The organism is Caulobacter sp. CCG-8 (assembly GCF_037402475.1).
In the GTDB taxonomy this organism is placed as follows: Bacteria; Pseudomonadota; Alphaproteobacteria; order Caulobacterales; family Caulobacteraceae; genus Caulobacter.
On sequence record NZ_JBBEUD010000006.1, the window covers coordinates 1 to 55,925 of the forward strand.

General features: G+C 69.9%; 53 protein-coding genes (1 of these 53 running past the window's edge). 15 read left to right on the plus strand and 38 right to left on the minus strand.

Annotation, left to right across the window (positions count from 1 at the left end):
• The 5 genes from WAE60_RS06960 to WAE60_RS06980 form a co-directional block, all read right to left on the minus strand.
• Positions 1-322, minus strand: a 322-nt coding sequence (locus tag WAE60_RS06960) for a translation initiation factor IF-2 associated domain-containing protein (RefSeq protein ID WP_337685540.1), incomplete at its 3' end; no start/stop codon positions are given.
• A gap of 188 nt (positions 323-510) precedes the next feature.
• Positions 511-1,161: an RNA-binding protein gene (locus WAE60_RS06965; protein ID WP_337685541.1), complete on the minus strand. Its 651-nt coding sequence runs from the start codon at positions 1,159-1,161 to the stop codon at positions 511-513.
• 67 nt (positions 1,162-1,228) lie between these two features.
• Positions 1,229-2,911 (minus strand): transcription termination factor NusA, encoded by a 1,683-nt coding sequence (gene nusA, locus WAE60_RS06970; protein WP_029910293.1) that lies wholly within the window; start codon positions 2,909-2,911, stop codon positions 1,229-1,231.
• Positions 2,912-2,913: 2 nt separating this feature from the next.
• Entirely contained in the window at positions 2,914-3,537 is a 624-nt protein-coding gene (gene rimP, locus WAE60_RS06975) for a ribosome maturation factor RimP (RefSeq protein ID WP_029910290.1), read from the minus strand.
• 152 nt (positions 3,538-3,689) lie between these two features.
• Positions 3,690-4,199 carry a hypothetical protein gene (locus WAE60_RS06980; protein WP_337685542.1) on the minus strand — a complete coding sequence of 170 codons (510 nt, stop codon included), beginning with the start codon at positions 4,197-4,199 and terminating at the stop codon, positions 3,690-3,692.
• A 148-nt stretch (positions 4,200-4,347) separates the two neighbouring features.
• Here WAE60_RS06980 and ppa point away from each other — a divergent pair, with 148 nt between their 5' ends.
• A complete protein-coding gene (gene ppa / locus WAE60_RS06985; protein WP_029910284.1) occupies positions 4,348-4,881 on the plus strand; it encodes an inorganic diphosphatase in 534 nt (177 codons plus the stop codon).
• A 48-nt stretch (positions 4,882-4,929) separates the two neighbouring features.
• Here the strand turns inward: ppa and WAE60_RS06990 are convergent, their stop codons facing one another.
• Positions 4,930-5,631 carry a hypothetical protein gene (locus WAE60_RS06990; RefSeq protein WP_337685543.1) on the minus strand — a complete coding sequence of 234 codons (702 nt, stop codon included), beginning with the start codon at positions 5,629-5,631 and terminating at the stop codon, positions 4,930-4,932.
• A 126-nt stretch (positions 5,632-5,757) separates the two neighbouring features.
• Here WAE60_RS06990 and WAE60_RS06995 point away from each other — a divergent pair, with 126 nt between their 5' ends.
• Entirely contained in the window at positions 5,758-6,669 is a 912-nt protein-coding gene (locus WAE60_RS06995; RefSeq protein ID WP_029910278.1) for a LysR family transcriptional regulator, read from the plus strand.
• 1 nt (position 6,670) lies between these two features.
• Here WAE60_RS06995 and trmB read toward each other — a convergent pair whose 3' ends face one another.
• The 16 genes from trmB to WAE60_RS07075 form a co-directional block, all read right to left on the minus strand.
• Entirely contained in the window at positions 6,671-7,351 is a 681-nt protein-coding gene (gene trmB, locus WAE60_RS07000) for a tRNA (guanosine(46)-N7)-methyltransferase TrmB (RefSeq protein ID WP_337685544.1), read from the minus strand.
• A gap of 34 nt (positions 7,352-7,385) precedes the next feature.
• Positions 7,386-7,922 (minus strand): SMI1/KNR4 family protein, encoded by a 537-nt coding sequence (locus tag WAE60_RS07005; RefSeq protein WP_029910273.1) that lies wholly within the window; start codon positions 7,920-7,922, stop codon positions 7,386-7,388.
• Positions 7,923-7,925: 3 nt separating this feature from the next.
• Positions 7,926-9,149 carry a methionine adenosyltransferase gene (metK, locus tag WAE60_RS07010; RefSeq protein ID WP_337685545.1) on the minus strand — a complete coding sequence of 408 codons (1,224 nt, stop codon included), beginning with the start codon at positions 9,147-9,149 and terminating at the stop codon, positions 7,926-7,928.
• Positions 9,150-9,394: 245 nt separating this feature from the next.
• A complete protein-coding gene (locus tag WAE60_RS07015; protein ID WP_029910267.1) occupies positions 9,395-9,826 on the minus strand; it encodes a helix-turn-helix transcriptional regulator in 432 nt (143 codons plus the stop codon).
• Between the two features lie 51 nt (positions 9,827-9,877).
• On the minus strand, positions 9,878-11,458 hold the full coding sequence (gene lnt, locus WAE60_RS07020) for an apolipoprotein N-acyltransferase (RefSeq protein ID WP_337685546.1): 1,581 nt from the start codon (positions 11,456-11,458) through the stop codon (positions 9,878-9,880).
• Positions 11,455-12,387, minus strand: a complete 933-nt coding sequence (locus WAE60_RS07025) for a hemolysin family protein (protein ID WP_029910263.1) — start codon at positions 12,385-12,387, stop codon at positions 11,455-11,457. The genes lnt and WAE60_RS07025 overlap by 4 nt, the downstream gene beginning before the upstream one ends.
• 11 nt (positions 12,388-12,398) lie before the next feature.
• Complete coding sequence (ybeY, locus tag WAE60_RS07030; RefSeq protein ID WP_337685709.1) at positions 12,399-12,857, minus strand: rRNA maturation RNase YbeY; 459 nt, start codon at positions 12,855-12,857, stop codon at positions 12,399-12,401.
• A gap of 19 nt (positions 12,858-12,876) precedes the next feature.
• Positions 12,877-13,821 carry a PhoH family protein gene (locus WAE60_RS07035; protein ID WP_029910259.1) on the minus strand — a complete coding sequence of 315 codons (945 nt, stop codon included), beginning with the start codon at positions 13,819-13,821 and terminating at the stop codon, positions 12,877-12,879.
• Positions 13,818-15,170: a tRNA (N6-isopentenyl adenosine(37)-C2)-methylthiotransferase MiaB gene (gene miaB, locus WAE60_RS07040; protein ID WP_337685548.1), complete on the minus strand. Its 1,353-nt coding sequence runs from the start codon at positions 15,168-15,170 to the stop codon at positions 13,818-13,820. The genes WAE60_RS07035 and miaB overlap by 4 nt, the downstream gene beginning before the upstream one ends.
• Before the next feature lie 177 nt (positions 15,171-15,347).
• A complete protein-coding gene (locus WAE60_RS07045; protein WP_029910257.1) occupies positions 15,348-15,755 on the minus strand; it encodes a Fur family transcriptional regulator in 408 nt (135 codons plus the stop codon).
• A 46-nt stretch (positions 15,756-15,801) separates the two neighbouring features.
• Complete coding sequence (gene rimI, locus WAE60_RS07050) at positions 15,802-16,254, minus strand: ribosomal protein S18-alanine N-acetyltransferase (RefSeq protein WP_337685549.1); 453 nt, start codon at positions 16,252-16,254, stop codon at positions 15,802-15,804.
• Positions 16,251-16,904, minus strand: a complete 654-nt coding sequence (gene tsaB / locus WAE60_RS07055) for a tRNA (adenosine(37)-N6)-threonylcarbamoyltransferase complex dimerization subunit type 1 TsaB (protein ID WP_337685550.1) — start codon at positions 16,902-16,904, stop codon at positions 16,251-16,253. The genes rimI and tsaB overlap by 4 nt, the downstream gene beginning before the upstream one ends.
• On the minus strand, positions 16,901-17,572 hold the full coding sequence (locus tag WAE60_RS07060; RefSeq protein ID WP_337685551.1) for a DUF1131 domain-containing protein: 672 nt from the start codon (positions 17,570-17,572) through the stop codon (positions 16,901-16,903). The genes tsaB and WAE60_RS07060 overlap by 4 nt, the downstream gene beginning before the upstream one ends.
• Positions 17,573-17,576: 4 nt before the next feature.
• The gene (locus WAE60_RS07065; protein ID WP_337685552.1) at positions 17,577-18,224 is read right to left on the minus strand and encodes a DUF1131 family protein; all 648 of its coding nucleotides are present in this window, start codon (positions 18,222-18,224) and stop codon (positions 17,577-17,579) included.
• A gap of 182 nt (positions 18,225-18,406) precedes the next feature.
• Positions 18,407-18,994, minus strand: coding sequence for a malonic semialdehyde reductase (locus WAE60_RS07070; protein ID WP_337685553.1), 588 nt, complete (start codon positions 18,992-18,994; stop codon positions 18,407-18,409).
• Between the two features lie 132 nt (positions 18,995-19,126).
• A complete protein-coding gene (locus WAE60_RS07075; RefSeq protein WP_337685554.1) occupies positions 19,127-19,696 on the minus strand; it encodes a NifU family protein in 570 nt (189 codons plus the stop codon).
• 133 nt (positions 19,697-19,829) lie between these two features.
• Between WAE60_RS07075 and WAE60_RS07080 the strand changes: the two genes are divergently transcribed.
• Positions 19,830-21,110: a cytochrome P450 gene (locus tag WAE60_RS07080; protein WP_337685555.1), complete on the plus strand. Its 1,281-nt coding sequence runs from the start codon at positions 19,830-19,832 to the stop codon at positions 21,108-21,110.
• Here the strand turns inward: WAE60_RS07080 and WAE60_RS07085 are convergent.
• The 4 genes from WAE60_RS07085 to WAE60_RS07100 all read right to left on the minus strand — a co-directional run bounded on the left by WAE60_RS07085 (position 21,107) and on the right by WAE60_RS07100 (position 27,143).
• Positions 21,107-22,957, minus strand: coding sequence for an acyltransferase family protein (locus WAE60_RS07085; RefSeq protein WP_337685556.1), 1,851 nt, complete (start codon positions 22,955-22,957; stop codon positions 21,107-21,109). The two genes, WAE60_RS07080 and WAE60_RS07085, sit on opposite strands and share 4 nt — an antisense overlap.
• Before the next feature lie 160 nt (positions 22,958-23,117).
• Complete coding sequence (gene trpS, locus WAE60_RS07090; RefSeq protein ID WP_029910235.1) at positions 23,118-24,152, minus strand: tryptophan--tRNA ligase; 1,035 nt, start codon at positions 24,150-24,152, stop codon at positions 23,118-23,120.
• Between the two features lie 253 nt (positions 24,153-24,405).
• Positions 24,406-26,043, minus strand: coding sequence for a murein biosynthesis integral membrane protein MurJ (murJ, locus tag WAE60_RS07095; RefSeq protein WP_337685557.1), 1,638 nt, complete (start codon positions 26,041-26,043; stop codon positions 24,406-24,408).
• Positions 26,044-26,249: 206 nt separating this feature from the next.
• Entirely contained in the window at positions 26,250-27,143 is an 894-nt protein-coding gene (locus WAE60_RS07100) for an alpha/beta hydrolase (protein WP_337685558.1), read from the minus strand.
• A gap of 270 nt (positions 27,144-27,413) precedes the next feature.
• Between WAE60_RS07100 and WAE60_RS07105 the strand changes: the two genes are divergently transcribed.
• The gene (locus WAE60_RS07105) at positions 27,414-27,692 is read left to right on the plus strand and encodes a hypothetical protein (protein WP_029910226.1); all 279 of its coding nucleotides are present in this window, start codon (positions 27,414-27,416) and stop codon (positions 27,690-27,692) included.
• Positions 27,693-27,698: 6 nt separating this feature from the next.
• Here WAE60_RS07105 and WAE60_RS07110 read toward each other — a convergent pair whose 3' ends face one another.
• The 6 genes from WAE60_RS07110 to WAE60_RS07135 form a co-directional block, all read right to left on the minus strand.
• A complete protein-coding gene (locus WAE60_RS07110) occupies positions 27,699-30,524 on the minus strand; it encodes a [protein-PII] uridylyltransferase (protein ID WP_029910224.1) in 2,826 nt (941 codons plus the stop codon).
• Positions 30,525-30,607: 83 nt separating this feature from the next.
• Positions 30,608-33,307 (minus strand): DNA mismatch repair protein MutS, encoded by a 2,700-nt coding sequence (gene mutS, locus WAE60_RS07115; protein WP_029910221.1) that lies wholly within the window; start codon positions 33,305-33,307, stop codon positions 30,608-30,610.
• Positions 33,308-33,476: 169 nt separating this feature from the next.
• A complete protein-coding gene (locus tag WAE60_RS07120) occupies positions 33,477-33,749 on the minus strand; it encodes a hypothetical protein (protein ID WP_029910219.1) in 273 nt (90 codons plus the stop codon).
• A gap of 130 nt (positions 33,750-33,879) precedes the next feature.
• Positions 33,880-35,031, minus strand: a complete 1,152-nt coding sequence (dnaJ, locus tag WAE60_RS07125; protein ID WP_029910217.1) for a molecular chaperone DnaJ — start codon at positions 35,029-35,031, stop codon at positions 33,880-33,882.
• A 139-nt stretch (positions 35,032-35,170) separates the two neighbouring features.
• Entirely contained in the window at positions 35,171-37,069 is a 1,899-nt protein-coding gene (gene dnaK, locus WAE60_RS07130; RefSeq protein WP_029910214.1) for a molecular chaperone DnaK, read from the minus strand.
• 408 nt (positions 37,070-37,477) lie between these two features.
• Positions 37,478-40,099, minus strand: coding sequence for a M1 family metallopeptidase (locus WAE60_RS07135; RefSeq protein WP_337685560.1), 2,622 nt, complete (start codon positions 40,097-40,099; stop codon positions 37,478-37,480).
• A 125-nt stretch (positions 40,100-40,224) separates the two neighbouring features.
• Between WAE60_RS07135 and WAE60_RS07140 the strand changes: the two genes are divergently transcribed.
• Positions 40,225-40,845 (plus strand): alpha-ketoglutarate-dependent dioxygenase AlkB, encoded by a 621-nt coding sequence (locus WAE60_RS07140; protein WP_337685561.1) that lies wholly within the window; start codon positions 40,225-40,227, stop codon positions 40,843-40,845.
• A 178-nt stretch (positions 40,846-41,023) separates the two neighbouring features.
• On the opposite strand, the gene dnaA is transcribed toward WAE60_RS07140, so the two are convergent.
• The 4 genes from dnaA to mutM form a co-directional block, all read right to left on the minus strand.
• Complete coding sequence (dnaA, locus tag WAE60_RS07145) at positions 41,024-42,502, minus strand: chromosomal replication initiator protein DnaA (protein ID WP_337685562.1); 1,479 nt, start codon at positions 42,500-42,502, stop codon at positions 41,024-41,026.
• Positions 42,503-42,918: 416 nt separating this feature from the next.
• Entirely contained in the window at positions 42,919-43,194 is a 276-nt protein-coding gene (gene rpsT / locus WAE60_RS07150; RefSeq protein WP_029910201.1) for a 30S ribosomal protein S20, read from the minus strand.
• A gap of 138 nt (positions 43,195-43,332) precedes the next feature.
• The gene (locus WAE60_RS07155) at positions 43,333-44,121 is read right to left on the minus strand and encodes an enoyl-CoA hydratase (RefSeq protein WP_337685563.1); all 789 of its coding nucleotides are present in this window, start codon (positions 44,119-44,121) and stop codon (positions 43,333-43,335) included.
• Positions 44,122-44,802: 681 nt separating this feature from the next.
• Positions 44,803-45,666, minus strand: coding sequence for a bifunctional DNA-formamidopyrimidine glycosylase/DNA-(apurinic or apyrimidinic site) lyase (mutM, locus tag WAE60_RS07160; RefSeq protein WP_029910195.1), 864 nt, complete (start codon positions 45,664-45,666; stop codon positions 44,803-44,805).
• Between the two features lie 160 nt (positions 45,667-45,826).
• Here mutM and WAE60_RS07165 point away from each other — a divergent pair, with 160 nt between their 5' ends.
• From WAE60_RS07165 to ubiB, 5 genes are all read left to right on the plus strand, one after another.
• Positions 45,827-46,585, plus strand: a complete 759-nt coding sequence (locus WAE60_RS07165; RefSeq protein WP_337685564.1) for a class I SAM-dependent methyltransferase — start codon at positions 45,827-45,829, stop codon at positions 46,583-46,585.
• Between the two features lie 23 nt (positions 46,586-46,608).
• Positions 46,609-47,061 carry a ribose 5-phosphate isomerase B gene (gene rpiB / locus WAE60_RS07170; RefSeq protein WP_337685565.1) on the plus strand — a complete coding sequence of 151 codons (453 nt, stop codon included), beginning with the start codon at positions 46,609-46,611 and terminating at the stop codon, positions 47,059-47,061.
• A 62-nt stretch (positions 47,062-47,123) separates the two neighbouring features.
• A complete protein-coding gene (locus WAE60_RS07175) occupies positions 47,124-47,468 on the plus strand; it encodes a YciI family protein (protein ID WP_337685567.1) in 345 nt (114 codons plus the stop codon).
• 51 nt (positions 47,469-47,519) lie between these two features.
• Positions 47,520-48,011 (plus strand): hypothetical protein, encoded by a 492-nt coding sequence (locus WAE60_RS07180; RefSeq protein ID WP_337685568.1) that lies wholly within the window; start codon positions 47,520-47,522, stop codon positions 48,009-48,011.
• Positions 48,012-48,098: 87 nt separating this feature from the next.
• A complete protein-coding gene (gene ubiB, locus WAE60_RS07185) occupies positions 48,099-49,604 on the plus strand; it encodes a 2-polyprenylphenol 6-hydroxylase (protein WP_337685569.1) in 1,506 nt (501 codons plus the stop codon).
• A gap of 256 nt (positions 49,605-49,860) precedes the next feature.
• On the opposite strand, the gene WAE60_RS07190 is transcribed toward ubiB, so the two are convergent.
• On the minus strand, positions 49,861-50,445 hold the full coding sequence (locus tag WAE60_RS07190) for a hypothetical protein (RefSeq protein ID WP_337685570.1): 585 nt from the start codon (positions 50,443-50,445) through the stop codon (positions 49,861-49,863).
• Positions 50,446-50,597: 152 nt separating this feature from the next.
• On the opposite strand from WAE60_RS07190, the gene coaBC reads away from it, so the two are divergent.
• The 3 genes from coaBC to WAE60_RS07205 are packed head-to-tail and all read left to right on the plus strand — an operon-like array spanning position 50,598 to position 52,744.
• A complete protein-coding gene (coaBC, locus tag WAE60_RS07195) occupies positions 50,598-51,791 on the plus strand; it encodes a bifunctional phosphopantothenoylcysteine decarboxylase/phosphopantothenate--cysteine ligase CoaBC (RefSeq protein ID WP_337685571.1) in 1,194 nt (397 codons plus the stop codon).
• Between the two features lie 13 nt (positions 51,792-51,804).
• Complete coding sequence (dut, locus tag WAE60_RS07200; RefSeq protein WP_337685573.1) at positions 51,805-52,263, plus strand: dUTP diphosphatase; 459 nt, start codon at positions 51,805-51,807, stop codon at positions 52,261-52,263.
• A gap of 28 nt (positions 52,264-52,291) precedes the next feature.
• Positions 52,292-52,744 (plus strand): VOC family protein, encoded by a 453-nt coding sequence (locus tag WAE60_RS07205; RefSeq protein WP_337685574.1) that lies wholly within the window; start codon positions 52,292-52,294, stop codon positions 52,742-52,744.
• Between the two features lie 19 nt (positions 52,745-52,763).
• On the opposite strand, the gene WAE60_RS07210 is transcribed toward WAE60_RS07205, so the two are convergent.
• Positions 52,764-52,892 carry a hypothetical protein gene (locus WAE60_RS07210; protein ID WP_231499424.1) on the minus strand — a complete coding sequence of 43 codons (129 nt, stop codon included), beginning with the start codon at positions 52,890-52,892 and terminating at the stop codon, positions 52,764-52,766.
• 302 nt (positions 52,893-53,194) lie between these two features.
• On the opposite strand from WAE60_RS07210, the gene WAE60_RS07215 reads away from it, so the two are divergent.
• The gene (locus WAE60_RS07215) at positions 53,195-54,313 is read left to right on the plus strand and encodes an HlyD family secretion protein (protein ID WP_029910170.1); all 1,119 of its coding nucleotides are present in this window, start codon (positions 53,195-53,197) and stop codon (positions 54,311-54,313) included.
• Positions 54,314-54,349: 36 nt separating this feature from the next.
• Positions 54,350-55,925, plus strand: the 5' portion of a protein-coding gene (locus WAE60_RS07220) for a DHA2 family efflux MFS transporter permease subunit (protein WP_029910168.1). Its footprint extends 29 nt past the window's final position; the window shows 1,576 of its 1,605 coding nt (coding positions 1-1,576); it begins with the start codon at positions 54,350-54,352; its stop codon lies off the right edge, out of view.

Consider the following 55,925-nt stretch of genomic DNA (forward strand, 5'->3'; position numbering starts at 1 on the left):
GGGCGGCCTCGATGGCGCGCTGGCGGGCCACCATCTCGCTTTGCGAGAGGCCGCCGGCCGAACCGCCGCCTTGCGACGACGACGGCTGACGCGGGGCGTCGCCTTGACGGCGTTCGGCCGAGGACGGCGCGGCCAGGTTGCCGGTCGGCGGCGCGTGCGGGCGCACGCGCTTGGTTTCAACCACCACCGTCTTGGTGCGGCCGTGGCTGAAGCTCTGCTTCACGACGCCGGCGCTGACAGAACCCTGACGGGGCTTCAGCGTGATGGGCGCTCGCCCGCCGGGGTTGGAACCAGGCCGACCGTTATCGTTCTCGTCGCTCATGCGCTCGCTTGTACTTCCGCCGGGGGGCCGGCCAAAAAACGTTCGATCCATACGAGAAAGGGGCCTGGACGTACTTTCCGAAGAAAGCGCGTTTCCCGACCCTTCGCTCAGGAGCGGATCACGCTCCTCATTTCAAGTTCCAGACCTCTGTCGACGACGAATGAAAGCCATTCGTCGAGGCCAGGGGCCTAGGGCTCCTCGCGCCAACTCGCCGACCAACTCGAGGGAAGGAGTGGGCGGAAGCCTGATAACCGCTCGACGTCCAAAGTCCAGCGATCAGTGCCGCGCCCGGCAAGGAGCGCCGTGTGTATCACATTCTCCCCACCCAAGGCCAAACCCAATTCGTCGGACGTGAACATCCCGCAGATTTTGGGGCTGTTCGGGGCCTTGTGGACCGCGGTGAGAATCTTCCGGCGACCGTCAGCGGCGCCGTCGGACGCCTCGATCAGCCAGGCGGTCTGTCCCGAGGCCAGGGCCGAGGAGACCTTTTCGAAGCCTGAGATAATCGTTCCGCCGCGCCGTGCAAGTCCCAGCCCGTCCAGAACCCGCCGGACCAGCAGCCGTTCCACCTGGTCGGCCAGGTCGGCCGGCGCGGTGAGCTTGGCCTTGGCCGAGCGCGAGAACAGGCCCTTCTTGGCGGCGGTCGTCACCGCCTCGCGGGTGGCGTCCACCCACATGCCGCGGCCGGGCAGCTTGCGCGCCACGTCCGGGACCACCGTCCCGTCGGGGCCCGCCACGAACCGCACCAGGCGCGCCTCGTCGGTCGCCTCGCCCAGGACGATGTCCTTGCGCTGGCGGCTGGCCTCGGCGTGGGTCTTGGGGGCGGTCGCGTCGGTCATCAGGGTTTGGTTGGGGGTCTCTAAAGGCGCCGGGCCTCCGACTTGCGTCGGAGGCCCGGGATCCAGATCAGTCTTCCTTGGCTTCGTCTTCGGCTTCGGGGGCTTCTTCCTCCGAGGCCTCGGCCGGCTCGTCGCCCGCCTCTTCCTCGAACTCGCCTTCCTCTTCCTCGACGTATTCCGGTTCCGGCGGGGCCTCGACCCAGCCCATGACGATGCGGGCGCGCATGATCAGGGCCTCGGCGTCTTCCGGCGACAGGTTGAAGCTGTCCAGGATGCCGGCTTCACGCACGCGCTCGCCGTCCTTGGTCTCGAACCAGCCGCGCAGGTCGTCCGGGATCAGGCCGGCCAGGTCCTCGATCGACTTCACGTCGCCTTCGCCCAGGGCCACGGCCACCGGCAGGGTCACGCCCTCGATGGTCAGCAGCTCGTCCTGGACGCCCAGCTCCAGACGCTTGGCGTCCAGGGCGGCGGCTTCCTTTTCCAGGAATTCGCGGGCGCGGGTCTGCAGTTCCTCGGCGGTCTCGTCGTCGAAGCCCTCGATGGCCGCGATCTCGTGCGGCTCGACATAGGCCACGTCCTCGACGGCCGCGAAGCCTTCGGTGACCAGCAGCTGAGCGATGACTTCGTCGACGTCCAGGGCTTCCTGGAACAGGGCCGTGCGCTCGGAGAACTCGCGCTGGCGGCGCTCGCTTTCCTGGCTCTCGGTCATGATGTCGATCTGCCAGCCGGTCAGCTGCGAGGCCAGGCGGACGTTCTGGCCGCGACGGCCGATGGCCAGCGACAGCTGCTCGTCCGGCACCACCACTTCGACGCGCTCGTCTTCCTCGTCCATGACGACCTTGGAGACTTCGGCGGGGGCCAGGCCGTTGACGATGAAGGTCGCCTCGTCCTCGGACCACTGGATGATGTCGATCTTCTCGCCCTGCAGCTCGGCCACCACGGCCTGGACGCGCGAGCCGCGCATGCCGACGCAGGCGCCGACCGGGTCGATGCTGGAGTCGTTGGAGATCACGGCCATCTTGGCGCGCGAGCCCGGGTCGCGGGCCACGGCGCGGATCTCGATGACGCCGTCGTAGACTTCCGGCACTTCCTGCGCGAACAGCTTGGCCATGAAGCCGCCGTGGGCGCGCGACAGCATGATCTGCGGGCCCTTGGTCTCGCGACGGACGTCGTAGATGTAGGCGCGGATGCGGTCGCCGACGTTGAAGTTCTCGCGCGGGATCGACTGGTCGCGGCGCATGATGCCTTCGCCGCGGCCCAGGTCGACGATGACGTTGCCGTATTCGACGCGCTTGACGCTGCCATTGACGATCTCGCCGGCGCGGTCCTTGTACTCGTCGTACTGGCGCTCGCGCTCGGCTTCGCGGACCTTATGCATGACGACCTGGCGGGCCATCTGGGTCTGGACGCGGCCGATCTCGAACGGCGGCAGGGCCTCTTCGTAGATCTTGCCCACCTCGGCGTCGCGCCAGGTGCGCTTGGCCGACGACAGCTGGACCTTGCCGATCTCGCCTTCCAGCTCGAAGTCGTCCGGCACGACCTCGATCACCCGCTTCTGGGTGGTCTCGCCGGTGCGCGGGTCGATCTTGACGCGGATATCGTGCTCGGCGCCGTAGCGGGCCCGGGCGGCCTTCTGCAGGGCGTCCTCGATCGCCTCGATGACGACTTCCTTCTCGATGCCCTTTTCGCGCGCGACGGCGTCGGCGATCTGCAGCAGTTCGAGGCGGTTGGCGGAAATGCCGATGGCCATGGTCAGTCCTCTTCACTTTCGGACAGGTCAATATCGCTGTCGTCGCCCTCGGCTCCGACATCATCTTGGTCGGCGTCATCGCCTTCGGCGCTGACGCGGGCGGCGCGCTGTTCGGCGCCCCGCTTCATCAGTTGATCGGTGAGCACCAGCTTGGCCTCGACGATCCAGTCGAACGGGAAATAGACGGTGGTGTCGTCCTCGCCCTCGATGTTCAGGCCCACCTGGCCGTCCTCGACGCCGGCCAGCTCGCCCTTGAAGCGCTTGCGGCCCTCGGCGACGCGGTCCAGCTCGATACGGATCTCGAGGCCCGCATAGGTGTCGAAATCCTTCAGCCGGGTCAGCGGGCGGTCGACGCCCGGGCTGGAGACTTCCAGGGTGTATTCGCCGGCGATCGGGTCGGCGGCGTCCATCACCTCGGAGATGGCGCGCGACAGCTTGGCGCAATCCTCGACGTTCATGTCGCCGCCCGTCCCATCCTCAAGGAGGGGGCGTTCGGCCATGATCTGCAGGCGACGCTGCTCGGCGCCGCCCATCAGGCGAAGGCGCACGATCTCGTAGCCGACGCTGTCGGCGACAGGATCGAGCAGCTCGATCAGGTCCAGGTCTTCCCGCGTCTTGCCGCGCACGTTTGTCTCAACTCACTGGGGCCGACACGCTCAAGCTGGCGAGCGGCCAAAGAAAAAGCGGCAGCCTTTCGGGCCGCCGCTCGAAAGCGCCAATCAGCGCTAACGGACGATGTAGGGCTTATATAGCGCGATGTTCTGGCGGTTGGAAGCCCCTAGTCCGGCATGCCAGATTCCAGAAGATTCTGGATACGGGCGACCGCGCCCCAGGTCCCGCAGTCCTGCTGGATGACTTCCGTTCGTCCCTTCCAGCTCACCTCCATGCGGGTGAAGGGCGGGTCCAGGCAGCTGGCGAACTCGGCGGGGGCAGGTTGAGGCGCGAAGGCGCCCGGATCGTCCAGCACCTTTTCCAGGGCGGCCGCTGTCGTGCGCCCCAAGGTCCAGGACTGGGTCGGATCGCCGGGCCTCTGGATGACAAACGACACCGTCCAACGTCCCGACCGTCCGCGACGCGCGACGAGGCTGCTCGCGCCACCGCCGGCGAGATAGGCCTCGTTGAGAATGCGGATATCGCCGACCGCACTTGCGACGGGCAAGCCCGCCTGTGTTCTCAGTCTGACGTGGGGATCGGTCCGAACATAGTCCGACGCCTGACTAAACGCAGGATCCGACAAAAGGACGACGCCGATCGCCGAGGCAAAGCCCATACATCTCCGCAGCATCATCCACAGCGCCTCCTCCTCCGGAAGGCTTCGGACGCATCCGGCCTCGCGTCAAGTTCGTCGCCTCTTCCGCACCGCAGCACTTGTGGCCTATAAGCGCCCCCGCGCAGGCCCGCCTCCCCGCGGGACCTTTCCCAAACGAAGAGTCACAATGGACCTCTCCAAGATCGCCGTCGGCGTGAACCCGCCGTACGACCTGAACGCCGTCATCGAGATCCCGCAAGGCGGCGAGCCGGTGAAGTACGAGATCGACAAGGCCAGCGGCGCGCTGATGGTCGACCGCTTCCTGCACACGGCGATGTTCTATCCGGCCAACTACGGCTTCATCCCGCACACCCTGGCCGACGACGGCGACCCGGCCGACATCATGGTCGTGGGCCCGACCCCGGTGGTGCCCGGCGCGATCATCCGCTGCCGCCCGATCGGCGCCCTGATGATGGTCGACGAGGCCGGGTCGGACGAGAAGATCCTGGCCGTGCCGGTCGACAAGCTGCACCCGTTCTACACGGGCGTGACCAGCTGGCGCGACCTGCCGGTGATCCTGACCGAGCAGATCGCCCACTTCTTCCAGCACTACAAGGACCTGGAAAAGGGCAAGTCGACCAAGATCACCGGCTGGGCCGATCCGGAAGAGACCGCCGAGATCATCCGCGCCGCGATCAAGCGCCACGACGAGAGCTACTGAGACACCAAAGGCCGGTCCCCAGGGACCGGCCTTTTTCGTTCGCGCGCCTCAGGCCGCGAGACCCGCTTCCAGCACCGCCCAGTCGGCGGGGGCCAGGGCGGGCCGCACGCCCAGGGCCAGCAGCGCGGCGAAGCCCTCCGGCGGGTCGGCCCGGCGCACCATGTCCGCGCGCACCGCCCGCAGCAGGGCCAGGCGCTCGTCCGGCCGCGCGGCCGGCGCCATGATCCGCGCCAGGTCGATCAGGTCCTCGTCGCCCAGGGCGCCGCGCATGCGCGCTTCCATGGCGACCAGCTCGGCGTCGGCGAACAGGGCCTGCAGCACCGGCGAGAACTCTTCCTCCTCCTCGGCCATCTGGACGAGGTCCTCGGCCACGAACCGCGAGAAGGCCAGGTAGAGGCCGTGCAGGGCGGCGTCGCGCCGGCGGGGCCGGGCCAGCTCGACCTCGGCGGCCAGCGTCTCCAGGATCGGCAGGTGCGCCAGGCGGCGGGCGTGCCCCTCGGCCAGCTCGGTGACCGCGCCCGGCGCGCGGGTCTCCAGGGGAACCAGGATCTCGCGCCGCTCGAAGTCGATCTGGCAGGCGCGGGCGCCCAGATGGGCCCGCAGGTCGGCCAGGAGCTCGGCCACGGCCGCCCCGTCGTCCGGCGCGACGGCGCCCAGGCGGGTCAGCAGGCGAGCCTGGGCGTAGCGCAGGCCCTTGTGGATCGCGCCGTAGAGGTCGTGGGCGGCGGCGTGGGCCGGAAGATAGGACATCGGAGCTCCTGCGGCCCGGGGCGGGCGGCCTTGCATGGGAAACGAGGGCGTCCCACTAGCGGCGCGCGCGACATTCGGCGATCAGTGTTCTTGCAAACCGGCTCTGCGATTTCGCAGAATGGCCGGATGTTCGACTGGAACGATCTTCGCCACTTCCTGGCCGTGGCCCGGGCCGGCAGCACCCTGGGGGCCGCCAAGCGCCTGGGCGTCAACCAGACCACCGTCGCGCGGCGGCTGGACGCCCTGGAGGCCGCCGGCGGGGTCAAGCTGTTCGAGCGCGACCGGGCCGGGGCCAACCTGACCGAGGCGGGCGCCGACCTGCTGGCCCACGCCGAGGCGGTGGAGAAGGCCGCCCTCGCCGTCGAGCATCGCCTGGCCGCCCGGCGCCGGGAGATGGCCGGCGTGGTGCGCCTGACCACCAGCGAGGCCCTGGCCACCATCGGCGTGGTGCCGGCCCTGGGCGAGTTCCGCCGCCTCTATCCCGACATCCAGATCGACCTGGTCCTGACCGACGCCTTCCTGGACATCGAGAAGGGCGAGGCCGACATCGCCCTGCGCGCCAGCTACGGCCTGGAATCCTCGAGCCTGGTGGCCCGAAAGGTCGCCGACGACTACTGGGGCGTGTTCTGCAGCCGGGCCTACGCCGACGCGCACGGCGCGCCGACCACCCGCGAGGCCCTGGCCGGCCACGCGGTGGTCGATGGCGAGGGCGCCCTGAAGGACCTGCCGCCCCTCACCTGGCTGCGCGAGGCCGCGGGCGGCGCCGGGCCCCTGCGCTGCAGCACCATGAACAACATCGTCAACGCCGTGGCGGCGGGGCTGGGCCTGGCCGCCCTGCCCTCGGGCCTGGGCGACCGCCATCCCGACCTGGTCTGGTGCCAGCCGGTCACCATCCCGGGCCAGGCCTCATTCTGGGTGCTGACCCGTCAGGACCTGCGGCAGGTCCCGCGCATCCGGGCCTTCATCGACTTCATCGTGCCGCACCTGACCGCCAGCATGCGCGAGACGCCGGACCGCTCGGGCCTGGACCGCTGGTGAGCTAGGCCCTGACGAAGGCCAGGAACACCGGCGCGCAGTCGCCCAGCTTCTTTTCCTCGTAGCGGGTGGTGACGTGGTCGGCCGGGGCAGCGTTGCGGTCGGCGTCCGCGTCGGCGAAGCGGAAGGCCGGGTCGGCCAGCACCCGCTCGACCGTCCACTCGGCGTAGTCGGCCCAGTCGGTGGCGAAGCGGAAGGCCGCGCCCGGCTTCAGCACCCGCGCCAGTTCGGCCACGAAGGCCGGCTGGATCAGGCGGCGCTTGTTGTGGCGGGCCTTGTGCCAGGGATCGGGGAACATGATGAAGAGCCGGTCCACCGAGGCGTCGGGCAGCCAGCCCACCACGTCGCGGGCGTCGCCCTCGTGGATGCGGACGTTCTTCAGCCCCTGCTCCTCGACGTGGCGCACGGCGCTGGCCACGCCGTTGACGAAGGGCTCGGCGCCGATCACCAGCACGTCGGGGCGCTTGCCCGCCTGGGCGGCCATGTGCTCGCCGCCGCCGAAGCCGATCTCCAGCCAGACTTCCGTGGCCTCCGGCATCAGGTCGCGCGGCTGGAACGGGGCCTGGGGCACGGCGATGGTAGGCAGCAGGCTGTCGAGCAGGGCCTGCTGGCGCGGCTTCACCGGCCGCGACTTCAGGCGGCCGAACGAGCGCAGCGGCCCGTGGGGTTGCTGGGGGTTGGTCATGGGGCGGGGTCTTAGCGCCTGACCGGCCCGGGAGCTAGGGCGCCGTCGAATATCCCCGGCGGACCATCTCCGACCAGAACGGGATCGTCCTGCCCTCGTCCTCCAGATTGAAATCCAGAGGGTCGGTCAGGAACTCGTGGTCGATATAGGTGTCCAGGTCCCGGCCATAGACGACGATGTCGGCCTGATAGACCGAGAAGACCGGGTTGCCCGCCTCGCGCGGCGTCTCGGGCATGTAGCGATGGCCGTAGACGGGGATCAGCCTGGGCGCGGCGTCCACGACCCGGCGCAGCACGGCCGCCCGCTCGGCGGGATCAGCGGGACGCGGGCCCCATTCGGGCCACCAGAGGTCGCTTTCCTCCACGTCGAACAGCAGGCCCTCGTAGGGCCAGGCGAAGCTCTCGGCGAGCTTCTCGTGATCGCGGGTCCAGTCCAGGGCGCCGGCGATCCGGTGCTTCAGCAGCAGCGCCCGCAGGTCGGGCGGAAAGAAAAAGCCGAACCGCGCCTGGGCGGCGTCGAGTTCGGCTTCGGTATAGGACGGCCCCCAGATTTCTCTCCGGGGGCCGCTCATGGCTTAAGCCAGGCCCTTCAGCTCCGACACCAGGTCGGTCTTCTCCCACGAGAAGCCGCCTTGATTGTCCGGCGTACGGCCGAAGTGGCCGTAGGCGGCGGTGCGGGCGTAGATCGGCTTGTTCAGCTGCAGGTGCTCGCGGATGGCGCGCGGGGTGGCGCCGCCGATCAGCTGCGGCAGCAGCTTCTCCAGCTGGGCCGGATCGACCTTGCCGGTGCCGTGCAGGTCGACGTGGAACGAGACCGGCTGGGCCACGCCGATGGCGTAGGCGATCTGGATGGTGCAGCGCTCGGCGAGACCCGCGGCCACGACGTTCTTGGCCAGGTAGCGGCAGGCGTAGGCGGCCGAACGGTCGACCTTGGTCGGATCCTTGCCCGAGAACGCGCCGCCGCCGTGCGGGGCCGCGCCGCCGTAGGTGTCGACGATGATCTTGCGGCCGGTGACGCCGGCGTCGCCGTCCGGGCCGCCGATCTCGAAGCGGCCGGTCGGGTTGACCAGCCACTGGGTCTTCTTGGTGATCAGACCTTCCGGGAAGATCGGCAGGATGTGCGGCTTGATCAGGTCCAGCACGCGCTTGGAGGTCGCGGACTTGCCGTCGATCTTCTTCTTGTGCTGGTGCGACACGACGATCGAGACGACGCGGACCGGCTTGCCGTTGGCGTCGTATTCCAGGGTCACCTGGCTCTTGGCGTCGGGCTCCAGCTCATGCAACTCGCCGCTGTGACGCAGCTGGGCCAGGCGGCTGAGGATGTTGTGGCTGTACTGCAGGGTGGCCGGCATCAGCTCCGGGGTCTCGGTGCTGGCGTAGCCGAACATGATGCCCTGGTCGCCGGCGCCTTCGTCCTTCTTGTCCGAAGCGTCCACGCCCTGGGCGATGTGGGCCGACTGGCCGTGCAGGTAGCAGGCGTACTTAGCCTTCTCCCAGTGGAAGCCCTTCTGCTCGTAGCCGATGTCCTTGATCGCGGCCCGGACCTTGGGCTCCAGCGACTTGATGATGTCCTTGGTCAGCTGCTTGTTGGCGGCCTTGTCGCCGCCCGGCTTGCCGGCGCGCACTTCGCCCGCCAGGACGATGCGGTTGGTGGTGACCAGGGTCTCGCAGGCGACACGCGCTTCGGGGTCGGCGGACAGGAAGGCGTCGACGACGGTGTCGCTGATCCGATCGGCGACCTTGTCCGGATGGCCTTCGGAAACGCTTTCACTGGTGAAGATGTAGGAAGAACGGCTCAAGGGTCAGCTCCGGACATGACGTCGCCCACGCGGACGGTCTGCCCGAGGGACTAGGCGGAACATATAAAGATAAGTTTATGTCCGCAAGACGCCCCGGAGCCTTTTAGCCTCACATGGAACTCCGTGAGGCGTCCAAAAAGGCCCTGAATCAAGCCTTTAGGGCGTGGCGGACGCCGAAACCGACAGGCGCTTCCGGCGACCACGCCCTGGCGGCCTGCGCCGCCCAGGTCCAGATCGGCCTGAAATCAGGCCTCGGCGTCTTCGTCGATCATGTCCTCGGCCATCGAGCGGACGAGGTCGAGGATGCGGCGACGGACGCGGGACTTGCCGATGCGCGGGAACAGCGCGGCCAGTTCCAGACCTTCCGGGGTCATCAGGAAGTCGTGCACGAACTGCTCCGAGCCGTTTTCCTCGAAGCCCTCGAGGTCGGTCGGATCGGCCAGGCCCTCGAAGAAGTAGGACACCGACGACTGCAGGCTCTTGGCGATCTCGTACAGCTTGGAGGCGCTGACGCGATTGGCCCCCCGCTCGTACTTCTGCACCTGCTGGAAGGTCAGGCCCAGGTCGTCCGCCAGACGCTCCTGGCTGACGCCGAGAATCTTGCGGCGCATGCGAATCCGGGCGCCGACGTGCAGATCGACCGGATTGGGGGAACGTTCTTCAGGAATCGTGTTCATGCCGTTTCAATCACTGGGAGGAAGCCACGGGTATCTGAAAGCTTGTCTGTTTCAGTTTAGACCTTTTTCCAAGCCTCGACCTCCTGGAACGCGAATCGCGGCGAGGAATGAAACCAAAAGCAGCAGTCCGAACGGCCAGTGCCCAAGCTTGGAGAACAGGGTCGGCGAACCGACTTCGCTAACCTTACCGTCGATCACCCCTGATTCGCCAAGTTTCAAGCGGGCGCCGGGCAAAATTCTTCCCCGCGCGTCGATCAGGGCGGAGACGCCCGTGGGCGTGGCGCGGATCAGCGGCAGGCCGGTCTCGATCGCGCGATAGCTGGCCAGGTTCAGGTGCTGCAGCGGCCCGGAGGTGACTCCGAACCAGGCGTCGTTCGAGACGTTGACGATCGCCCGCACCCCGGGAACCGGCTTGGCCAGGCGCGGGAACAGGCTTTCGTAGCAGATCAGCGGCTGCACCAGCAGGTCCGGCGCCACCCGCAGCGGCGCGGGCTTGGGCCCGGTGGCGAAGCCGTCGCCCAGGTGGGCCATGCTCTTGAAGCCGATCCTGGTCATCAGGGCGTCGGCGGGCAGATATTCCCCGAACGGCACCAGCCGGTGCTTGTCGTAGATCCCGACCACGACGACGTCGTCGGCCGTCCGGCGCAGGGCGACCAGGCTGTTGTAGTAGACCGGCTTGTCGGGCGGCCCCTCGTAGCGGTAGCCGCCCAGCAGCATCAGCTGGCCGGGCCGGAGGGCGGCGACGATGTCCTGCCGCACCCAGCTGCCGGGGACCATGTAGTCGTTGATGGCCAGCGGCAGGGCGCCCTCGGGCCAGACGACGATGTCGGCGGGCTTGCCGGCGTAGGGCTTGGCGGTCAGCGAGACATAGGCCTGGACGATCTGGGCGAAGCGCTGGGCGTCCCATTTCGACTCCTGGGGGATGTCGGCCTGGACGACGCGGACGGTCAGGGCCGGCCCCGGCGCGGACGGCGGCCGGGACAGGGCCAGCGCCCCGCCGACGAACAGCCCGACCAGGGCGACGGCGGCCGCGCCGACCGCGATCCGGCCGCGCCTGCCGTCGCGCCACACCGCCGGGACGGCGGCGATGGCCAGGGTGATCCAGGTCAGGCCGTAGGCGCCGACCACGCCGGCGAACTGCGACACGGCCGAGCCGGCCCGCCAGGTCTCGCCCGGCAGGTTCCAGGGAAAGCCGGTCAGGATGTGGCCGCGGGTCCATTCCAGCAGGGCGAAGGCGCCGGCGAACACCAGCACCCGCCGCACGCCCGCGGGACGGATCAGGCGGTAGAGCACCGCTCCCAACCCCCAGAACAGCGCCATGCCGGCGGCCATGGCGGCCACGGCGAACGGGGCCATCCAGCCCTGGTTGGCGGCGTCGACCATGAAGGCCTCGGCGATCCACCAGGTGGAGAGGGCGAAATAGCTCAGCCCCATCAGCCAGCCGCGCAGGAAGGCCGAGCGCAGCGGCCGGGGGCCGTCGATCGTGTCGAGCAGCCACAGCAGGACCGCGTAGCCCAGCAGGCCCGGCAGGATCCCGAACGGCGGATGGGCCAGGGCGGCGGCCAGGCCCGCCAGCAGCGCCAGGCCGCGCACCCGCCACGGCGTCGACTTCGGCAGGGCCGGCAGGTTCACGAAGCGGCCACGCGGCCGGGCGGCTCGGCCGCTTCCACGCCAGACTCGAGGGCCACGGCCGGACGCACCCGCACCCGGCGCACGCGGCGCGGGTCGGCCTCGACCACTTCCAGGTCGAAGCCCGCCGGGTGGGCGATCACCTCGCCCCTTTGCGGCACGCGGCCGGCCAGGGCCACGACCAGGCCGGCGACGGTGTCGATGTCCTCTTCCATGTCCGGCGGGGCCAGATCGGTGTCGAGGGCGGCCTCCAGGTCCTCCAGGGGCGCGCGGGCGTCGACCTCGAACAGGCCGCCCGGACGGGCGACGATGTTGGAGACCTGGGCGTCGTCGTGCTCGTCGTCGATCTCGCCGACCACCGCCTCGATCAGGTCCTCCATGGTCACCAAGCCGTCGGTGCCGCCGAACTCGTCGATGACCAGGGCCATGTGGATGCGGCTGGTGCGCATGCGCAGCAGCAGGTCGGCGGCCCGCATCGAGGCCGGCACGTACAGCGCCTCGCGCCGCAGCCGCTGGAGGATCTGGTCCGACGGACCCGGCCGCCTGTCGTCGGCGGCCAGCAGGCGGAACACGTCCTTGACGTGGATCACGCCGACCGGGTCGTCGAGGGTCTCGCGGTAGATCGGCATCCGTGAGTGCTCGGCCTCGGTGAACTGGGCCACCAGGGCCTCGAACGGCGTGCTCACCTCGACGGCGACGATGTCGGCGCGCGGCGTCATCACGTCGGCCACCCGCAGGCTCTGGAAGGCCTCGGCCTGATCGACCAGATCGACCTCGTGGGCCAGGGCGGGATCGGCCGGACGCGTCGCCTCGGCCAAGCCCGGAACCCGCCGGCCGGCAAGGTCCTTGCGCATCTTACGGAAGAACGCCCGCACGCCCCGACTCAAGCGAGTCGAACCGGCGGGCGGGGAACTCTGGTCGTCGCTGGGCATGCCCTGCTTGGTTATCCCTCGGTCGACGCGGGTTCGGCATAGGGGTCGGGAATGTCCAAGCCCGCGAGGATCTCGCGCTCGAACGCTTCCATGGCCTCGGCCTCGCCGTCGTCCTGATGGTCGTATCCTAAGAGATGAAGCACCCCATGCGCCACCAGATGTTGCAAATGGTGCGCAAGAGGCTTGCCCTGCTCGGCCGCCTCGCGGGCGCAGACCCCGAACGCCAGGGCGATGTCGCCGATCTGGCCTTCCGGATTGGGCGGCGAAGGGAAGGACAGGACGTTGGTCGCGTAGTCCTTCTGGCGGAAGTCGCGGTTCAGCGCCTGGACGCTGTCGTCGTCGGCCAGCAGGATGACGATCCCCTGCCCTTCGATGTCCTCGTGGGCGTCCAGCACGGCCTGGGCGGCGCGCCAGACCTGGGCCTCGACCTCCGGCTCGGCCTGGGTCCAGGCCTCGTCCTCGATCTCGATGTCGACGGTGATGGTCATTCTAGCGGGTCGTCGTCTGCAGGGCGTCGGCGTCGTAGGCCTTGACGATGCGTTCGACCAGCGGGTGGCGCACCACGTCGGCCGAGGTGAAGCGCGACACCGCCACGCCCTCGACCCCTTCCAGGATCGACACCGCGTGGGCCAGGCCGGAGTCGCGGGGGTTCAGCAGGTCGACCTGGGTCGGGTCGCCCGTCACCACCATCCGCGCGCCCTCGCCCAGGCGGGTCAGGACCATCTTCATCTGCAGGCGCGAGCAGTTCTGCGCCTCGTCGACGATGACGAAGGCGTGGCTCAGGGTGCGGCCGCGCATGAAGGCGATCGGGGCGACCTCGATCTCCAGCTTCTCGCGGCGGCGGCGCAGCTGGTCGGCGCCCATGATGTCGGTCAGGGCCTCCCAGACGGGGGCCATGTAGGGGTCGACCTTCTCGTTCAGGTCGCCCGGCAGGAAGCCCAGCTTCTCGCCGGCCTCGACGGCGGGGCGGGTGACGATCAGGCGGTCGACCTCGCCGCGCAGCAGCATGCCCGCCCCTTGGGCCACGGCCAGGAAGGTCTTGCCGGTGCCGGCGGGACCCAGGCCGAAGCACAGCGGATGGCTGGCCATGGCCTCCATGTAGCGGGCCTGGCCCTTGGTCTTGGGCGAGACGCTGCCCTTGCGCACGGCGCGGGGCGAGGCCTGGCCGGACGCGCTGTGGGCCTCGCCGACGGCCACGCGGACGTCGGCCTCGACCACCTCGTCGTCGGCGTCGGCCCGATGGGCCAGGGCCTGGATCGCCCGCTTCGCGCCGGCCCGCGCCTTGACGTCGCCGGTGATCGTCACCCCGCCGCCCGGGGTCTCGATCAACACCTTGAAGGCGTCCTCGATCAGGGCGGCGTGACGGCCGTTCGGGCCGGAAACGGCGCGGACGGCGGTGTCGGACAGGGGCAGGAACTCAGGCGTGCGGCTCAAGCGGACTCCAGCTGGGATTGGCTCTCGAGCACGCCGCCAAGGCTCATCTTGGCCGACGACTCGATGCGGACGGGAACGATCTTGCCGATCAGGTCATCGGACCCGACGGCGTGGACCGCTTGCAGATAGGGACTGCGACCGACGATTTGACCGGGGTTGCGGCCTTTTTTCTCGAACAGCACCGGCAGGACCTTGCCGACCTGGGCGGCGTTGAAGGTCTTCTGCTGCGCGTCGAGCAGGGCGTTCAGCCGATCCAGGCGCTCGGCCTTGACCGCCTCGTCCACCTGGCCGGGCATGGCCGAGGCCGGGGTGCCGGGGCGGCGCGAATACTTGAACGAGAACGCCGAAGCGAAGCCGACCTCGCGGACCAGCTCGAGCGTCTTGTCGAAATCGCCGTCGCGCTCGCCGGGGAAACCGACGATGAAGTCGCCGCTCATGGCGATGTCGGGCCGCGCGGCGCGGATCTTCTCGATCAGCCGCACATAGCTCTCGGCCGTGTGGTCGCGATTCATGGCCTTGAGGATCTTGTCGCTGCCCGCCTGCACCGGCAGGTGCAGATAGGGCATCAGCTGCGGCAGCTCGCCGTGGGCCTCGATCAGGTCCTCGCCCATGTCGCGCGGGTGGCTGGTGGTGTAGCGGATGCGGTCCAGCCCCTCGATCTTCGCCAGGCGGCGCACCAGCTTGGCCAGGGTCTCGCCGCCGCCGTCATAGGCGTTGACGTTCTGGCCCAGCAGGGTGACCTCGCGCACGCCCTGGTCGGCCAGGCGCTTGGCCTCCTCGACGATGTCCTGCGGCGGCCGCGACCACTCTCCGCCCCGGGTGTAGGGCACCACGCAGAAGGTGCAGAACTTGTCGCAGCCCTCCTGCACGGTGAGGAAGGCGGTCACGCCGGTCACGTGGCGCTCGGCCGGCAGGGCGTCGAACTTCTCGTCGGCGGCGAAGTCGGCCGACAGGCGCTCGCCGGTGGCCCGGTGGGCGCGGGCGATCAGCTCGGGCAGCTGGTGATAGGCCTGCGGGCCGACGACCAGATCGACCGCCGGCTGGCGATGCATGATCTCCTTGCCCTCGGCCTGGGCCACGCAGCCGGCCACGGCGATGGTCATCTTGCCGCCGGCCTCGGCCTTGCGGCCCTTCATCTGCTTGATGTAGCCCAACTCCGAATAGACCTTCTCGGTGGCCTTCTCGCGGATGTGGCAGGTGTTGAGCACCACCAGATCGGCGCCTTCGGGGTCATCGACCACGCCATAGCCCAGCGGACGCAGGACATCGGCCATGCGCTCGCTGTCGTAGACGTTCATCTGACAGCCGTAGGTCTTGATATAGAGGCGCTTTTGCGGGGTCTCGCTCATGCGGGGCGTTATGAGCGCGAGGGGCCCTGCATGCAAGGACGCGGGCGCCACACTTGCCCCCTACGGACCGCTTCGCGGTCGTCTTCCCCCAGAGGGGGAAGAGCCTAGAGCGCGAGGCTCCGCCCCCTACGGGGGCGGACAGACCGCGAAGCGGTCAGGTGGGGGCAAGTGCGAGGATCACTCCTCGATCGGAACCCCGTACAGCTCCAGCCGGTGGTCCACCAGCTTGTAGCCCAGCTTCTTGGCGATGGCGTTCTGCAGGGCCTCTATCTCCTCGTCCACGAACTCGACGACCTTGCCGGTCTTCATGTCGATCAGGTGGTCGTGGTGGTGGTCGGGCGTCTCTTCGTAGCGCGAGCGGCCGTCGCGGAAGTCGTGGCGCTCGATGATCCCGCTTTCCTCGAACAGCCGGACGGTGCGGTAGACCGTGGCGATCGAGATGTGCGGGTCCACGGCGTGGGCGCGACGGTGCAGCTCTTCGACATCCGGGTGATCGGTGGCGGCCGACAGCACGCGGGCGATGACCCGACGCTGGTCGGTCATGCGCATGCCCTTTTCGATGCAGAGCTTTTCGAGGCGATCCACTGTGGCGTCTCCTGCAAGATTCGCGGGCAAGATAGGGGCTTGGTCGCTAGCTGTTAAGCGCCCGACGCATCAGCACGGCGTCCTTGGCCCCATCCGGATGGGGATAATAACCCTTTCGCAGGCCGACACGCTCAAAACCGGTGGCTTCGTAGAGCTTGATCGCCGCGATATTGTCGGCCGCGACCTCCAGGAACATCTCGAAGGCGCGGGCCTCCTTGGCGACGCCGGCGGCCATTTCGACCAGGGCCGCGCCCCAGCCGCGGCGACGGGCGGCCGGATCGACGGCCACGGTCAGGATCTCGGCCTCGCCGGCCACGGCGCGGCAGAGGATGAAACCCTTGGGTTCCTCCGGATCGCCCGCCTCGCCCAGCACGGCGAAGGCGCCGGGGCTTTTCAGCAGGCTCTCGAACTCTTCCGCCGACCAGGGCCGGTCGAAGGCGCGGTCGTGCAGGTCGGCCAGGGTGAAGCAGGCTTCCAGCCCGACGGGACGCAGGATCATGCCGCCGGCGCCACGGCGTAGGGCGCGCGCAGATAGAGCGGCCGGGGCGAATGGGTCGGGACGGGACGGGCGGCGGCCAGGCGGGCGATCGCGACGGGGTCGACGAAGGCCGGCGTCAGCACGGTCGCGCCGGGCAGCACCTCGGCAACCAGCGGCGCGCCCGAGCCGACCAGCGTCGCCGGACCGCCGGACCACAGCTCGGCCAGGCGCGCGGCGGCCACGCCGACCTCCAGGGCGTCGGGGGCCATCAGGGCCGTGCCGCCGTCGAAGACCTGCAGATAGACCTGGTCCATCTTGGCGTCGAGCACGCCGGCCACGAAGCCGGAGACGCCATTCTCCCTTGGGGCCGAGGCGGCCAGGGCCTCCAGGGTGTTGACCCCCACGCAGGGGATCGACAGGGCCGTGGCCAGGCCCTTGGCGAACGACAGCCCCACTCGCAGGCCGGTGAACGAGCCGGGGCCGACGGTGACGGCGATGCGGGTCAGGCCGACGAACGTCACGCCGGCCTCCGCCGCGACCTCGCGGGCGATGACGGCGATGCGCTCCTGGTGGCCGCGGGTCATGGGCTCGCTGCGGGCCGCGCGGACCGTGTCGCCGTCCAGGATGGCGACCGAGCTGGCGGCCAGGCAGGTGTCTATCGAGAGGATCACTGGACGGGCGCCCCGCCACGCCAGAAGAACGCGCGCAGCGTCGCCTTCTCGCGCAGCACGGCCTCGGACGGCATCGTCTCCTGGGTCCAGCCGGGCACGGCGAAGATGTAGCGCAGCACGGGCTCGCCGGGCTGGGTGCAGATCACGGCGTGGGCGTCGAGGTCCTTGCCCATCCAGCAGCGCGGATAGTCCATGTCGGCGTCCGCCCACTTCATGCCCAGGGTCTCGCCGCGCGGGCCCTGGGGCGTGCCGCCGGTGATGCGGATATCGCCGACGGTGCGCGTGCCGGGATTGGCCGAGACCTCCACGAGCCCGTCGCCCTGCCTGACCCGGATGGCCGCCAGGTAGGACGGCGCGCCGGGGTCCTTGGCCAGGTTCCAGGGCGTGACCTTGGCCTTGGGGAAGCGCTGCTGGATGGCGTCGAGCGAGAATTCCGTCTGGGCCATGATCGGCCCCACCGAGAACTCGTCCAGGGCCAGCGGCCCGCCCGCATAGGGCGTGAAGCGGTCGACCGCGCCGTCGGCGGTCTTGCGCGTCATCACGGCGGGCGCGGACGCGGCCGACGAGGCGGCCTTGCCGGCTTGCGGTTTGTCGGCTTGGGCGTTGCCCGCCGGGCCGCAGGCGGCCAGGGCCAGCAGCGGGGCGGCGAGGATCAGGCGTCGGAACATCGGATCAGGCCGCGCCGACGGCCGCCTGCTCGGCCGGACGCCAGACGAATTCGTTCAGCTGGCCCTTGGCCTTCAGCACCTCGACCGGCGGCAGGCCGCCCTTGGTCCAGCCGGGCACGCCGAACACATAGGCCACGGTCGGGGCCTCGGGGCGCACGCAGACGGCCTGGTTGACCGTGCGGCCCTCTCCGGCCCGGCACTGGACGATGTCGAAACCGAGGTCGCCCCACTTCGCGAGAAGGGCTTCGCCCTTGGGGCCCTCGACGGGACCGCCGGCCAGGCGGATCTCGCCGATGCCGCCCTCGGCGCCCTTGCCGATCTCCAGCAGCGGCGTGTTGTCCTGCTCGACGGTGAGGATCGGTCCGGGCGGGCCCTCGCCGGTGTGGATGAAGGCGCTCTTGACCACCGCCTTGGGGAATAGGGCCTTGATGGTGGCCTCGTCGAAGGCCGTCTCGCCGGTGATCGGCCCCACGCCGTCGGCGCGCACGTGCAGCGGCCCGCCGACATAGGGGGTGACCGCGACGGCGACGGGGCCGGACTTGGGGACTTCGGCGCTCGAGGCGGCCGGCGGGGCCTTGTCGGCTTGCTTGGCGGGGCCGCAGGCGGCGAGCAGCAGCAGCGGGGCGGCGATCAGGGCGAGGCGCTGGGTCATGGGTGCGTTCTAGCACCCAGCCCCGAGGGTTCGCCACCAGCACAAACGGTTGTCATCCCGGAAGCCCCGCAGGGGCTGTCCGGGACCCAGGGGACTGGGTGGAAGCGGTGCGGCCGCCCCTGGGTCCCGGACAAGCGCTGCGCGCTTTCCGGGATGACAACGATTGGATGCTCAGAGCGGGATCAGACGATCTTCGCCGCTTCCTCGAAGTCCAGGCGCGGGTTGCGCGGGAAGAGGTTTTCTTCGGTGCCGTAGCCGATCGAGACGATGAAGTTCGACTTGATGTTCGTCCCGGCGAAGAATTCCTTGTCGACGGCGGCGTTGTCAAAGCCCGACATCGGGCCCGTGTCCAGGCCCAGGGCCCGCGCGGCCAGGATGAAGTAGCCGCCCTGCAGCGAGCTGTTGCGCAGCGCGCCCCACTCCTTGGTCACGGGATCGGGGAACCAGTCCTTGGCGCCCGGCGCGTTGGGGAACAGCTTGGGCAGGGTCTCGGGGAAGTCCAGGTCGTAGCCGACGATCACCGTCACCGGCGCCTTGAGAATCTTGGCCCCGTTCGAGCCCGACGACAGGGCCGCCAGGCGGGCCTTGGCGTCCGGGCTCTGCACGAACACGAAGCGCGCCGGCGTGCTGTTGGCGGCGGTCGGACCGAACTTCACCAGATCGTACAGCTCGCGCAGGACGGCTTCGGGGATGGGCGTGTCGCTCCAGCCGTTGTGGGTGCGGGCCGTCGTGAACAGTTGGTCGAGAGCCGTGTCGGCGAGCTTGGCCATCAGCGATCCTTATGGGCGATATAATTGCAACTTATACAGTTACGATAAGGACGCGGAACCGCGCTGGCAAGGCGCCCAGGACGCATTCCCTTGCCCAGGCGCGCACGATAGGCGCGCGCACGCCGAGGGGTCCTAGAGCGTCTGCTCCACCCGGGTCACTTCGGGCACATAGTGCTTGAGCATGTTCTCGACGCCCGCCTTCAGCGTGGCCGAGGACGACGGGCAGCCCGAGCAGGCGCCGCGCATGTGCAGCCAGACCACGCCGGTGGCCGGCTCGAACTTGGAGAACACGATGTCGCCGCCGTCCTGGGCCACGGCCGGGCGGATGCGGGTGTCCAGCAGGTCCTTGATCTCGGCGATGATCTGCGAGGTCTCCTCGTCGTAGACCCCGTCCTCGTCGTGGCCGCTCTCGATCTGGTCCAGCAGCAGGGGGCGGCCGCTGGTGAAGTGGTCCATGATGGCGGCCAGGATCGGCGCCTTCAGGTGCGGCCACTCCGCGCCCTCGGCCTTGGTCACGGTCAGGAAGTCCGGGCCGAAGAACACGCGGTCGACGTCGCCCAGCCGGAACAGGGCCTCGGCCAGGGGCGAGGCGTCGCCTTCCTCGGCGGTGCGGAATTCCCGAGCGCCCTCGCCCAGCACTTCGCGGCCGGGCAGGAACTTCAGGACCTCGGGGTTGGGCGTGGTTTCGGTCTGGATGAACATGCCGGAGAAATGGACCTTCGGCGCCCCCCGGGCAAGAGGCCGGGTGCCGCTTGCGTCATCGTGACAAACGAACCGCGTTATGGCTCCATCCTCGAAACAGTTGTTTGCTTGTTCATTTTCTTGGGAGGTCGCCATGAGCGACGGAGCCATCGATCTGTCGGCCGACGCCCAGAAGGAGGCGGCGCGCGCCCGGGCCTATTCGATGCCCCTGAAGGAGATCGACGTCGCCGATCCCGCCCTGTTCCAGGCCGACGCCCACTGGCCGTTCTTCGAGCGGCTGCGGGCCGAGGACCCGGTGCACTACTGCGCGCAGAGCGAGCACGGGCCCTACTGGTCGATCACCCGCTACAACGACATCATGACCGTCGACACCACCCACCAGGTGTTCTCGTCGGACAGCAGCTTCGGCGGCATCACGATCCGGAACTTCGACGAGGACTTCGTCCTGCCGATGTTCATCGCCATGGACCCGCCCAAGCACGACATCCAGCGCAAGACCGTCAGCCCGATCGTCTCGCCGGTGAACCTGGCGCTGCTGGAGGGCACGATCCGCGAACGCGTGGGCGGGATCCTCGACAACCTGCCGATCGGCGAGACCTTCGACTGGGTCGACAAGGTGTCGATCGAACTGACCACCCAGATGCTGGCCACCCTGTTCGACTTCCCGTGGGAAGAGCGCCGCAAGCTGACCCGCTGGTCCGACGTCTCCACCGCCGTGCCGGGCGCCGGCATCGTCGACACCGAGGAGCAGCGCCGGGCCGAGCTGATGGAGTGCCTGGCCTATTTCACCGAGCTGTGGAACCAGCGGGTCAATTCGACCGAGCCGGGCAACGACCTGATCTCGATGCTGGCCCACGGCGAGGCCACGCGGAACATGCCGCCGTTCGAGTACCTGGGGAACATCATCCTGCTGATCGTCGGCGGCAACGACACCACCCGCAACTCGATCACCGGCGGCCTGCTGGCCCTCAGCCAGAACCCGGCGGAAGAGGCCAAGCTGCGGGCCGACCCGTCGCTGATCCCCAACATGGTCTCGGAGATCATCCGCTGGCAGACCCCGCTGGCCTATATGCGCCGCACGGCCATCGAGGACTTCGAGCTGTCGGGCAAGACCATCAGGAAGGGCGACAAGGTCGTGATGTGGTACGTCTCGGGCAACCGCGACGACACCGTCATCGACAACCCGAACGCCTTCCTGATCGACCGCCCGCAGGCCCGCCGCCACCTGTCGTTCGGCTTCGGCATCCACCGCTGCGTGGGCAACCGCCTGGCCGAGCTGCAGCTGAAGATCATCTGGGAGGAGATCCTCAAGCGCTTCCCGAAGATCGAGGTCATGGGCGAGCCCAAGCGGGTCTATTCCAGCTTCGTGAAGGGTTACGAGAGCCTGCCGGTGCGGATTCCCAGCCGGCTCTAGATGTTGGCCCGGGAGATCACGTAGCGCGCCGCGCTCAGCGGCATGTGCCCGTAGTCGAAGTGGAACGGCACCTCGCCGGGGGCGAAGGCCATGCAGCGGTCGGCGGGGCACTCGATGTTCTGCTCGGAAACATAGGGCACGCCCTCGGCCTTCATCAGCGCGCCCAGCTTCTCGTCCATGGTCTTGGGCTGGGTGAGGCGCAGGGTGGAGACCGATCCGCGCCCGTCCTGCAGAAGGGCGCGGGCCAGGATCTCGGGGAACTCGCCGTCGTATTCCACGGTCGGGCCGATGACGGTGACCGGGATGTGCTTGGACTTCAGGAAGCGCACGGTCTCCACGAGATTGGCCACGTCGCTGTCCTTCCAGCGGCCCGACAGCACCACGGCGTCGGCGCCGCCCCGGGCCAGGAAGTCGCCCAGCACGTAGCCCACCAGGTCGGTGCAGCGCTTCTCGCCCTGGGTGTGCAGGGTCGGACGGCAGCCCGAGGCGGTGGCCTGCATCACGTTCTTGTCGGGGAAGCGCAGGGCGATCGCCCGCCAGTACTGGGCCGCATGGCTGTCGCCCAGGACGACGAGGTTGGGCTTGTCGGGGCTGTGCTTCAGGCAGAAGGCGCGATCGAAGCCGCGGCGGCTGGTGCTCTCGATGAAGCACCGGTCCGGGCGGTACTGGTAGGTGTGCTCCTCGGTGCCGACATAGCGGGCGTAGCTCATGATCCGCTTGGCCTCGGGGGTATAGGTCCGCCAGTTGTCGGCGTTGACCGCCACCACCGCCGACGCCGCCAGGCCGGCCGCCAGGGCGACGGTCCCGACGCCCAGGATCTTGCCGGCCGGGCCGCTCCGGAACCGGCGCAGGACGGGCTGCTCGACCAGGTAGTACGACAGGGCGGCCGCCGCGATGCTGGCCGCGACCAGGCAGGACGATTCCACCGGGGTCAGGCTGATGCCCGTCTGCAGCCGATAGAAGGCGATGATCGGCCAGTGCAGCAGGTACAGCGAATACGAGATCGCGCCGATCCAGCGGAGCGGCTGGATCGACAGCGCCCGCCCCACGAACGAGCCTTCGCCATAGGCGATGATCAGCGCCGCGCCCAGGCAGGGCAGCAGGGCCCAGGGGGCCGGGAACGGGCTGTCGGCGCGGATGAAGGCCAGGCCCGCCGCGATCAGGACCGCGCCCAGCAGCGGCGCGAGGGCCCGCAGCCAGGCCCCGCGCAGGGCGGGGAAGGCGCCGACGGCAACGAGACCGCCGATCCCCAGCTCCCAGGCCCGGCTGGGCAGCAGGTAGAAGGCGGCGTTCGGGCCGATCGCCACCAGCACCAGGCTCACGGCGAACGAGCCCAGCGTCACCAGGCCGATGGCCAGGGCCAGCCAGCGCTTGAGGAAGCGCAGCACGAACATGATCATCAGCGGGTAGAAGATGTAGAACTGCTCCTCCACGCCCAGCGACCAGGTGTGGAGCAGCGGCTTCAGGTCGGCCGAGCCGGCGAAATAGTCGGCCGTCTTCCAGAAGTAGATGTTGGAGACGAAGCCGCCCGCCGCCGCCGCGCTCTCGCCCAGGGGCGCGACCTCGCTGGGCAGCATCAGCAGGCAGCCGGCCAGCAGCACCAGCGCCAGGGTGACGAACAGCGCGGGGAAGATCCGCACCACCCGCCGCTTGTAGAAGGTCGCCAGCGAGAACGCGCCGGTCTTGGCCTCCCGGACGATGATCGAGGTGATCAGGAAGCCGGATATGACGAAGAAGATGTCGACGCCGATGAATCCGCCCGACATCTGGGTCAGGCCGGCGTGGAAGAGAAGGATCGGGAGGATGGCGACGGCCCGCAGGCCATCGATATCGTTACGATGCAGCATCGAGCGCTCCTGCGACACGCTCACGCGATCGCTAAAAAGCCCCGACCCTGCGACAGGTCCTAGTCGCGCCCGGCCACGCCTTGCAAGCGTGGCCATGGCGATTTCAAGGAAGCTTCACGCGGCGCCCAGGTTTGGAGCTGGGCCTGCCGCGTGACGGTCCTCAGGCTCCCCAGAACCCGACCAGCTTCTTCACCTCGGCCACGGTCGGCGCGGCGACCTCGGAGGCCCGCTCGGCGCCGGCCTTGAGGATGGCGTCGATCTCGGCCGGATCGGCCAGGTAGCGGCGCATGGTCTCGCCGACCGGGGCCAGCTTCTCGACCGCCAGCTCGGCCAGGGCCGGCTTGAAGGTCCCGAAGCCCTTGCCGGCGTAGTCGGCCAGCACCTCGGCCTTGGTCCGGCCCGACAGCGCCGCGAAGATGCCCACCAGGTTGTCGGCCTCGGGGCGAGCCGACAGCTCGTCCAGGGTCTCGGGCAGCGGCTCCGGGTCGGTGCGCGCCTTCTTGACCTTGCCGGCGATGGCGTCGGCGTCGTCGGTCAGGTTGATGCGGCTGTAGTCCGACGGGTCGGACTTGCTCATCTTGGCCGAGCCGTCGCGCAGGCTCATGATCCGCGCCCCGGGGCCCTGGATCAGCGGCTCGGGCTGCGGGAAGAAGCCCTGCACCCCGAAGTCGTGGTTGAACTTGCCGGCGATGTCGCGGGTCAGCTCCAGGTGCTGCTTCTGGTCCTCGCCCACCGGCACGTGGGTGGCCTTGTAGACCAGGATGTCGGCCGCCTGCAGCACCGGATAGGTGTAGAGCCCCACCGAGCTGCGCTCCTTGTGCTTGCCGCTCTTCTCCTTGAACTGGGTCATGCGGTCCAGCCAGCCCAGGCGGGCCACGCACTGGAAGATCCAGGCCAGTTCGGAATGCTCGCGCACCGCCGACTGCGGGAAGATCGTCGCCTTCTTCGGGTCGAGGCCGGCGGCCAGGTAGGCGGCGGCGATCTCGCGGGTCTGCTGGGCCAGGGCCTCGGGCTCCTGCCACACGGTGATGGCGTGCAGGTCGGCCACGAAGATGAAGGTGTCCATCTCGTGCTGCAGGCGGGCGAACTTCACCAGGGCGCCGAGATAGTTGCCCAGGTGCAGGGCGCCGGACGGCTGGACGCCAGAGAGCACGCGGGTGGGGCCCGTGTAGGGGACAGGGGTGTGGTCGGTCATGGCTTCAGCCTTGGATATCGAAAGCGGTATGGCGGACGCGTGGGAACGCGAGCCGCGTGCGGAACGCGGCGGTCGGGATCAGAGGAAGCTGCGCCATCGCGGCGCGGAAGAACCGATCGGAGCCATTCACGCTGGTTACCGGGCCGGGGCTTGAAGGGCAAGGCCCGAGCCGGGGACATGCGCTCGTCGCGTGTCCCCATGTTCGCGCACCGAGCCAGGACTTGGGGACACGCCCGAGGGCATGTTCCCGATCCTACGCCTTGCCCCGCTTGAGCAGGCCCTTGACCTCCGACGGCGTCACGCCGCCGAACAGCAGGACCAGGGGCGGATAGAGCGCCCCGCCGACCAGCACGGTCAGCAGCAGGGCGAACTCCTTGGCGCCCAGGGTGTGGCCGCGCAGGCCCAGCTCGCGCAGCGGCGCCTCGATCAGCGGCCGCCAGTGCGAGGCCGCCGCCAGGGCCCCGCCCATGGCCACGCTGGCCGCCAGGATGCGGCTCACCCGCGACCAGGTCTGGAGCGAGGGGTTGTAGTGCCCCTTGCGCGACAGGCCGAAGGCCATCTGGCCGACATTGATCCACGAGGCCACGGCCGTGGCCGCGGCGATGCCCTTCACGCCCATCAGGTTGAACAGGGCGATGCCCAGGCCGATGTTCAGCGCCACCGAGATCAGGGCGAAGCGCATCGGGCTCTTGGTGTCGCCGCGCGCGAAGAAGGCCCGCGAATAGAGCTGCTGCAGCACGAAGGCCGGGGTGCCCAGGCCGTAGAAGAACAGCGCCGCCGCCGTCTGGCTGGCGTCGAAGGGGGTGAACTGGCCGCGCGTGTAGAGGGCGTCCGACAGGAAGCCGGGCATGGCGACCAGGGCCGCGGCGGCGGGGATGGTCAGGGCCATGGCCAGGGTGATCGCCTGGTCCATGGCGCTCTGGGCGTCGTCGCCGTCGCCGCTGTTCACGGCCCGCGACAGGCGCGGCAGCAGGGCCACGCCGATCGCCACCCCCACCAGGCCCAGCGGCAGCTGGTACAGGCGGTCGGCGGTGGCCAGCCACGAGCGGCCGCCGGGCACGTGGCTGGCCAGGTTGCCGGAGATGAAGATGTTGACCTGGGTGGCGCTGGCCGCCAGGGCGCCGGGGATGGCCTTGCCGATCAGCTCGCGCACCTCGGGCGTCAGGCGCGGCAGCCGCCAGTGCACCTGGGCGCCGGACCTGTTGACGCCCCAGGTCAGCAGGGCCGCCTGGGCGACGCCGGCCACGACCACGCCCGCCGAGCCCCAGGTCGCGGCCCCCACGGCGCTGGTCTGCGGCAGGATGAAAGCCAGGGTGAAGATGTTCAGCAGGATCGGCGCGCCGGCCGACAGGATGAAGCGGTCGCGGGCGTTCAGCACCCCCGACAGGTGCGCCACGATGGCCATGCACGGCAGGTAGGGCATGGTGATCTGGGTCAGCAGCACCGCCAGCTTGTACTTCTCGGTGCCCCAGCCGAAGCCGGGGCTGATCAGCATCATCAGCCAGGGCATGGCCAGCTGGCAGATCACGGTGATGATGATCGTCGAGGCCGCCAGGGTGGCCATGGCGTCGGCCGCCAGGATGTCGGCCTTCTCCTCGCCGTCGCGCTGCAGCGACTTGGCGTAGGCCGGCACGAAGGCGGCGGCGAAGGCCCCCTCGGCGAAGAACCGGCGGAACAGGTTCGGGAAGGCCAGGGCGGCGTTGTAGGCGTCGGCCGCCGGGGTGGCGCTGGCCCCCATCCGGTACGAGACCGCCAGGTCGCGGGCGAAGCCCATGAACCGGCTGATCAGGGTCAGGCCGGAATAGATCATCGACGACTTCAGCAGCCCGCCGGTCTTCTTGGCGGGGGCGGTCTGCGGGGTGGGGGCGTTCGGGGGGGCGCTGTCGGTCACGAATGGCTTCTGCGGGCTGGATGGTGGGCCGTCAAGCGAGGGCTTGGGGATTCGCCGAGGGTTTTCCGTGCACCGCCCGCTTGCCCCCTACGGACCGCTTCGCGGTCGTCTTCCCCCGGAGGGGGAAGAGCGTGAGGCTCCGCCCCCTACGGGGGCGGACAGACGGCGAAGCCGTCAGGTGTGGACAAGAGGGCGAGCCACCGACCCTAGAACGGCGCCAGCGCCACCGAACCGGGCAGTTCGGCCTTGATCGGCCCGCCGCCAGCCTCGGTCTTGGCGACCACGGCCCGCAGGATCGCCGCCACGGTCGGCGTGTCCGGGGCATGGCCGGCGCCGTGGACCGTGAACATCGCACCCCGGCGATGGTCGGCCACGGCCGTCGCCTGCAGGACCTTGCCCTGGGCGAAGGGCACCACCTCGTCGGCGTCGCCGTGGACCAGGTAATAGGGCTCGTCCAGCATGGCGACGGCGCCCTTGTTGTCGTAGCGGTCGGTCAGCAGCGGCCGGACGAAGGCCGGAGCCATGTCGCTCAGGCTGGAGAAGGTGCCGATCGTCACCAGGGCGTCCAGGGTCTGGCGCCGCGACAGGCCCAGGGCCACCCCGCCGCCCAGGCTGTGGCCGACCACGATCAGCTTGCCGCCGCCGGCCACCGTGCGGGCCCGGGCGTAGAAGGCGTCCGCGTCGGCGGCCAGGCCCGTCTCGCTGGCCCGGCCCGGATTGCCGCTGTACTCGCGATATTCGGTCGCGACCACGCCGTAGCCCTCGGCGATCAGCGGCGCCAGCCAGTCGATGCTGCGCGAGGCGGCCGAGCCGTTGCCGTGGAACATCAGGAAGGTCGGCTTGCCGTCGCGCGGGGGGACCTCGATCCCCTTCAGCACCACGCCGTCGGCCGTGGTCACCGTCACGAACGCCGCCCCCTCGGGCAGGCCCGACAGGCTGAGCGGCGCGGTCGGGGCGGGGTAGATCTGCCGATGGATCTGCGCCCGGGCGTCGAACCCCAGGGCCAGGACCAGGCTGGAGGCGACGACGACGGCCAGGGCCAGGGGAGCGAAGCGCTTCATGGCGGCGATGTTAGCGGTGCGGCAAGCTTGAGCAAGCAAGTTGGGCGTTTCCCTCCCGCTCGTGGGGAGGGTGACCCTGGCGGCCGGGGTCGAATGGGGCCTGCCGGCTCAGCAATTCAAGCTCCCCACCACCCTGCACCGATCCCCCACCTGTCCGCTTCGCGTCCACCCTCCCCACAAGGGGGAGGGAAAGCCGAGTTTGCCGGCGTCGTCCTTGACACGGTCAGACGCCAGAGCTCCGATCCACCAAGGATTTAAGGCGCGGTCTCATCCGGGACGGATGCTGGCTCGCGCGAAGCAAAGGTAAGCATGTTCAAGATCACGATGATCGCCGGGGGCATCAGCGCGGCAGCCGGCCCGGAGGCGGCACAAGACATCGAGCAGCATTTTCGCGAGGAACGGACCTGGCATCAGCAGGTCACTTGTTCCTTCAACGACGGCGTACTGACGCTCGTCGCGGTAAATGACTACGACAAAGAAGGGTTAGCTCTATCCGACGAGTTCTCGGATTGCCTCTCCGCATTTATTCATCTGGGAGAGATCAGCGACGACGGCGTATTCAAGGTCGTATCGGTCGAGATCGTCTAGCCTCTGCTACCGCGCCACGCTGGCCCGCGCCCGCTTCAGGCCCGGGCGGGTGTTCGGCGCGCCGGCCTCGTTCTGCTCCAGGGCCGCCAGCAGGTCGGCCTTCAGGGCCGAGACCTTCTTGGCGTCCTCGACCTTACCGCCCTCGGACGTCTGGACGTAGAAGGCGTCGACCGCCCGCTCGCCGTAGCCGTCGATGTGGGCCGACTGGATGGACAGGCCGTTGTCGGCCAGGGTGCGGGCCAAAGCTTGCAGCAAACCAGGCCGGTCGCGGCCCGAGGCCTCGACCACCGTGGCCTCGTTGGACGCCTCGTTGTCGACGACCACGGTCGGGGCGATCGAGAAGGCGGCGGTGCGCGACAGCTCCGCGCCGCGCCGGGGCTCGACGGCCACCGGCTCGCCGCGGCCGGCCGCCTCCAGGGCGTCGGCCAGGCGGCGCAGGGCCCGGGGGTTCTCGCAGCCCAGGGCCGCACCGGTCACGTCCTGCACATGGAAGACGTCCAGGGCCTGGCCCTGGCGCGAGGTGAAGACCCGGGCGCCGACGACGTTGCCGCCCAGCGAGGAGATGGCCAGGGCGAGGTCGGCGAACAGGCCGCGCCGGTCCTTGGCGGCGATGACGATCTCGGCGGCGTTGGCGCCGGCCGGCACCCGGCCCTCGGCGGCCGCCCCGCCCTGGATCGCCGCGCGGCGGGCCAGCTCGGCGTGGGCCTTCAGGTCGTCCAGCGAGAACGCGCCGAAATAGGCCGCCTCCATCGCCTGGGCCCAGCCCTGGGCGGCGGGGTCGGCCTGGACCAGAACGTCGCGGGCCTGCTCGGCGGCGGCCTCCTGGTGGCGCTGGACGCTGGCGGCGGCGTCGCTGCCGCGACCGCCCCGGAACACCGCCTCGGTGGCGTTGTAGAGCTCGCGCAGCAGCTGGCCTTTCCAGCCGTTCCACACGCCCGGCCCCACGGCGCGGATGTCGGCCACGGTGATGACCAGCAACAGGCGCAGGCGCTCGGGATTCTCGACGATGCGGGCGAAGGCGGCCACGGTGCCCGGATCGGCCACGTCGCGCTTCTGGGCGAAGTCGCTCATGACCAGGTGGTTCTCGACCAGCCAGGCCACCAGTTCGACCTTGGTGCGCTCCACGCCCAGGCGCTCGCAGGCGCTGCGGGCGCTGCGGGCCCCGGCCTTCTCCTGGCCGCCGACCCCGCCCTTGCCGGTGTCGTGCAGCAGCATGGCCAGGAACAGGGCCTCGCGGTCCTCGATCAGCGGCATGATGGAGACGGCCAGCGGGTGGTCGTCGACCAGGCGGCCGGCGGCCATGTCGCCGATCAGGCCCACGGCCCGCAGGGTGTGCTCGTCCACCGTGTACGAGTGGTACATGTTGAACTGCATCTGGGCCACGACCCGCCCGAACTCGGGGATGAACCGGCCCAGCACGCCGGCGTCGTTCATCAGGGTCAGGGTGCGGTAGCTGCGCTTGCCGTAGGCCAGCAGGTCCAGGAACGCCCGGGTCGCCAGCGGATCGCGGCGGACCTTCGAGGTGATCAGGTGCAGGTTGCGGGTCACGGCCGTGAAGGCGTCCGGATGCAGGTCCAGGTCGCGGTCGTCGGCGGTCTTGAACAGGCGGATCAGGTTGACCGGGTCGGCCTCGAACACCTGCGGGCCGTCGATGTTCAGGCGGCCGCCGTCCTCGTAGAAGCCGGCCACGTCCAGGGCCTTGCGCTTGGGCTTGCCGCCGCCGGGCAGGAACCGCGAGATGCCCCGGGGCTCGTGCTTGAAGTGCTCGGCCTCCAGCTTGGCCGAGAAGGCGCGGGTCAGGGCCCCGACCTCCTTGGCCACCAGGAAGTAGCGGCGCATGAAGCGCTCCACCGCCGGGGCGTCGCCGCGGTCGCCGTAGCCCATGCGGCGGGCGATCTCGGGCTGCAGGTCGAAGGTCAGGCGCTCTTCCGGACGGCCGGTGGCGAAATGCAGGTGGGCGCGCACGGCGTGCAGGAAGTCGAAGGCGCGGATGAAGCCCTTGGCCTCCCGGCGGTCGAACACCTCCAGCTTGAACACGTCCTCGGGCCGGTCGACCGGGTGCAGGTACTCGGCGATCCACATCAGGGTGTGCAGGTCGCGCAGGCCGCCCTTGCCCTCCTTGACGTTGGGCTCGACCATGTAGCGGCTGGCGCCGGCCCGGGCCTGGCGGTCGTCGCGCTCCTTGAGCTTGGCGGCGACGAAGGCCGCGCCGGTGCCCTTCATGACGTCGTCGCGGAAGCGCTTCTTCAGCTCCTCGCCCAGGCGCTCGTCGCCAGTCAGCCGGCGGGCCTCCAGGATCGAGGTGCGGATCGTGTAGTCTTCCTTGGAGAGCTTGACGCACTCCTCGACCGTGCGCGAGGCGTGGCCGACCTTGAAGCCCAGGTCCCACAGCGCATACAGCATGTACTCGATCACGCTCTCGGCGTGCGGCGTCTGCTTGTAGGGGCGCAGGAACAGCAGGTCGATGTCCGAGAACGGCGCCAGGGTGCGCCGGCCGTAGCCGCCCACGGCCAGCAGGCACAGGCGCTCGCCCTCGGTGGGGTTGCGGGCCCGGAACACGTGGACGGTGGTGAAGTCGTAGAGGGCGGTGATCACCTCGTCGGTGACGCCGCTGAGCAGGCGGGCCGTCTCCAGGCCGCCGGCCCCGTTCTCCAGCCGCTCCTTGGCGATCATCCGGCCGCGGAACAGCGCCTGTTTCAGGATCTCGATGGCGCGGGCCCGCTGGCCGGCCTCGTCGCCGATCAGGTCGAGGGCGGCGGCCGACAGGCGCGCGCGCAGGGCGTGGCCGTCGACGACATGTTCCAGCGGGGTAGGGCGGAGGCGACGGGGCATGGCACCAATATAGGCTTGCGGAACGCGATCGCCGAACCCGACCAAAAACCCGGCGAGGCGACCCGCGCCCTACCTATATGATCTCAAGCCTTGAGCAGAGCCTTAAGACGGTAAAGGGCGTCCAGGGCCTCGCGCGGGCTCATGCCGTCGACGTCCAGCTCCTCCAGCGCCGCGTCCGTGCGGCTGGGCGCCGCCTGAACAGGCGCCGCGACGGGCGCGGAGGCGGCGAACAGGGGCAGCTCGTCCAGCTTGGCCGGCGACTCGGTCTTGCTCTCCAGCCGGTCCAGCACCTCCTTGGCGCGGGCCACCACCTGGGGCGGCACGCCGGCCAGCTTGGCCACCTGCACCCCGTAGGAGCGGTCGGCGGGGCCGGCGGCCGCCTCGTGCAGGAACACCAGGTCGCCGTTCCACTCCTTGGCCCGCAGGCTGAGGTTCGAGACGTGGGCCATCCGCGTCTCCAGCGTGGCCAGCTCGTGATAGTGGGTGGCGAACAGGGCGCGGCAGCGGTTGACGTCGTGCAGGGCCTCGGCGCAGGCCCAGGCGATGGCCAGGCCGTCATAGGTGGCCGTGCCCCGGCCGATCTCGTCCAGGATCACCAGGCTGCGCGGGCTGGCCTGGGTCAGGATGGCGGCGGTCTCGACCATCTCCATCATGAAGGTCGAGCGGCCCCGGGCCAGGTCGTCGCCGGCCCCGACGCGGCTGAACAGGCGGTCGACCACGCCGAGACGCAGGCTCTTGGCCGGCACGTAGCAGCCCGACTGGGCCAGGATGGCCAGCAAGGCGTTCTGGCGCAGGAAGGTCGACTTACCGGCCATGTTCGGGCCGGTGACGATCGACAGCCGCGCCCCGATGTCCCCCGCCGCGTCCAGGCGGCAGTCGTTGGGGGTGTAGGGGTCGCCGGCGCGCTTGACCGCGGCTTCGACCACCGGGTGGCGGGCGGCCTTGGCGTCGAAGGCCAGGGACCGGTCGACGATGGGGCGCACGGCCCCGGCGTCTTCCGACCACTCGGCCAGGGCGGCGGCGACGTCCAGCCGGGCCAGGGCCTCGGCGGCCAGCTGGATCGGCTCGGCCAGGGCCACGGCCTCGGCGCGCCAGTCCTCGAAGGCCGCGACCTCCATGGCCAGGGCCCGCTCGGCGGCCTGGGCGATGCGGGCGTCCAGGTCGGCCAGCTCGACGGTGGTGAACCGCACCTGGTTGGCCAGGGTCTGGCGGTGGATGAAGGTGGCGTTCAGCGGCGGCTGGAACAGCGGGTCGGCCTTGCCGGCCGTGGCCTCGACGAAATAGCCCAGGACGCCGTTGTGGCGGATCTTCAGCGGCACGCCGCTTTCCTGGATCAGGCGGGCCTCGAGCGCGGCGACAACGCGGCGGCTGTCGTCGCGCAGGGCCCGGGCCTGGTCCAGTTCGGGACGGACGCCGGGGGCCACGAAGCCGCCGTCGCGGGCCAGGGCCGGCAGGTCGGGACCCAGGCCCTGCTCCAGCTGGGCCAGCAGGCGCGACAGGCCCTCCTGCAGCGACGGGGTCAGGGCCTTCAGCGCCCCTTCCAGCTCGGCGGGCGGCGGCGACAGCGGGTCGCCCGAGCCGCCGACCATGCCGGCCAGCTTCTCGCCGGTCTTGAGGCCGTCCTTGAGGCAGCCCAGGTCGCGCGGACCGCCCCGGCCCAGGGCCAGGCGGGAAAGCGCGCGGGCCATGTCGCCGGCGCCCTTGAGCACCTCGCGCAGGCGTTCGCGCAGGCTGCGGTGGTCGACGAACCACTCCACCGCGTCCAGGCGGGCGTCGATGGCGGCTGGGTCCAGCAGCGGCCGGGCCAGGCGCGAGGCCAGCAGGCGGGCGCCGCCGGCGGTGACGGTGCGGTCGATGGCGGCCAGCAGCGAGCCGTTGCGGTCGCCGCCCTGGGTGCGGTCGATCTCCAGGCTGCCGCGGGTGGCCGGGTCGATGGCCATGACGTCGGCCTCGGCGGCGCGGCGCGGGGCGCGCAGCGCCGGCAGCTTGCCGGCCTGGGTCATCTCCAGGTGGGCGGCGATCAGGCCCAGGGCCCCGATCTCGGCCGGCGACAGCCCGCCGAACCCGTCCAGGGTGTCGACGCCGTACAGGCGCTTGACCCGGGTCTCCGACGCCTGGGGCTCGGACAGGGCCGAGGGCATGGGCTGGATCAAGCCGCCGCAGATCTTCAGGGTCTGGGAAAGGTGCTCGTCCGACAGCAGGCGGTCGGCGACCAGGGTCTCGGACGGGGCCAGGGCGGCCAGGATCGCCGCCACGGCGTCCTTGGCCACCAGGAAGCACTCGACCTCGCCGGTGGACAGCTCGACGGCCGCCACTGCCGCCTGGCCGGCCCGCACGGCCACGGCGGCCAGGCGGTTGGCGCCCCGGGCGTCCAGCAGGCCGTCCTCGGTCAGGGTGCCGGGGGTGACGACGCGGACGATGTCGCGGCGGACCACCGACTTGGAGCCGCGCTTCTTGGCCTCGGCCGGGTCTTCCATCTGCTCGCAGACGGCGACCTTGAAGCCCATGCGGATCAGCTTGGAGAGATAGGCCTCGGCCGCGTGCTGCGGCACGCCGGCCATCGGGATCGGCTGGCCGTTGTGCGTGCCCCGGAAGGTCTGGCTGATGCCCAGGGCGGCGGCGGCCTTGTAGGCGTCGTCGAAGAACAGCTCGTAGAAGTCGCCCATGCGGAAGAAGATCAGGGCGTCGGGCTGCCGCGCCTTCATCTCGAAGAACTGCTGCATCACCGGCGTCGCGCCGGTGGCGTCATAGGTCTGGACGGTGGGGGAGGCGGGGGCGTTCATCGGGCCGGAAGGTACAGAGCGTCGCGCGTTCCGTTAAGACTTCGGCAAGGGATATCCACAAGCCCTGGGGACTAATCCCGCGAAAACCCACCAGATCGGCCTCGCGGACCCGTGATCGCCGATGTCGAGGGCGGTGACGGCCGCCGCGGGGGCGGCGGCCGTCGAAAGCCTAGGCGGCCTTCTGGAGCTTCTTCAGCTTCTGCAGCGGCAGGGCTTTGGGCATGCGGTTGGCGACGCACTGGTTCGAGCCGTTCTCGATGCAGCCGTTGTAGACGCAGTTGGCGATGTAGTTGTCGACGCAGGCCCACCATTCCGTGGTGCCGCGGGTGTAGGACGGATCGCAGAACCACCAGGCCTGTTGCTGGCAGTAGGTGGGCGCGGCGACGACCGGCGCGCTGACCATGGACATGCCCGCGGCCAGGCCGACGGCGACACCGAACAACGCCAATTTCCGACGAATCTTCACTGAACAACCCCTTTGACACTGCGCCGAATGCGCACGCCATGGGAGTATGCATCTTCAGGTTTTGCAACCAGAATTTGTATCGGAGACGTCGGTCGCGCGCGTCGGGCTAGTTGCCCGTCACTTCTTCCCAGAAGCGCTTGGCCTTGCCGACGAAGTTGGCCGACTTGGGGTTCTGCTTCTCGCCGCACAGGCCGGCCAGCTCCTGCAGGAGCTCCTTTTGCCGTGCGGAGAGGTGGGTCGGGGTTTCCACGAACAGCTCGACCACCAGGTCGCCGCGCTGGCGGCTGCGCAGCGAAGGCATGCCGCGGCCCTTGAGGCGGACGGTCTTGCCGGTCTGCGAACCTTCCGGGACCTTGACGGTCTGGCGGCTATTGCCGTCGCAGTTCTCGCCGCCCAGCAGGCAGGGGGCCTCGATCTCGCCGCCCAGGGCGGCCACGGTCATCGGCACCGGCACGGTGCACAACAGGTCCAGGCCGTCGCGCTCGAACAGCTCGTGCGGGATCACCGACAGGAAGAGGTACAGGTCGCCGCGCGGACCGCCGCGGGCCCCGGCGTCGCCTTCGCCGGCCAGGCGGATGCGGGCGCCGTCATCGACGCCGGCCGGGATGCGCACCGACAGCACGCGCTCGCGGCGCACCTGGCCGTGGCCGTGGCAGCTCTGGCAGGGGTCGAGCACCAGGCGGCCCGAACCGCCGCAGCGGGGGCAGGCGCGCTCGACCGCGAAGAAACCTTGGGTGGCCCGCACGCGGCCGGCGCCGCCGCACGAGCCGCAGACCGTCGGGCTGGTGCCGGGCTTGGCGCCCGAGCCGTCGCAGACCTCGCAGGTGATGGCGGCCGGAACCTTGATCTCGACCTCGGCGCCCGCATAGGCCTGCTCGAGGGTGATCTCCAGGTCGTAGCGCAGGTCCTGGCCGCGCTGGGGACCGTTCGACTGGCGGCGGCCGCCGCCGAACATCTCGCCGAACACGTCGCCGAAGACGTCGTTGAAGATATCGCTGGCGTCGGCGCCGCCGAAGCCGCCGGGCCCGCCCTGCGGACCGTTCACCCCGGCATGGCCGAAGCGGTCGTAGGCGGCGCGCTTCTGGGCGTCCGACAGCACCGAATAGGCTTCGTTGATTTCCTTGAAGCGACCAGCCGCGTTCTCGCAACCGCCGTTGCGGTCAGGATGGTGCTCCATGGCCATCTTGCGGAAGGCGGCCTTGAGGGCGGCGTCATCGCAGCCACGGGCCACGCCCAGGACTTCGTAATAGTCGCGCATCGTCAGGGTCGATCACTAGCCATGTTGGAAAGAGAGGTGGGAGCGCTCCCGCCCGGCCGCAAGCGGCAGGCGGAAGCCTTGTCCCCGAAGGTGGGGGCGGAGGGAACCGAAGTCACGCGCACCGCCCCGCGACCCATGGTCACGCCGACGGCTTGGAGTCGTCGACTTCTTCGAATTCGGCGTCGACGACGCCGTCATCGGCGGCGGCTTCGTCGCCGCCTTCAGCGCCGCCCTGCTGGGCGTTGTACATCGCCTCGCCGAGCTTCATCGACGCCTGGATCAGGGCCTGGGTCTTGGCCTGGATGGCCTCGACGTCCTCGCCTTCCAGAGCCGACTTCAGGTCGGTCAGGCCGGTCTCGATCGCGGTCTTCTCGGCCGCGCCGACCTTGTCGCCGTGCTCTGCCAGGGCCTTCTCGGTCGAGTGCACGATGGCCTCGCCCTGGTTCTTGGCCTCGACCAGCGCCTTCTTCTTCTCGTCCGAAGCCTTGTTGGCCTCGGCTTCCTTGACCATGCGCTCGATGTCCGCGTCCGAGAGGCCGCCGTTGGCCTGGATGCGGATCGAGTGCTCCTTGTTGGTCGCCTTGTCCTTGGCGTGGACGTTGACGATGCCGTTGGCGTCGATGTCGAAGGTGACCTCGATCTGCGGCACGCCGCGCGGCGCCGGCGGGATGCCCTGCAGGTCGAACTGACCCAGGAACTTGTTGTCGACGGCCATCGGACGCTCGCCCTGGAAGGCGCGGATCGTCACGGCCGACTGGTTGTCGTCGGCGGTCGAGAAGGTCTGCGAGCGCTTGGTCGGGATGGTGGTGTTGCGCTCGATCAGCGGGGTGAACACGCCGCCCAGGGTCTCGATGCCCAGGGTGAGCGGGGTCACGTCCAGCAGCAGCACGTCCTTGACGTCGCCTTGCAGCACGCCGGCCTGGACGGCGGCGCCCAGGGCCACGACTTCATCGGGGTTCACGCCCTTGTGGGGTTCGCGGCCGAAGAAGTCCTGCACGGCTTGCTGCACCTTGGGCATGCGGCTCATGCCGCCGACCAGGATGACTTCGTCGATGTCGCTCTTCTTCAGGCCGGCGTCCTTGAGGGCCTGTTCGCACGGACCGATGGTGCGGGCGATCAGGTCTTCGACCAGGGCTTCCAGCTTGGAGCGCGACAGCTTGATGTTCAGGTGCAGCGGACCCGACGCATTCATCGAGATGAAGGGCAGGTTCACTTCGTACTGAGCGGTCGACGACAGCTCCTTCTTGGCCTTTTCGGCCTCTTCGCGCAGGCGCTGGAGGGCCAGCTTGTCCTTGCGCAGGTCGACGCCCTGTTCCTTCTTGAACTCGTCGGCCAGGTAGTCGACGACGCGCAGGTCGAAGTCCTCGCCGCCCAGGAAGGTGTCGCCGTTGGTCGACTTCACTTCGAAGACGCCGTCGCCGATCTCCAGGATCGAGACGTCGAAGGTGCCGCCGCCCAGGTCGTAGACGGCGATCTTCTTGCCGTCGTTCTTTTCCAGGCCGTAGGCCAGGGCCGCCGCGGTCGGCTCGTTGATGATGCGCAGGACCTCAAGGCCGGCGATCTTGCCGGCGTCCTTGGTGGCCTGACGCTGGGCGTCGTTGAAATAGGCCGGAACCGTGATGACCGCCTTGGTCACCGGCTCGCCCAGGTGGGTCTCGGCGGCTTCCTTCATCTTCTGAAGGATGAAGGCCGACACTTCCTGCGGGCTGTAGTCCTTGCCGTGGGCCTTGACCCAGGCGTCGCCGGTCGGGCCCTTGACGATCTCGTAGGGCACCATGCCCTTGTCTTTTTCCACCACCGGGTCGCTGGCGTTGCGGCCGATCAGGCGCTTGATCGCGAACAGCGTGTTGGTGGGGTTGGTGACGGCCTGGCGCTTGGCGGGTTGGCCGACAAGGCGCTCGCCGTCTTCGAGGAAGGCGACGACCGACGGGGTGGTGCGAGCGCCTTCGGCGTTCTCGATCACCTTCGGGGTCTTACCGTCCATGATGGCCACGCACGAGTTCGTGGTGCCAAGGTCGATACCGATAATCTTGCTCATGTTGAGACCTGCAGCTCCTGATTGGCGGACGGCGGTGACAAGGGCCTTAAGGCAAGCGCCCCGGTTTTTCTCGAGCCGTCCCCGTCTGGTCGCGTTCTAACGGTTGATCCAAATCCTCACCCTCCAGACGGCGTCTACACAACGACGTACGAAGGGAAAGCGTTCGTTCAATCGAAGTTGACGAGCCCGTCAACCCCGCTTCGAAAGCCGATATGGGGGATAGGCGCCAGCCTGCAAGCCCAATCCCGCAGCGAATGAAGGGGAATCTTGACCTGCGACGAAATGGGCCGCGCTCGAAAAAGCGCGGCCCTTCCGTCAGATAGACGCCAAGAGCGGCCCGAAAGCCTCACCTCGCGTTCGCTGAATCCACTCAGGGACCATGTTCGCCCCCGAGGTTTCCAAGGGTTTTCAGCCCTTCTTGGCGACCCAGGCGGTGATCGCCGGCAGGGCGGCCTTGCGCGACTTGATGCGGTCGGTGATCGAGGCCACCGACTTTTCCGCCTCGCCGCGCGAGCCGGCCGGCAGGTTGGCTTCGGCATAGGCGCGGACCTTGCCGATCATCGCCGGATCGGCCGAACCGCGCGCCAGGCCCGGGATGAACTTGGTGGCCGAGGCCGCATCGACCTTGCCGTTCACCGCGTCCTTGTGGGCGACGGCGTAGTCGAAGGCCAGGTCGGGGTGCAGCTGCGCCGCCTTGGAGACCATGTTGGCCGCCAGGGTCTCGCTGGGCTCGCCGCTCAGGGCCAGGTCCAGGGCCTTGGCCGCCAGGGCCTCGTCCTGGACCGAGGCCAGCTGGGTGTAGAGCTGGTCGCGGATCAGCGGGGTCTTCTCGGCCTTGGCCTGTTCGCGCAGGGCGTCCCAGGCGGCCGCGTCGGCGTTGCGGCCGATCGAGGACAGGATCACCTTGCGCAGCGGACCGGGCACGGCGGTCGGGTCGGTCTTGTCGGCGGCGTAGCGGCGCTTGGCCTCGGCGATCACCGCCGGGTCGCCCAGGATGCTGAGGGCGTTGATCAGGGTGGTGCGCAGGGTGGCCACTGGAGCGGCCTCGCCCGGCTGGGCCGTCCAGCCCACCTTCTGGAACACCGGCGCCAGGCGCGCGATGGCCAGCTTGCGGAAGGCGGCCCGGTCGGCCGGCGCGCTCTCGTACATGCCGTCGACATTGGTCAGGACGCCGGCGACCTTGCCCCACACCTGCGGATCGGCGTCGGCCGGGGTGGCCATGACCAGGTCCAGGGCGTCGGTGACGGCCTGCTGGCCGTTCAGGCCCAGGGCCCAGGCGTCGGAGATCACGCCCAGCTGGTCGATGGCCGGCAGCTTGGAGAAGTTGGCCGAGACGCCGGCGAAGGCCTTGGGCGTGTAGAGGGTGCGGAAGTAGCCGGACTGGCCGGCGTTGACGACCACCGGGCCGCAGCCGTCGACGGTCAGCGAGCCCTTGCCGCCGACCACCAGGGTCTTGGCCACGCTGCTGGAGCCGGCGACCTGGGCCGAGACCGGCACGCGCCAGGCCAGGGGGGTCTTGGTCGGCTTGTCGCGGCTGAATTCGCCCTGGGTCAGGGTGACCGGGGTCTTGCCCGCGGCGCAGGCGCCGGCGTCGACCGTGATCAGCGGGATGCCCGGCTGCAGGGTGAAGTCGTGGGCGATGGCCGTGATCGGCTTGCCGGCGGCCTTCTCGACCTCGATCCACAGGTCGTCGGTCTGGGTGTTGCCGTGGGCGTGGGCCTTGATGTAGGCGCGCACGCCGGCCCGCCAGGCCTCGGGGCCGACATAGCCCTCCAGCATGCGGATGACGGCCTCGCCCTTCTCGTAGGTGATGGCGTCGAAGGCCTGGCTGGCCTGGTCGACGGTCTCGACGTGCTGGACCACCGGGTGGGTGGTGGCCAGCGAGTCCAGGCCCATGGCGTATTCGCGGTTGGCCACCGATTTCAGCTGGCTGTTCCACTCGGGGTGGAAGTGCTCGGTGGCCCGGCTTTCCATCCACGAAGCGAAGCCTTCATTGAGCCACAGGTCGTCCCACCACTGCATGGTGACCAGGTCGCCGAACCACTGGTGGGCCATTTCGTGGGCCACGGTGGTGTAGATGTTCTCGCGGTCGCCCTGGGTGGAGATCGCCGGATCGTCAAGCAGGGCGTATTCGAAGTAGAAGATCGCGCCCCAGTTCTCCATGGCGCTGAAGAACTGGCTCTGGCCGGGGGCGGCGATGTGGTCCAGCTTCGGCAGCGGATAGGGCGCGCCGAAATAGTCGTTGTACCACTGCAGGATCGGACCCGAGGACTTCAGGGCGAAGTCGGCCTTGGCCAGGTCGCCCTTCTTGGTGATCACGCCCATCTCGACGTCGCCGACCTTGGCGGTGGCGCGGTCGAAGTCGCCCAGGCCGAAGAACAGCAGGTAGGTCGACATCTTGGGCGAGGTGGCGAACGTCACCTTGGACTTGCCGCCGGGGAGGTCCTCGGTCTTGGCGATGGGCATGTTGCCGATGGCCATCTGGCCGGTCGGGACCGTCACCTGGACGTCGTAGGTGGCCTTGAAGAACGGCTCGTCCCACGAGGGGATGAAGCGGCGGGCGTCGCTGTTCTCGAACTGGGTGTAGAGCGCGCGCTTCTTGCCCTGGTCGGTGTCGTAGTCCAGGGCGAACAGGCCGGCGGCCTGCTTGTAGATCTTGCCGCTGTAGTCGATGGCCAGGACGTGGGCGCCGGCGCTGACGGGCTTGTCGAAGGTGAAGGTGGCGGTCTGGGCCTCGGCGTCGACGCTGACCTTGGCCGCGCCGACCCCGGCCATCTCGACCTTGGCGAACTCCAGGTCGGCGGCCTGCAGGGTGATGGTGGTGGTCGGCTTGACCACCTCGACGGCGATCTTCACCGAGGCGGTGAAGGTCAGCTTGTCGGCGTCGGGCGTGAAGGCCAGATCATAGTGCGTCGGGACCACGCCGCGCGGCAGCTGGGTCGTGACGTTGGCGGCGGTGACGGCCGACTTCGCCGGGGCTTGGGGGGGAGCGGCGGCGGCCAGAGCCGAACCGGCGGCAAAAACGAGCACGGCGCCAGCCGCGGAGGAGAGAAGTCGACGCATGAACGGCCTTGGATTGCAAAAATTGTTCGGCAGGATGCCCCCGGGCGCAAACCAACACTGTCCCACGGCGTCTGGCGCATTAAATCTCCGTAATGATTAAGCCGATCAGCGTTCTACCGGGTTTCGACCTCTGGCCCGGATTGCTGGACCCCAAGGTCCAGAACGATCTGACGCGCCTGGCCCTGGCGGCCTGCGACGTCGCGCCGCCGGCCCACTACGAGACCGCCTACGGCAAGGCCATGAGCGTGGCCATGTCCAGCTTCGGCCCGCTGGGCTGGACCAGCGACAAGACCGGCTACCGCTACGCCGACCGCCATCCGGGCACCGGACGGCCCTGGCCGGCCATGCCCCAGGCGCTGCTCGATCTGTGGGCGGAGCTGGGCGATCCCGGGACGCCGCCGGACTCGGCCCTGATCAACCTCTATCGCGGCGACGCCCGCATGGGCCTGCACCAGGACCGCGACGAGGCCGACCCGCGCTTCCCGGTGCTGTCGATCTCGCTGGGCGACACGGCGGTGTTCCGGATCGGCGGGACCAGCCGCAAGGACCCGACCAAGTCGCTGAGGCTGTCGTCGGGCGACGTCTGCCGCCTGTCGGGACCGGCGCGGCTGGCCTTCCACGGGGTGGACCGGATCCTGCCGGGCTCGTCGAGCCTCGTGCCGGGGGGAGGGCGGGTGAACATCACGCTGAGACGGGCGACGGCGGCTCGCTGACTTGCCCCCACCTGGCGGCTTCGCCGCCTGTCCGCCCCCGCAGGGGGCGGAGCCTCGCGCTCTTCCCCCTGCGGGGGAAGACGACCGCGAAGCGGTCCGTAGGGGGCAAGTGCTCACCGCACAAACAAAAGGGCCGCCCCGAAGGACGGCCCCTTGTCATGTCAGCGTTCGAAAACCCTCACCCCCGCAGCTTGCGGGTGATCGTCTCCAGGTCCTGGCTCAGGGCCGGGTCCTCGGCGCGCAGGGCCTCGATGCGGCGCACGGCGTGCAGGACGGTGGTGTGGTCGCGGCCGCCGAAGCGCCGGCCGATGTCCGGCAGCGAGCGGGTGGTCAGCTGCTTGGCCAGCCACATGGCCGCCTGGCGCGGACGGGCGATCGCGCGGTTGCGGCGCTCGCTGAGCAGGTCGGCCTGCTTCATCCCGTAGTGCTCGGCCGTGGCCTTCTGGATGTCGTCGATGGTGATGCGCTTCTCGCCGGCCCGCAGGTGCGGACGCAGGATCGCCTGGACCTCGTCCAGGGTCAGGCGCGAGACGCCTTCGCCGGCCCGGGCCGACAGGGTGTTCAGCGCGCCTTCCAGCTCGCGGACGCTGTCGGTGAAGCGGTCGGCCAGGAAGTTCATCACCTCGGTGCGCAGGGTCGGGTCGAAGCCGTGCTGGCGCGACAGCGCCTGCAGCTTGCGCTCCAGGATGCCGATGCGCAGGGCGCGGTCGGCCGGCTCCAGGCCGCAGACCAGGCCGGCCTGCAGGTGCGAGCGCAGGCGCGCGTCCATCTCGGTCATCGCCGCCGGGGCGCGATCCGAGGAGAACACCACCCGGCGGCCGTCCTCGACCAGGGCGGTCAGGGTGTGGAACAGCTCTTCCTGGCTGGACTGCTTGCCGGCGATGAAGTGCACGTCGTCGATGATCAGCAGGTCGGCGCCGCGCAGCTCTTCCTTGAAGGCCGCGGTCTGGCGATCCATCACCGCCCGCACGAAGGTCGACAGGAAGCGCTCGGCGGTCAGGTAGACCACGCGCTTGGTCGGGGCCTGGCGCATGGCCTCCCAGGCCAGGGCGTTCAGCAGGTGGGTCTTGCCGAAGCCGTAGGGGCCGTGGAACAGCACCGGATTGAAGTGGCCGTCGGCCCAGCTCGCCACGCGGCGCGCCACGGCGTGGGCGAATTCGTTGGCCGGACCCGGCACGAAGGTGTCGAAGGTGAAGCGTTCCTGCAGGCCCTGGACGGGCGACGCCTTGGCGCCGGCGGCGGGAGTCAGGGCGGGCACGTCGCTGGACACCGGCAGCACGATCTCGATCGGCTCGGCCTTGGCTTCATAGGACGCGGGCGCGCTCACGGCGCCGCCGGCGGCTTCGAACTCCAGGCGCGACTTCAGGTCCAGGCGACGCGAGGTCGGGTCGTTGGCGGCCCACAGCTCGCTGACGCGACGCCACGCGCTGCGGCGAATCCAGTCGCGCGCGATCCCGGTCGGAGTCACCACCACGACGTCGCCGGCCTGGCCTTCACGCAGGGCGGCGGGCGCGATCCACGAACCGAAGGCGGCGTCACCCAGTTCGCGTTTCAGCACGACGCACACCTTGTTCCAGACGACGCCCGCGGGCTCGCCGGCGACAGTGGAGAACGCAGCCGAAAACTCTTGGGTCACTACCCCGCCTTTGGTCGTCATCGGTCACCGCCTCGATATGTCGTGTCATCCCCGATCGCCGCCCCCCATGGCGCACGACCGCGTCTCAAGCCTTCATTGTCCGGCAGACACAGGGGGTTAATCGGCGAACGCAAGGGTTCCGCCGCCGCCAGTGATCTCCATGGACTGGAAGAGCGTTGAGACGTTCAAATTAGCCAGCGGCCCGGGCCGGTCAAACGGAAAACTTGAGTCCGTCGGCGGATATTTCTGTTGACTCGACAGACGTCCTCGCGGGCCAAGGGAATGCAATTTCAGAGCCCGATGTTCACCCAACGGAATGTCTCGTGGACAATCTGAGCTTTAGAAAAACGCAATAGAAAAAGCCGGCCGAGTTTCCTCGACCGGCTTCTCTAAGTCTTTGATTTCGCTAGCCGAACAGCGTTCGGCGAGAATCTGGATTAGGCAGCGGCCTGATCAAGCTTCTTCAAGCGGGCCGCCAGGCGCGAAACCTTGCGCGAGCCGGTGTTGGGGTGGACGACGCCCTTGGAGACGGCGCGCATCAGTTCCGATTGCGCTTCGATGAACGCGGCCTTGGCGACTTCCTTGTCGCCGGCGGCCAGGGCGTCTTCGAACTTGCGCAGGAAGGTGCGCACGCGCGAGCGGCGAGCGGTGTTCACTTCGGTGCGACGGGCGATCTTGCGGATCGCTTTCTTGGCGCCGGGATTATTGGCCATTAGTTCGGACCTTCAAACGGACAGCCGCGCGGGCGGCCGCGAAGCAGGAGAAATCAAGAGCGCGCGGATATACGGGAACGACCGCCCGGGGTCAATCCACAGACGGGCCATAATCTCGCGCGCCCCTCAAACGGCCGTTCACGACCCCTTGAACGCCGGTTTGCGCTTCTCGACGAAGGCCGCCATGCCTTCCTTCTGGTCGTCGAAGGCGAACAGCGAGTGGAACAGGCGCCGCTCCAGCTGGACGCCCGTGCTCAGGGTCGTCTCGTAGGCGGCGTTGACCAGCTCCTTGTTCATGGCCGTGGCCAGGGGCGACTGGGCGGCGATCTTGGCGGCCACCGCCAGGGCCTCGTCGACCAGGGTGTCGGCCGGGAAGATCCGCGAGACCAGGCCCGCGCGCTCGGCTTCCTCGGCGCCCATCATCCGGCCGGTCAGGATCATGTCCATGGCCTTGGACTTGCCGACCAGGCGGGTCAGGCGCTGGGTGCCGCCGATGCCGGGCGCGACGCCGAGGTTGATCTCGGGCTGGCCGAACTTGGCCGTGTCGGCGGCCAGGATGAAGTCGCACATCATGGCCAGCTCGCAGCCCCCGCCCAGGGCGTAGCCCGCCACCGCGGCGATGATCGGCTTGCGGGTCCCCTCGATGGCGCGGGCGCCGGCGGCGAAGAAGTCGTCCTTGAACATCTGGGCGTAGGACTTGTCGGACATCTCCTTGATGTCGGCGCCGGCCGCGAAGGCCTTGGCCGAGCCGGTGACGACGACGCAGCCCACGGCCTCGTCGGCCTGGGCCGCGGCCAGGGCGGCCGCCAGCTCGGCCAGCAGGGCGGTGTTCAGGGCGTTCAGGGCCTCGGGCCGGTTCAGGCGGATCAGGGTCACGCCGGGCGCGCTCTGCGGCGCTTCCACGATCAGGGTCTGGTACTCGGCCATCGACGGTCTCCTGTTGAGCGCCGCCTTTATAGAGGCGCGCGCGGCGTTGGGGAGCCCTCTTGCCCGGGCGCGGCCGGAGAGATGGCGGAAGCCGGGGATCGAGACGCCTCTATCCCCGCGCCGCACGCTCGCAACGCCTCGCGGAAAAAGCAGCGTCACATCCGCCGCCGCGCTGAAACCTCCCGTAGACTCACAAGCACCTCGTCGCGGGGAAAGGGCGCATGGCCAGCGACCGATGCGGCGGCGGGGGGTGATCGAGCGGGACTGGGCTGGAGGGGGTTACTCCAGCGTGTCCGGGGAGCCTGGCGTTGCAGGCCCCGCCCGCCGTCGGCGTGGCTGGGGATCGGCGTGTGCGTCTTCATGATCCGCGTCCCCCAGCGCCGGGCCCGTCGGAAACGACGGACCCGGTGTCCGGCTAAGCCTCAACAGGGCTGCCTACCGGACGCTGGCGGATAACGAACGCGCGGAGCGGTCGGCTTCGTCGAAACGGTTACAACTCAAAGACCTCCGGACGATGTCCGGCGCTCCGCGTCCCTTTCCACCAGCTCACAGCCATTTGGCGTGAGGCTGAGAGGCCGTGCGTGAAGACCCCCTCAGTCGCTTCGCGACAGCTCCCCCGGAGGGGGAGGTGGCCCGAAGGGCCGGAGGGGGTCCCCGCGCCGAAACCTTAGAAAAGGGCCCTCAAACCTGGCACACCGGACAGAAGAACGTCGACCGTCCCGCCTGGACCTCGCGGGCGATCGTCCCCTTGCAGCCGGGCGTCGGGCAGGGCTGGCCCTCGCGGTCGTAGACCCGGAAGCGGTGCTGGAAATAGCCCAGGGCCCCGTCGGCGGCCGCGAAGTCCTTCAGGGACGAGCCGCCGACCTCGACCGCCTCGGCCAGCACGTCCTTGATCGCCGTGGTCAGGGGACCCAGCCGCTTGCCGGCGATCATCCCGGCCGGCTTGAACGGCGAGATGTGGGCCCGGTGCAGGGCCTCGCACACATAGATATTGCCCAGGCCCGCGACGGTCTTCTGGTCCAGCAGCAGGGTCTTGGGCCCCTGCTTGCGGCCGTTGAAGGCGGCGACCAGGGTTTTGGCGTCGAACGCCTCGCCCAGCGGTTCGGGGCCCATGGTCGCGAACCAGGGGTGGCGGTCCAGCCGGTCGGTGGCGACCAGGTCCATGAAGCCGAAGCGGCGCGGGTCGTAATAGGTGACGGTCGCGCCGGCCTCGGTCTCGAAGACGACGTGGGCATGCTTGTCGTCGGGCGTGACCTGGCGGGCGAAGTCCCCGGGGCGGGTCGTCCCCTCCGGCGCGGCGATCTCGAACCGCCCGGTCATGCCCAGGTGCATCACCAGGGTGTCGCCCCGGTCGAGCGGGGCCAGCAGGTACTTGGCGCGGCGATCCAGCCGCAGGATCTTCGCCCCGGTCAGGCGCTGGACGAAGCCTTCGGGCAGGGGGAAGCGCAGGTCGGGGCGGTTGGCGCGCACGCGGGCCAGGCGCGCGCCGCCCAGCACGGGCTCGAGGCCCCGGCGCACGGTCTCGACTTCGGGCAGTTCGGGCAAGGGGACCTCGGCTGGGAAGGCTTCAAAGGCGGTGGGGGGCGCCAGATATCGGCCATCGCGCGCCCGGTTCCTAGGCCCGGCCCAAGCAAAACCGGTGACGGGCAGGCGCTGACGGTTATAAGAGCCGGACGACACAAGCCGGACGATATCGAGCGAACGCATGACCAGGGCCTCCGCCACCTTCGGATTCAAGGACGTCGACGCCTCGGCCAAGGCCGGGCTGGTGCGCGGGGTGTTCGACCGGGTCGCCAAGAACTACGACCTGATGAACGACGTGATGAGCGGCGGCGTGCACCGGCTCTGGAAGGACGCGGTCGCCGCGCGCCTGAACCCGCAGCCGGGCGAGATCATCATCGACTGCGCCGGCGGCACCGGCGACATGGCCCGCCGCTTCGCCAAGATGGCGCGCCAGGCCCAGGAGCGCCGGGGCGGCCCGGACGCCCTGATCAACATCATCGACTACAACGCCGAGATGATCGGCGCCGGCATCGAGAAGGGCGGCGCGCCCGAGATCACCTGGACCGTCGGCGACGCCCAGCGCCTGCCGCTGCCCGACGCCTATGCCGACGCCTATGTGATCTCGTTCGGCATCCGCAACGTCACCGACATCGACGCGGCCCTGCGCGAGGCGCGGCGGGTGCTGAAGCCCGGCGGCCGGTTCATCTGCCTGGAGTTCTCCAAGCCGACGACCGAGGCCCTGGCGAAGATCTACGACACCTATTCCTTCAAGCTGATCCCGCAGTTCGGCGAGTGGCTGGCCAAGGACCGCGACGCCTACCAGTACCTGGTCGAGAGCATCCGCCGCTTCCCCGACCAGAAGACCTTCGCGCGGATGATGGAGAACGCCGGCTTCAAGCGGGTGACGGTCACCAACTTCACCGGCGGCGTCGCGGCCATGCACCAGGGCTGGGCGCTCTAGGGCGGTCGGGATCGACGGGACCCATGCGCATCGCCATCGCCTCGGACCACGCCGCGATCGCGCTCAAGGCCGATCTGGCCGCGTGGCTGGCGGGCGAAGGCCACGAGGTGGCCGACCTGGGTTCCCAGGACGACGCGCCGGCCGACTATCCCGATTTCGGCTACAGGCTGGCCGAGCAGGTCGCCAGCGGCCGCTCCGAACGCGGCGTCGTCCTGTGCGGCTCCGGCGTCGGCGTCTCCATCGCGGTCAATCGCCATCCGGCCTGCCGCTGCGCCCTGGTCAGCGAGCCGGTGTCCGCGGCGCTCAGCCGCCAGCACAACGACGCCAACGTCCTCGCCCTGGGCGCCCGCCTGGTCGAGCTCGAGACGGCCAAGGCCTGCATCGCGGCCTTCCTCGCGACCGCGTTCGCCGGGGGCCGCCACGGGCCGCGCGTCGAGAAGCTGGGCGCGCCGCCGTTTTCCCTCGACCCGCGCTGATCGAGCGGCGGCGAACGCACGCTCGTCGAGAACCGTCGGCGGACCTTCGCGTTCAGACCCGCATGCCCCGGTCCATCACCATCGGCTATGGCGACAGGTCCGGCTACGACCGGACGCCGAAGGCCGTGCGGGACGCGGCCCACGCGGCCGACGCCGAACAGGTGCGCGAAGGCGACGTCATGGGCATGGCCGGCGCGCCCGTGCAGGTGCGCAACCCCGACGCCGCCGGGGTGGAGGTGACGGCGGGTCCGTTCCTGTCCGCCGCCCTGCCCATCGCCGGCTTCGCCCTGATCGAGGCGCCGGACCTGGACGCCGCCATCGCGATCGCGGCCCGCAGCCCCTGCGCGGTGGCGCAGGGCGTCGTCGAGGTCTGGCCGCTCGACCCGGCGCCGGACGCCAAGGGCTAGGCGCTCGGGGCGGGGGTGGATCGCCGGCCCCATCCCGGGCAGTCTTCCGGCATGACACCCCTGTCCTTCCGGCATCTCAATCCCGACTGGAACGCCGATCCCAATGCGCCGAGCCTGCAGTCCACGGTCGCCGGCGACGCCCTGGAGCTCCGCTTCCTCCTGAACGCCCAGGCCCACGAGGCGGAAGACGGGGAAACGGCGACGCTCCGGTTCGAGGGCTGCTGTCGCTGGCGCTGGGACGCGACGAACGATCATGCGTGGTTCGCCGGCCAAGGTCGGTTCAGCGGCCAGGCCCCCAGCTGGGGCGAATTCTACGAGATCACGCCGGTCGAGCCGCGCGCCGATGCCCTGGACTGGGAAATCATCGCTCCCGACACGTCGGAGGCGCGACACTTCCTCTTCTATTTTCGCGACGAAACCATCGAATGCGTCGCCGCGGGTTGGTCGCTCCAGCGATCCGCGCCGGGCTCCGCCAAAGCCGAAAGCGGTCTCCAGCGCCGCTTTTCGTGGTTCGCGCCGGGCCGGTGGCGAAAGCGGCCTTGACCGGAGCGCGCGGAGCGGGCTTTCAGGCCGGGACATGAGATCCATCCCGCCTTCGCCCCGCCGCCTGTCGATCGAGACCTCCGCCGCATGAGCCGGGTCGCCGCGTCTCTGCGCCTGATCGCCGCCGGCTGGGCCCTGATCCGGGCCGACGCCCTGGTCCCGCGCGAGTTGGAGCCCATCCTGCCGCCGTCGGCGCGCCTGGTCGGGCGGGCCTCGCGGCTGTTCGCGGGCGGCGCGGCGCGCAAGGGCCGGCCGGGCGAGCGTCTGGCGCGGGTGCTGGAGCGCCAGGGGCCGGCTGCGATCAAGATGGGCCAGTTCCTGTCGACCCGGGCCGACATCTTCGGGACCGCCTTCGCCGAGGACCTGTCGCACCTGAAGGACCGCCTGCCGGCCTTCCCGCTGGACGTGGCCAAGGCCGAGATCGCCCGGGGCCTGGGCCGGCCGGTCGACACCCTGTTCGCCGACTTCGAGCCCTCGATCGCCGCCGCCTCCCTGGCCCAGGCCCACGCGGCGACCCTGGCGGACGGGACGAAGGTGGCCGTGAAGGTCCTGCGGCCGGGCGTCGAACGCCAGGTCGCCCAGGACACCGCCGCCCTGCGCCTGGCCGCCGCCGTGGCCGAGCGCCTGGTCCCGGCCAGCCGCCGGCTGCGGCCCCGCGAGTTCGTCGAGGTGGTGATCCGGGCCCTGGACCTGGAGCTGGACCTGCGCTTCGAGGCCGCCGGCTGCGCCGAGCTGGGCGAGGCCATGAAGGCCGATCCCTACATGCGCGCGCCGGATGTCGTCTGGGACGGCGTCGGCAAGCGGTTCCTGACCCTGACCTGGGCCGCGGGCCTGCCGCTGTCGGACGCCGCCGCCCTGGAACAGCCGGGCCTGGACCGCAAGGCCCTGGCCGAGGCCGTCACCCGGGGCTTCCTGGCCCAGGCCCTGGACCACGGCCTGTTCCACGCCGACCTGCACGAGGGCAACCTGTTCGTCAGCGCGCCCGCTTCGATCGTCGCGGTCGACTACGGCATCCTTGGCCGCCTGGGTCCCGCCGAACGCAAGTACCTGGCCGAGATCCTGTACGGCTTCCTCAACCGCGACTATCCGCGCGTGGCGGCCATCCATTTCGACGCCGGCTACGTGCCCGCCCACCAGGACCGCGACGCCTTCGCCCAGGCCCTGCGGGCGGTGGGCGAGCCGGTGTTCGGCCGCGACGCCAGCGACGTGTCGATGGGCAGGCTGCTGGCCCAGCTGTTCGAGATCACCGCCCTGTTCGACATGGCCCTGCGCCCCGAGCTGGTGCTGCTGCAGAAGACCATGGTCACGGTCGAGGGCGTGGCCCGCCGCATCGACCCGACCCACGACCTATGGGCCGCCGCCGACCCGGTGGTGCGCCGCTGGATCGCCCGCGAACTGTCGCCCGCCGCCAAGGTCCGCGAGTTCGCCGACGAGGCCGCCCGGGCGATCAGGGCCCTGGCCCGCCTGGCCGAGACGCCGCCCGCCCCGGCGGTCGCCGTGGTCGAACCCCGTCCGGCCCGACCGCTGCTGTGGTTCCTGGCCGGGGCCGCGGTGGCGAGCCTGGCGTTCGCGGCGGGCGTCTGGCTGGGCTAGGGCCGGGTCACCTTGCCTACTCGCCGACGCCCTACCGCACGCCTAGCCGACGCCATAGCCCCTCACCCTCCCCCGCTTCGCGCGGGTCCCTCCCTCTCCCTCTGGGAGAGGGCGTCAACGCCAAGCGCCCAGGGGCGGCCCCGCACCGCCCCTGGGTCCCGATCGCCGCCGGGCCGACCGGGTGGCGGGGAAGACGCGCCAGGCGCCGCCCTCCCCTTGCGCCTCCCCCAAGGCGCGCCTGAGCGATGGCGATGACTTAGCTGTCGCTGGGGCCGGACGTCCGGTCGCGCGCGGCGGCGGTCCGTCGGGTCTGGTTGGACTTCTGCGTGGCCCAGTAGGCCGCGCCGTCGTCGGGCTTGAACATGGTGCGCGGCGCCCCGGCCTTGGTGACCACCGCGAAGACATTGCCCTTCGGGTCGTAGATCAGGGTGTCGCCGTTCGCCCGTTGCAGGGTCTCCGCCCCCGCCGGCGGATGGCTGACGAAGGCGTGGGTCTTGCGGACATAGTCGTCGACATCGGCGGCGGCGAAGTCGGCGCCGTAGCGCTCGAAGCCGCGCTGGGCGTTCTCCTCCGCCGTCCGCGTGCGGTTGGCGGCCCACATCGGCTTGCCCGCCACCTTGCGGACCGGGGCGTCGCGCGGGTCCGGCCGGGTGGACCCGCTTTCATAGGCTCCGCTATTGAAGGACGGCGCGTCGCGGTCGGACGCGGGTTCGGCCGCCGAGGCGACGCCGCCCCCCTTGGGCGCCTTCACCGCCGAAGCGCCGCCGTCGCAGGCCGCGAGCGCCAGGGCGAGGCCCGCGGCCGCCAGGGCGGAAAACCAGGACGCGCACCGTACCGTCATGATCGATCTCCGAGCTTTTCCTCTACTTTGACGATTAAGAACGAAGACGGAACGGATGTCGAGTCCCTGTTAAGGTTTTTGCGCGAGGGGGCTTACGCTGAGCGCCGCGTCGCTCTATGCGCCTGAGGGCGAGACGCCCGGAGGCCGATGACATGACCGAGAAGCGCGTTCTTCTGATCGTCGGCGGCGGCGTCGCCGCCTACAAGGCGCTGGAGCTGACGCGCCTGCTGCGCAAAGCCGGCGTCGGCGTGCGGCCGATCCTGACCAAGGCTGGCGCCGAGTTCGTCACCGCCCTCTCCCTGTCGGCCCTGGCCGAGGACAAGGTCTACAGCGATCTGTTCTCGCTGACCGACGAGGCCGAGATGGGCCATATCGAGCTGTCGCGCTCGGCCGACCTGGTGGTGGTGGCCCCCGCGACGGCCGACCTGATCGCCAAGTGCGCCAACGGCCTGGCCGGCGACCTGGCGTCCACCACCCTGCTGGCCACCGACAAGCCGGTGCTGATGGCCCCCGCCATGAACGTGCGGATGTGGCTGCACCCCGCCACCCAGCGCAACATCGAGACCCTGAAGACGGACGGCGTGCTGTTCGTCGGGCCCGACGAGGGCGCCATGGCCTGCGGCGAGTTCGGTCCGGGCCGCCTGGCCGAGCCCCCGGTGATCTTCGAAGCGATCATGGCCGCCCTCGAAGGGCCGGCCGCGAAGCCGCTGGTCGGCAAGCACGCCCTGGTCACCGCCGGCCCCACCTTCGAGCCGATCGACCCGGTGCGCGGCATCACCAACCGCTCCAGCGGCCGGCAGGGCTACGCCATCGCCGGCGCCCTGGCCAAGCTGGGCGCGCGGGTCACCCTGGTCAGCGGACCGGTGTCCCTGCCCACGCCCCTGGGCGTCGACCGGGTCGACGTCGAGACCGCCCGCGACATGCTGGCCGCCTGCCAGGCCGCCCTGCCCGCCGATGTCGGCGTCTTCGTGGCCGCCGTCGCCGACTGGCGCATCGACGAGGTCTTCGGGACCAAGCTGAAGAAGGACAAGGGCGGGCCGCCGGCCCTGACCTTCGTCGAGAACCCCGACATCCTGGCCACCCTGGCCGCGTCTGGCCCCAAGCGGCCGAAACTGGTGGTCGGCTTCGCGGCCGAGACCAACGACGTCGAGGCCCACGCCCGCGCCAAGCTGGCGCGCAAGGGCTGCGACTGGATCATCGCCAACGACGTCACCGAGCCCGGCGTGATGGGCGGCGACGAGAACGCCGTCCTGCTGATCTCCAAGGACAAGACCGAACGCTGGACGCGGGCCGCCAAGGACTCCGTGGCCCACGACCTCGCCCAACGCATAGCCCAATACCTCTAGAAACGAGCCTTTCATGACCGCACCGCACATCCCCGTCGTCCAGCTGGCCCACGCGCAGGGCCTGCCCCTGCCCGCTTACGAGACCAACGGCGCGGCCGGCATGGACCTGCGGGCGGCCGTGGACGAGGACGCGCCCCTGGTGCTGAAGCCGGGCTCGCGCTTCATGGTGCCCACGGGCCTGGCCTTCGCCGTGCCGCTGGGCTTCGAGGCCCAGGTGCGGCCGCGCTCGGGCCTGGCCGCCAAGAACGGCGTCACCTGCCTGAACACCCCCGGCACCATCGACAGCGACTATCGCGGCGAGGTGAAGGTGATCCTGATCAATCTGGGCGAGGAGGACTTCACCATCCGCCGCGGCGACCGCATCGCCCAGCTGGTGATCGCCCCCGTGGTCCAGGCCTCGTGGAGCCTGACGACCAGCCTGGACGAGACGGCGCGCGGCGCGGGCGGCTTCGGCTCGACCGGCGGACGCTAGGCCGAACAGGGCGAGAACGGGGAACGCGATGGCCGGACCGGAGGAGATCGAAGTCACCGCCGAGCTGGTCTACGAGGACCCCGAGCGGGCCCTGGCCTGGCTGGAGGCCGCCTTCGGGTTCCAGACCCGGATGGTCGTGCGGGACGACGCCCAGCGGGTGGTGTTCGCCGAGATCGGCTTCGGCGAAACCGTCGTCGCCGTCGGGCCGGAGCGGCCATGGCTGCGCAGCCCCAGGACGGTCGGCGCCGCCACCCAGGGCGTGCGGTTCAGGATCCTGCAGGACGTCGACGCCCACTGCGCCCGGGCGCGGGCGGCGGGCGCGACGATCCTGCGGGAGCCCGAGACGTTCTTCTTCGGCGACCGCAGCTACGACGCGGCCGATCACGAGGGTCATGCCTGGTCGTTCAACCAGCGGATCGCCGAGGCGGCCGGGCCGCCGCCGCCCGGCTGGACCACGCGCTTCCCCAAGTCCGCCGGCTGAGGTCGGTCGAGAGGCGCGTTCAGCCCGCGTGCAGGGCGGGCGACATCATCAGGTAGCCGCCGAAGCCGGCCGCGAAGGCGGCGGCCGCCAGCCACAGGACGGGGCGGAACATCGACAAGGGGCCGCGATCGTGCGTCGGGGCGTTCATGGGCGCTTCCTCGATGACGGGCGGAGCGAACGGCTCCGTCCCTGGAAATACGCGCGCGCGGCTCCCCCGGTTGCGCCGGCGCCCGAAGATTAAGAGGTGATTCGCCCTCCGCGAGAAAGGGCGGTGAAGACACGCTCCGGCAACGCCGATAGCGACCGCGGCGCCACAGGCTGACGCGGCTTCGAACTTTCGCGCCGGGTCCGGTTGATTTTTGGACGGGTGCGTCCATTTATCCCTTGCCCGGGACGAAGCGCCGATATATCGCCCCGGCCAATCAAGTTGTTTTCAGGATCATCACGTCCATGGCCGTCGCGTCGAAGAAGAAGCTTGTTCCCCTGATCGTGGGCGGTGTCGCCCTGACCGCCCTGGTCGTGGGCGGCGGACTGTGGTTCGTCGACAAGCAGCGCTACGAGAGCACCGACAACGCCTTCGTCCAGGCCGACACCGTGCAGGTCAGCCCGCAGGTTTCCGGCTACGTGGCGGAGGTCCTGGTGGCCGATAACCAGCGGGTCGAGGCCGGCCAGGTGGTCGCGCGCATCGATCCGGCCCCGCTGCAAGCCAAGCTGGACCAGGCCATCGCCAACGCCCAGGCCCTGGAAGCCGCCATCAAGGGCGTCGACGACAAGGCCGCCCTGGAGCAGGCGATGATCGCCCAGCGCGCCGCCGGCGTCGCCAGCGCCCAGGCCGACCAGGGCCGCGCCAAGGCCGACCTGATCCGTTACGACGCCCTGGCCAAGCAGGGCTGGGTCTCGACCCAGAAGGTCCAGACCACCCAGGCCAGCGCCGCCCAGTCGGCCGCCGCCGTCCAGAGCGCCCAGGCCGCCCTCGAAGCCGAACGCCGCGCGGCGGAGTCGCTGGGCTCGGCCCGCGCCCAGACCGTGGCCCAGGCCGCCGCGGCCCGCGCCGCCGTCGAACAGGCCCGCATCGACCTGGACCGCACCGTGATCCGCGCGCCCGCCGCCGGCGTGGTCGGCGCCCGCAGCGTCCGCCCCGGCCAGCTGGTGCAGCCCGGCGTGGCCCTGATGTCGATCGTCCCGGTCGGTCAGGGCTATGTCGTCGCCAATTTCAAGGAAACCCAGGTGGCCCGCCTGCGCGTCGGCCAGCCGGTCGAGATCAAGGCCGACGCCTTCGGCAAGACGGTGATCCACGGCAAGCTGGACAGCTTCGCCCCGGCCACCGGCCAGGAGTTCGCCCTGATCCCGGTCGAGAACGCCGTGGGCAACTTCACCAAGATCACCCAGCGCCTGCCGGTGAAGATCATCGTCGAGAAGTCGGAGCTGGGCTCGGCCCTGCGCCCCGGCCTGTCGGTCGACGTCAAGGTCGACGTGCGCGACCGCTCGGGTCCGACCTTCGCCCAGGCCGGCCTGCCGGACGCGGGCCAGTACGCCCAGAAGGACCAGACGGGAGGCCAGGCGCGCTAAGGCGCCCTGGCCAAAGACCGTAGCAGGATCGCCGCCATGGCCGACGCCGCCCTCCCCGCCGGAACCCAGACCGCAGCCCCGCCCAAGCCGGCGGCGGCGCCTGAAGTCGACTGGGGCAAGCTGTTCCTCGGCTTCGGGGCCATGGTCATCGGCCAGTTCATGGCCATCCTCGACATCCAGATCGTGGCGGCCTCGCTGCCGCAGATCCAGGCCGGGGTCGGCGCCAGCGCCGACCAGGTCAGCTGGATCCAGACCGCCTACCTGATCCCCGAGGTCGTGATGATCCCGCTGTCGGGATATCTGTCGCGGCTGTGGGGCACCCAGCGCGTCTACCTGATCTCGTGCACCGGCTTCATCGTCATGAGCGTGCTGACGGGCCTTTCCTCGTCGATCGACATGATGATCCTGACGCGGGCCCTGCAGGGCTTCATCGGCGGGGCGATGATCCCGACGGTGTTCGCCGTGGCCTTCACCGCCTTCCCGCCCGAGCGGCGGGTGACGGCCAGCGTGATCATGGGCCTGATCGTCACCCTGGCCCCGACCGTCGGCCCCACCCTGGGCGGCCACCTGACCGAGTGGCTCAGCTGGCGCTGGCTGTTCTTCATCAACGTGCCGACCGGGCTGATCGTGCTGTTCGGCGTGGCCCGCTGGGGCCAGTTCGACAAGGGCGACCCCAGCCTGGCCAAGGGCTTCGACTGGTTCGGCCTGGCGGTCATGGCCGTCTTCCTGATGAGCATGCAGTTCGTGCTGGAGGAAGGCTCCAAGGACGGCTGGTTCGAGGACAGCGGCATCCTGGCCCTGACCGTGACGGCCGTGGTGACCGGCGCGGTCTTCATCTGGCGCTCGCTCAGCTACCGCAACCCGATCGTCGAGCTGCGGGCCTTCGCCAACCGCAACTTCAGCATCGGCGTGGCCATGACGGCCGTGTCCGGGGCCAGCCTGTTCGGCGGCACCTTCCTGCTGCCGCAGTTCCTGGGCCGGGTGCGCCACTACTCCGCGTCGGAAGTCGGCACCACCATGGTGGTCTCGGGCCTGTCGATGTTCGCCACCGGCCCGATCGCCGGCCGCCTGGTCCGCCAGATGGACCCGCGCGTGCCGATGTTCATCGGCTTCATGCTGGCCGGCTTCGGCATGTACATGGCCCACGGCGTGACCAAGGACTGGGGCTTCTGGCAGTTCGCCGGGGTCCAGGCCTGCCGCGGCGTCGGCGTGATGATCGCCATGATCGCCACCCAGCAGGTGACGATGAGCACCCTGCCGCCCAGCATGGTCAAGAACGCCTCGGGCCTGGTGAACCTGTCGCGCAACACCGGCGGGGCGGTGGGCCTGGCCCTGCTGGCCACGACCATCACCAACCAGACGGCGCTCTACTACATGGGCCTGTCGGACCAGGTCGGCCAAGGCAGCAATGCGGCCGGGATGATGGCGGGCCTGGCCGCGCGCATGCAGCAACTGGGCGTGGCCGATCCCGACGGCGCGGCGCGCAAGGCGATCAGCGGCATGCTGAGCCAGCAGGCCACGGTGCTGGCCTTCGGCGACAGCTTCACCCTGCTGGCCTACGGCTGCTTCCTGGCGGCCATCGTCTCGCTGCTGGCCAAGCCGGCCAAGAACG

Excerpts from the sequence above, each read along its gene's own strand:
- WAE60_RS06965 (WP_337685541.1), bottom strand. The coding sequence starts at position 1,161 with ATGACCGACGCGACCGCCCCCAAGACCCACGCCGAGGCCAGCCGCCAG.
- nusA (WP_029910293.1), bottom strand. The coding sequence starts at position 2,911 with ATGGCCATCGGCATTTCCGCCAACCGCCTCGAACTGCTGCAGATCGCC.
- WAE60_RS06980 (WP_337685542.1), bottom strand. The coding sequence starts at position 4,199 with ATGATGCTGCGGAGATGTATGGGCTTTGCCTCGGCGATCGGCGTCGTC.
- ppa (WP_029910284.1), top strand. The coding sequence starts at position 4,348 with ATGGACCTCTCCAAGATCGCCGTCGGCGTGAACCCGCCGTACGACCTG.
- WAE60_RS06990 (WP_337685543.1), bottom strand. The coding sequence starts at position 5,631 with ATGTCCTATCTTCCGGCCCACGCCGCCGCCCACGACCTCTACGGCGCG.
- WAE60_RS06995 (WP_029910278.1), top strand. The coding sequence starts at position 5,758 with ATGTTCGACTGGAACGATCTTCGCCACTTCCTGGCCGTGGCCCGGGCC.
- trmB (WP_337685544.1), bottom strand. The coding sequence starts at position 7,351 with ATGACCAACCCCCAGCAACCCCACGGGCCGCTGCGCTCGTTCGGCCGC.
- WAE60_RS07005 (WP_029910273.1), bottom strand. The coding sequence starts at position 7,922 with ATGAGCGGCCCCCGGAGAGAAATCTGGGGGCCGTCCTATACCGAAGCC.
- WAE60_RS07015 (WP_029910267.1), bottom strand. The coding sequence starts at position 9,826 with ATGAACACGATTCCTGAAGAACGTTCCCCCAATCCGGTCGATCTGCAC.
- WAE60_RS07025 (WP_029910263.1), bottom strand. The coding sequence starts at position 12,387 with ATGCCCAGCGACGACCAGAGTTCCCCGCCCGCCGGTTCGACTCGCTTG.
- miaB (WP_337685548.1), bottom strand. The coding sequence starts at position 15,170 with ATGAGCGAGACCCCGCAAAAGCGCCTCTATATCAAGACCTACGGCTGT.
- rimI (WP_337685549.1), bottom strand. The coding sequence starts at position 16,254 with ATGATCCTGCGTCCCGTCGGGCTGGAAGCCTGCTTCACCCTGGCCGAC.
- WAE60_RS07060 (WP_337685551.1), bottom strand. The coding sequence starts at position 17,572 with ATGTTCCGACGCCTGATCCTCGCCGCCCCGCTGCTGGCCCTGGCCGCC.
- WAE60_RS07065 (WP_337685552.1), bottom strand. The coding sequence starts at position 18,224 with ATGACCCAGCGCCTCGCCCTGATCGCCGCCCCGCTGCTGCTGCTCGCC.
- WAE60_RS07070 (WP_337685553.1), bottom strand. The coding sequence starts at position 18,994 with ATGGCCAAGCTCGCCGACACGGCTCTCGACCAACTGTTCACGACGGCC.
- WAE60_RS07075 (WP_337685554.1), bottom strand. The coding sequence starts at position 19,696 with ATGTTCATCCAGACCGAAACCACGCCCAACCCCGAGGTCCTGAAGTTC.
- WAE60_RS07080 (WP_337685555.1), top strand. The coding sequence starts at position 19,830 with ATGAGCGACGGAGCCATCGATCTGTCGGCCGACGCCCAGAAGGAGGCG.
- WAE60_RS07085 (WP_337685556.1), bottom strand. The coding sequence starts at position 22,957 with ATGCTGCATCGTAACGATATCGATGGCCTGCGGGCCGTCGCCATCCTC.
- trpS (WP_029910235.1), bottom strand. The coding sequence starts at position 24,152 with ATGACCGACCACACCCCTGTCCCCTACACGGGCCCCACCCGCGTGCTC.
- WAE60_RS07105 (WP_029910226.1), top strand. The coding sequence starts at position 27,414 with ATGTTCAAGATCACGATGATCGCCGGGGGCATCAGCGCGGCAGCCGGC.
- WAE60_RS07110 (WP_029910224.1), bottom strand. The coding sequence starts at position 30,524 with ATGCCCCGTCGCCTCCGCCCTACCCCGCTGGAACATGTCGTCGACGGC.
- mutS (WP_029910221.1), bottom strand. The coding sequence starts at position 33,307 with ATGAACGCCCCCGCCTCCCCCACCGTCCAGACCTATGACGCCACCGGC.
- dnaJ (WP_029910217.1), bottom strand. The coding sequence starts at position 35,031 with ATGCGCGACTATTACGAAGTCCTGGGCGTGGCCCGTGGCTGCGATGAC.
- dnaK (WP_029910214.1), bottom strand. The coding sequence starts at position 37,069 with ATGAGCAAGATTATCGGTATCGACCTTGGCACCACGAACTCGTGCGTG.
- WAE60_RS07140 (WP_337685561.1), top strand. The coding sequence starts at position 40,225 with ATGATTAAGCCGATCAGCGTTCTACCGGGTTTCGACCTCTGGCCCGGA.
- dnaA (WP_337685562.1), bottom strand. The coding sequence starts at position 42,502 with ATGACGACCAAAGGCGGGGTAGTGACCCAAGAGTTTTCGGCTGCGTTC.
- rpsT (WP_029910201.1), bottom strand. The coding sequence starts at position 43,194 with ATGGCCAATAATCCCGGCGCCAAGAAAGCGATCCGCAAGATCGCCCGT.
- WAE60_RS07155 (WP_337685563.1), bottom strand. The coding sequence starts at position 44,121 with ATGGCCGAGTACCAGACCCTGATCGTGGAAGCGCCGCAGAGCGCGCCC.
- WAE60_RS07165 (WP_337685564.1), top strand. The coding sequence starts at position 45,827 with ATGACCAGGGCCTCCGCCACCTTCGGATTCAAGGACGTCGACGCCTCG.
- rpiB (WP_337685565.1), top strand. The coding sequence starts at position 46,609 with ATGCGCATCGCCATCGCCTCGGACCACGCCGCGATCGCGCTCAAGGCC.
- WAE60_RS07175 (WP_337685567.1), top strand. The coding sequence starts at position 47,124 with ATGCCCCGGTCCATCACCATCGGCTATGGCGACAGGTCCGGCTACGAC.
- WAE60_RS07180 (WP_337685568.1), top strand. The coding sequence starts at position 47,520 with ATGACACCCCTGTCCTTCCGGCATCTCAATCCCGACTGGAACGCCGAT.
- ubiB (WP_337685569.1), top strand. The coding sequence starts at position 48,099 with ATGAGCCGGGTCGCCGCGTCTCTGCGCCTGATCGCCGCCGGCTGGGCC.
- WAE60_RS07190 (WP_337685570.1), bottom strand. The coding sequence starts at position 50,445 with ATGACGGTACGGTGCGCGTCCTGGTTTTCCGCCCTGGCGGCCGCGGGC.
- coaBC (WP_337685571.1), top strand. The coding sequence starts at position 50,598 with ATGACCGAGAAGCGCGTTCTTCTGATCGTCGGCGGCGGCGTCGCCGCC.
- dut (WP_337685573.1), top strand. The coding sequence starts at position 51,805 with ATGACCGCACCGCACATCCCCGTCGTCCAGCTGGCCCACGCGCAGGGC.
- WAE60_RS07205 (WP_337685574.1), top strand. The coding sequence starts at position 52,292 with ATGGCCGGACCGGAGGAGATCGAAGTCACCGCCGAGCTGGTCTACGAG.
- WAE60_RS07210 (WP_231499424.1), bottom strand. The coding sequence starts at position 52,892 with ATGAACGCCCCGACGCACGATCGCGGCCCCTTGTCGATGTTCCGCCCC.
- WAE60_RS07215 (WP_029910170.1), top strand. The coding sequence starts at position 53,195 with ATGGCCGTCGCGTCGAAGAAGAAGCTTGTTCCCCTGATCGTGGGCGGT.